Source organism: Roseateles asaccharophilus, assembly GCF_004362405.1.
Lineage (GTDB): Bacteria > Pseudomonadota > Gammaproteobacteria > Burkholderiales > Burkholderiaceae_C > Kinneretia > Kinneretia asaccharophila.
The window spans coordinates 146,375-201,030 of sequence record NZ_SNXE01000004.1; the positions used below are offsets into that span (position 1 = coordinate 146,375).

The window sequence follows — 54,656 nt, forward strand, 5'->3', positions numbered from 1 at the left end:
GGAGCGCTCCGGCCATGCAGCGGCGCGGCTGGGGCCAGCCGTGTCGCAGACGGAGTGCTCCGGGGTGGTGGGCGACTGCCTCAGGCTATGGCGGCGGCGGCATGGCCTGGTGGTTTGCCACCAGGGCCGGGCGATGCATCACCCTGGCCGCGTCGCTGCCCTTTCAGCAGACGAACGGATTATCCGGGCCGCCAAGCATGCCCCCTCCCCCTCAGTCCGGGTGTCACCCCCCACATGCCTGGGCAATTTCGCACGGGCGAACTGGCGACTGCGGCCACACACAGCGCGCTGTAGCGGGCGCTTCAAGACCCGGCCTGAGCCCGGCGCAGCTCGCGCGCGGCCTCCACCATATGCCGCAGCGCGGCCTCGGTCTCGGGCCAGGCGCGGGTCTTGAGACCGCAGTCGGGGTTGACCCAGAGCTGGTCGGCCGGGATCACCTCGGCCGCCTTGCGCAGCAGGCGCAGCATTTCCTCGCGGGCCGGCACGCGCGGGGAATGGATGTCGTAGACGCCGGGGCCGATCTCGTTGGGGTAGCGAAAGTCGCCAAAGCCGCGCAGCAGCTCCATGCCGGAGCGGCTGGTCTCGATGGTGATCACATCCGCATCCAGGGCCGCGATCTCGGGCAGGATGTCGTTGAACTCGGCGTAGCACATATGGGTGTGGATCTGGGTGCGGTCCGCCGCCACGCCGGCGCTGATGCGGAAAGCGCGCGTGGCCCAGGCCAGGTAGTCGGCCCAGTCGCGCTGGCGCAGCGGCAGGCCTTCGCGCAGGGCGGGCTCGTCGATCTGGATCACGGCGATGCCGGCGGTCTCCAGATCGGCCACCTCGTCGCGGATGACCAGGGCCAGCTGCAGGGCGGTCTCGGCGCGCGGCTGGTCGTCGCGCACGAAGGACCACTGCAGCATGGTGATGGGCCCGGTGAGCATGCCCTTCATGGGACGCGGGGTCAGGCTTTGCGCGTAAAGCGTCCAGTCCACCGTCATGGGCCGGGGACGGGCCACATCGCCAAAGAGAATGGGCGGCTTCACGCAGCGAGAGCCGTAGGACTGCACCCAGCCTTGAGCGCTGAAGGCATAGCCCTGCAGCTGCTCGCCGAAGTACTCGACCATGTCATTGCGCTCGGCCTCGCCGTGCACCAGCACGTCCAAGCCCAGTTCCTCCTGCTTGCGCACGGCCAGGGCGATCTCGCGCTGCATGGCGGCGCGGTACGCGGCCTCGGTCAGCTCGCCGCGCTTGTAGGCGGCGCGGGCGGCACGGATCTCGACCGTCTGCGGGAAGGAGCCGATGGTGGTGGTCGGGAAGGCCGGCAAGGCGAGGCGCTGGCGCTGCAGCGGGCGGCGCTGGGCAAAGGGCGAGGCGCGGCGGTCGGCGTCCGCGCCCAGCCCGGCCAGGCGGGCGGCCACCGAGGGCAGGCGCACGCGCGGGCTGTCGCGGCGGCTGGCCAAGGCGGCGCGGTTCTCGGCCAGGGCCTGGGCCAGCGTGGCGTCCGCTGCGGTCTGCGGGCCCGCCTCATCAGCCCACAAGGCGCGCTCCAGCAGACGCAGCTCGGCCAGCTTTTCCTCGGCGCCGCTGAGCCAGCTGCGCAGCTCGGCGTCCAGGCCGGCGTCCTCGCGCAGCCGGTAAGGCACATGCAGCAGGGAGCAGGAGGCGGCCACCCAGAGCCGGCCGCCGCGCAGGGCCCGCAGCGTGCGCAGGCGAGCTAGCGCCGCGTCCAGATCGGCGCGCCAGATATTGCGGCCGTCGATGATGCCCACCGAGAGCTCGCGCTCGGCCGACAGCGCGCGGGCCGCCTGCTCCAGCTCCGCGCCACCGCGCACCGCGTCCAGATGCAGGCCCGCCACCGGCAGGCTGCAGGCCAGTTCCAAGTTCTCGCCCAGGGGACCGAAGTAGCTGGCCAGCAGGATCTGCTGCTCGCCGCGGGCCAGCTGCTCATAGGCCTGACGCAGCGCGGCGCGCCAGGGCTGGTCCAGCTCCAGGCCGAGGATGGGCTCGTCCAGTTGCACCCAGGACACGCCGCGCGCGGCCAGCTTGTCCAGCAGGACGGCATAGGCCTTGAGCAGCTCGGGCAGCAGGCTTAGGCGATCAAAGCCGGTCTGGTGGCTCTTGCCCAGGTGCAGAAAGCTCACCGGCCCCAGCAGGGCCACCTTGGGCGTAGCCGGTAGGGCCAGGGCCTCGTCCAGTTCGGCCAGCAGGCGCTCGGGCTGCAGGCTGAAGCGGGTGGCGGCGTCGAACTCGGGCACCAGATAGTGGTAGTTGGTGTCGAACCACTTGGTCATCTCCAGCGCCGGCTGGCCGCGCGGCTGCTCGGGCCGGGCGGGCGTGCCGCGAGCCATGGCGAAGTAACGCGCCAGGGCCGGCTCCTCGCCGCTGAAGCCAAAGCGCGCAGGCTCGCAGCCGAAGAGCTGGATCAGATTGGCCACCTGGTCGTAGAAGGCGAAATCGCCCACGGTGACAAAGCCCAGGCCGGCGTCCAGCTGCAGGCGCCAGTGGCGCTCCCGCAGGCTGCGGCCCACCTGCTCCAGGGCCGCGGCATCGATCTCGCCGCGCCAGTGGCGCTCCAGGGCGGTTTTCAGCTCGCGCTGCGCGCCGATGCGGGGAAAGCCTAGAACATGAGTCTTGATCATGGAAAGCGTGATGACAATGAAAACGATTCGCCATGATCCCGTCTTCGCCTCTATGATTCAAACGAAACGTTTTTGGGTTCACACTGAATTTCACTCATGCAATCCCCGCTGGAGCTGCGCCATCTGAAAACCCTGCTGGCCCTGCGCGAGGCCGGCAATCTTTCGCGGGCGGCCCAGCTGCTCAACCTCACCCAGTCCGCCCTCTCTCATCAGCTCAAGGCTCTGGAGGCGCATTACGGCGCCAGCCTCTTCGAGCGCAAGTCCAGTCCGGTGGTCTTTGGCGCCGCCGGCCAGCGCCTGCTGCGCCTGGCCGAGCAGGTACTGCCCCAGGTGGAGGACGCCGAGCGCGATGTGGGCCGCCTGGTGGCGGGCTCGGCCGGCCAGTTGCGCATTGCCGTGGAATGCCACACCTGCTTTGACTGGCTGATGCCGGCCATGGACGCCTTTCGCGCCCGCTGGCCCGAGGTGGAGCTGGACATCGTTTCGGGCTTTCATGCCGACCCGGTGGGCCTGCTGCACCAGGATCGGGCCGAGTTGGCCATCGTCTCCGAGGTGGATGCCGAGGAGCGCGAAGTGGCCGTGCACCCGCTCTTCGCCTTCGAGATCGTGGCCCTGCTGCCCAAGGGTCATGTCTTGCTGGGCAAGCCCTGGCTGGAGGCCCAGGACTTTGCCGATCAGACCCTGATCACCTACCCGGTGCCGGACGAGATGCTGGACCTGGTGCGCCGCGTGCTGCAGCCCGCGGGCGTGAGCCCGGCCGCGCGGCGCAGCACCGAGCTGACCGTGGCCATGCTGCAGTTGGTGGCCAGCGGGCGCGGTCTGGCCGCCCTGCCCCTGTGGGCCGTAGAGCACTATCTGGCGCGGGGCTATGTGGCCCAGCAGCGCATCGGCGAGGCCGGGCTTACCGGCCGGCTCTATGCCGTGAGCAGCCAGCGCCTGGCGGGCAAGCCTTTTCTGGCCGATTTCGTGCGCCTGATGCGCGAGACCTCGCTGATCAATCTGCCAGGGGTGAGTCTGCTCTGAGCAGACGCCCGGCAGCCGGCCGCCGCGTCAGTCCTGGGACTCGGCCTCGTCGGGGCTGTCATCGATCAGGCGATCGAAGTCAGCGGCGCCGGCGATGGCCTTGGGAATCAGCGGCTTGTCCAGCGGGCGGTAAACGCGGCTGTGCAGGCGCTTGAGGCGCTCGGAGCGCTCCACGGCGCGGTTGACCTGATCGGGGTCGAGCAGCATGGCAAAGGGATGGGGAACCAGTTCCGACTTGTGCAGCAGCATGATGAGGACTCCTGAAGCGATGGAATCCACTCTAGGCATCGGCGCGCCATGCGCCCATTGGGCCGGTCGCCAAATGGCGTGTCGGCTTTTTTCCTAGGGCTTGTCAGCCGCGGCACGCAGTTGGCGCGCCAGACGGTCGCGGCCGGCGCGCTCGGCAAAGTCGGCCGCGGTCTGGCCCTGCTCATTGCGCAGGCCGGCCTTGGCGCCGGCCTTGAGCAGGCGTTCTGCACTGCTGATGCCGCCATAGCCGGCGGCCAGCATCAGGGGCGTGCTGCCGTTGGGGGAGCGCGCATCGATCTCGGCCCCTTGCAGCAGGAGCCAGTCCACCACGCCCTCGTCCGGGCCGCTGCAGGCGTAGTGCAAGGGGGTCCAGCCCGGGCGGTTGATCTCGGCGCCGCGCTGGCGCAAGGCCTGGACCCAGTCCAGACGCCCGCGCAGGGCGGCCAGCATCAGCGGGGTTTCCCCCGCGGCGTTGGCCAGGTTCGTGTCCAGCCCGGGGTGTTCCAGCAGGCTCTTGAGGGCTTTCTCGGACTCTTCCTTCAGCGCGATGAGCAGGGCCGTCTGGCCGCGCTCGTCCCGCGCATTGGGATTGGCGCCGCGCAGCAGCAGGCTCATGGTGCGCCGGCCGTCGTCCAGACGTGCGGCCTGCAGCAGATCGGCGTTCAGCGTGTCGGCCGCCGCGCCGCCCAGCAGGCCCAGTCCGAGCACCCCGCCCAGCAACACACGTCGCTGGCAGCCGGTGGCAAGTGCCCTCGCCCGCTTCATGCGTCAGTGCAGGCCGAAGAGCCTGCGGCTATTGGCCGTGGTGGCCTCGGCCACGGCTTCCAGGCTCAGGCCGCGCAGCTCGGCGATCTGGGCCGCCACATGGGGCACATAGGCGGGCTGGTTGAGCTTGCCGCGGTAGGGCACGGGCGCCAGATAGGGGCTGTCGGTCTCGATCAGGATGCGGTCCAGCGGCAGGGCCTTGGCCACCTCGCGCAGATCGGCCGCGTTCTTGAAGGTCAGGATGCCCGAGAAGGAGATGTGAAAACCCAGGTCCACCGCGGCGCGGGCCACCTCGGCCGTCTCGGTGAAGCAATGGAACACGCCCACGCGGTCGCCACCGGCGTGCTCCTCGCGCAGCAGGCGCAGGGTGTCCTCGCTGGCGCTGCGGGTGTGCACCACCAGGGGCTTGTCGCAGCGCTGGGCGGCGCGGATATGGGTGCGGAAACGCTCGCGCTGCCACTCCATATCGGCCACGCTGCGGCCGTTCAGTCGGTAGTAGTCCAGACCGGTTTCGCCAATGGCCACCACCTTGGGATCCTGGGCACCGGCCAGCAGTTCCTCGAGGCTGGGCTCATGCACATCCTCGTTGTCGGGATGCACGCCCACGGTGGCCCAGAGCTGCTCATGGGCGCTGGCCAGGGCCCGCACCTGGGGGAACTCCTCCATGGTGGTGCAGATGCAGATGGCCTGCGCCACCTGGGCGGCGCTCATGGCGGCGAGCAGCTCGGGGATCTGGGCGCTGAGCTCGGGAAAGCTCAGATGGCAATGAGAGTCGATGAACATGCGGGGACAAGAATCAGTCGTCGGCCTGCAGAGCCGGCGCTCACAGCGTTTGGGTGGGCTTGGCCGAGGAAATCATGGTGCCCAGCAGTTCCTCGATCTTGAGCTTGATGAGGCGGTGCTTCTCGTCGGGCGGGAAGCGCACGCCCACACCCTGGGTGCGGCCACCCGAGGCATTGGCCGGCGTGATCCAGCCCACCTTGCCGGCCACCGGATAGCGCTGGGGATCGTCGGGCAGGGAAAGCAGCAGGTAGATGTCCTCACCGAGGCGGTAGTCGCGGTTGGTGGGCACGAACAGGCCGCCATCCGAGAACATGGGGATGTAGGCGGCGTACAGCGCACCCTTTTCCCTGAAGACCAGCTGGATCACGCTGGGGCGGGCACCGGCGGCGGCCGTGGGTAGTGCGGCGGCGGGGGGACGGGCGGGCAACTCACTCATAGGGGACTCAGTGTAGCCAATGCCTGCCTGCGCCGCGGTGACTCAAGCTCGCGGCACACCGCGCTCGGGATTGCGCTCGGGATGCAGGGCGGCCTGCCCCTGCAGCAGCAGGGACTCCAGCAGCAGGCCGGCGTTGAGCGGATGCTCGGCATGGCGTGCCGCCTGTTGCAGCACCCGGCTCCAGGCCGTGACGGCGCTGGCGACCGGCTTCTTGGGCAGACTGGACGCGGGAAAGAAGCGCGGCGCCGCGCCATGAGCCAGGCACAGCAGATCGTGGGCCAGGCGCTGCAGGGTATCGATGGCGCGGGGCACGGGCCAGTCGGCGATGGCCGCCACCTCACCACGCGCCAGCCGACCCGGCAGGGCCAGCCAGGTCGCGGCCTTGAGCCCGTCCTGCGCCCAGTCCAGGGCCTGCTGGGGGCGACCGCCCGCGGCCGCCAGCAGCACCTCGGGCTGTTCCACGCCGCGGGCGGCCAGCCAGTCGCGGGCCTGAGCCGCGTCGGGCAGGCCCAGGGGCACGGGCTGGCAGCGGCTGCGTATGGTGGGCAGCAGGGCCTGGGGTGCCATGCTGGCCAGGGCAAAGCGCAGCGCACCGGCCGGCTCCTCCAAGGTCTTGAGCAGGGCATTGGCGGCCACGGTGTTCAGGGCCTCGGCCGGGTAGACCACCACCACCTTGGCGCGGCCGCGGGCCGGCGTGGTCTGGGTGAAGCCCAGCATGGCGCGCACCGCATCGATCTTGATCTCGCGGCTGGGCTTGCTCTTGCTCTCCTTGCCTTCCTTGCCCTCGGCTTCGTCGGCGGTCCAGCCCAGGGGCTCGCGCAGCGCGTCGGGCAGCAGGATCTGGAAGTCGGGGTGGGTGCGCGACTGGAAGAGCTTGCAGCTGCCGCAGTGGCCGCAGGCGCGGCCGTCGGCCGGCCGGGCCTCGGGCGCGGCCTCGCAGAGCCAGGCCTGGGCCAGCAGCAGGGCCAGATCGAACTGGCCCACGCCGGCAGGGCCCTGCACCAGCAGGGCGTGCGAGCGCGCATGCGCCAGGGCCTGGGCCAGGGGCTGGGCCAGCCAGGGCAGATCGAGGGCGTCCATCACCAGCCCCGGGCTTCCAGGGCCGCGGCCACCTGGGCCGCCACGCTGGCGATATCGCCGCTGGCATCAATGCGCACAAAGCGCTGCGGCGCCGCGGCGGCGCGCGCGGCATAGCCGGCGCGCACGCGGTTGAAGAAGTCCAGGTCCTGCTGCTCGAAGCGGTCGGCCTCGCGGGCCGCGGCGCGGCGCTGGGCGGCCTGTTCGGCGGGCAGATCGAACCACAGGGTCAGGTCGGGCTGGCGGCCCTGCAGCACCCACTGCTCCAGCGTGGCCAGCACCTGCAGGTCCATGCCGCGGCCATGGCCCTGGTAGGCAAAGCTCGCATCGGCAAAGCGGTCACAGACCACGGTCTGGCCGGCGGCCAGGGCCGGCTCGATGACCTTGACCAGATGGTCGCGCCGACCGGCGAAGACCAGCAGGGCCTCGGTCAGATGGTCCATGCCCTCGTGCAGAAACAGGCCGCGCAGGGTTTCGGCCAGGGGCGTGCCGCCGGGCTCGCGGGTATTGAGCACCGTGGCGCCGCGCTCGCGCAGGCGCGCGCTCACCGCCTCGATATGGGTGGACTTGCCGGCACCGTCGATGCCTTCGAAGCTGATGAAACGGGCGCTGCTGCTGCTCACGGGAGGATGGGCGACGGCTACTTTTGGCCGCGCTGGTATTTGTTGACGGCGCGATTATGCGCGGCCAGGTCTTCGCTGAACTGGCTGCTGCCGTCCCCGCGTGCCACGAAGTACAGCGCCCGGCTGGTGGCCGGGTGCAGGGTGGCCTGCAGCGAGGCCAGGCCCGGCATGGCGATGGGCGTGGGCGGCAGGCCGCCGCGGGTGTAGGTGTTGAAGGGCGTGTCGGTCTGCAGATCGCGCTTGCGCAGATTGCCGTCGAAGGCCTCGCCCAGGCCGTAGATCACGGTGGGGTCGGTCTGCAGCGGCATGCCAATCTTCAGTCGGTTGATGAAGACCGAGGCCACCATGCCGCGGTCGGCCGGGGCGCCGGTCTCCTTCTCCACGATGGAGGCCAGGATCAGGGCCTCGGCCGGGCTCTTCAGCGGCAGGCCTTCCGCGCGGCCGGCCCAGGCGCTTTCCAGGCGGCGCTGCATGGCGGCATGGGCGCGCTTCATCACCGTGAGGTCGCTCACGCCACGGCTGTAGGCATAGGTGTCGGGAAAGAAGGCGCCTTCGGCCGGCCAATCGGGGCTGCCCAAGGCGGCCATCAGCTCGCGCTCGCTCATGGCGGCGGCCACGGGCTTGAGATGGGGGGCCTTGGCCAGGGCGGCGCGGAACTGACGGAAGTTCCAGCCCTCGATCAGGCGCACGACTTCCAGCACCTCGTCGCCGCGGACCATCTTGTCCAGCAGCTGGCGCGGCGTGATGCCCTCATGCACCTCATAACTGCCGGCGCGGATCTGGCGGGCCTGGCCCGACCAGCGGAACCACTGGTAGAGCAGGCGCGCATCGGTCTGCACGCCCGCAGCCACCCAGCCCTGGGCCACCTGCTGGGGCGAGGTGCCGGGCTCGATGGACAGCTCCACCGAGGCCTGGGCCAGGTCCAGGGGCTTTTGCAACCACCACCAGGCCGCGCCCGCCGCGGCCGCGCCCAAGGCCAGCAGCAAGAGCAGACCGGCGAGCAGTCCGAGCAGCACACGCCCACGCTCGCGGCTGGCGCGGCGCGGGCTCCCGATGCGATTTCTGATGCCTGACAAGACCCGAGGCCCCCAAGGTGATGCGGGCGCTGATGATAATCGCGGCATGAGTGAGATCTCCCCCACCCAAGAATTTCAAACCACCGGCGGCGCGCTGCGCCTCGCCGACTGGGGCGTGATGCGCGCCCAGGGCGAGGAAGCCGCCAAGTTTCTGCATGGCCAGCTGACCCAGGACACGGTGCTGCAGACGCCCGAACAGGGGCGCCTGGCCGGCTACTGCTCGCCCAAGGGTCGGCTGCTGGCCCTGATGCTGGCCATCAAGACCGGCCCGGAGCAACTGCTGCTGCCCCTGCCGGCCGAGCTGCTGCCGGCCACGCTCAAGCGTCTGTCCATGTTCGTGCTGCGCGCCAAGTGCAAGCTCAGCGATGCCAGCGGCGAGCTGGCCGTCTGGGGCCTGGCGGGCACGGCCGCCCAGACCTGGCTGGGCGCCGAGGCCCCGGCCGCCGTCTGGGGCGTGAGCCGCCGCGGCGAAGCCGCCTGGGTGCTGCGCCTGCCCGACGCCGGCACCCCGCGCTATGTGCTGATCCAGGCCGCCGAGGCCGAGGCCCCTGCCCTGCCCGCCCTGGCGGCGCAGGACTGGGCCTGGCTGGAGGTTCAGTCCGGCCTGGCCTGGGTGAGACAGCCCACGGTGGAGCAGTTTGTGCCCCAGATGCTGAACCTGGAGCTGCTGGGCGGCGTGAACTTCCAGAAAGGCTGCTACCCCGGCCAGGAGGTGGTGGCGCGCAGCCAGTACCGCGGCACGGTCAAGCGCCGGACCTTTTTGTTCGAGACCGAGGGTGAGGCCAGCCTGGGCCAGGAACTCTTCCACAGCGGCGATGCCGAGCAGCCGGCGGGCCTGGTGGCGGCCGTGGCCCGTCGCGAGGGCCGCAGCCTGCTGCTGGCCGAGGTCAAGCTGGCGGCCCTGGACGCGGGCAGCCTGCACCTGGGCTCGGCGAGCGGCGCCGCCCTGCATGCGCGGCCCCTGCCCTATGCCGTGGGAGAACCGCAATGAGCGCGGCCAACAGCCCCAAGCCGGCCTACGAGCTCTTTGTCTACTACCGCGTGCGGGCCGACCAGGCACAGGCCGCACAAGCGGCCTTCGAGGCCGAGCGGGCGGGCCGCCCGATGCGCCTGCTGCAGCGCCACGACCCGGACCCCAGCCTGCTGACCTGGATGGAGGTCTATCCCGCCGGGCTGCTGGATGCCGAGGCCGCCATGGCCACCGTCATGGGGCCCTTCGTGCAGGGTCTGCGTCACCGCGAGACCTTTGAGCCCCTGCGGGGCTGAACACGCGCCGACCGCCGCCCGGAGCCGGCGGGTTCAAAGCGCGCGCACCATCTCCACATGGGCGATGCCGGCCTCTTCAAACACCGGACCGCGGCGCTGGAAGCCGGCCCGGGCATAAAAGCCTTCGGCTGAGAGCTGGGCGTGCAGCAAGACCTCCCGGTCGCCGCGCTCGCGTGCCGATCGCATCAGGGCCTCAAGCAATTCCCGGCCCACGCGGCTGCCGCGCAGGCTGGCCGCCACGGCCATGCGGCCGATCTTGGCCACGCCGGGCACATGTTCCAGCAGACGGCCGGTGCCCAGGGGGCGGCCCAGGCGGTTGTAGGCCACCGCGTGCAGGCAGGCCGCATCGGCGCTGTCCCACTCCATCTCGGCGGGAATGCCCTGCTCCTGCACGAAAACGGCCTGGCGGATGGCGCGGGCATCCTCGCCCAGCGCCGCCCAGTCGCCCTGGCGCACCGTCACCATGGACTCACCGCGCTCAAAGCCCAGCAGCAGCTCGCGCAGCGCGGCGGGCACCGGCAGCGGGCGGCGCTCCTGGGCATGGGCGAAGACATAGACCATCTCCGCATGCACCAGGCACTGCTCCGCACGGAACACGGCGCAGCGCAGGGTGAGGGAGCTGTTGCCCACGCGCTCGCAGCGCACCCCCACGTCCAGCTGCTCGTCATAGCGTGCCGCGTCCAGGTATTCCAGCGTGGCCTTGCGCACGAAGAGATCACCGCCCAGCGCCGCCATGGTCTGGGCATAGGGCAGCGCCAGGGCGCGCCAGTAGGCACCGACCGCGGTGTCGATATAGGTGAGGTAATGGCCGTTGAAGACGATGTGCTGGGCATCGATCTCGGCCCAGCGCACGCGCAGGCGTTCGAAACTGCGGAACTCGGCGCGGCGCGGAGTGGGCACAGCAGGGTTTGTGGGCGTGCTCATCGATCAAATGCCTCCTTCAGGGCCAGGCCGCAAGCGTCCAGGGCCTGCAAGGCCTCGGGGATCTGCCGCCCCATCTTGATGAAATCATGGGTCACGCCGCGGTAGAGCTCCAGCTGCACCGCATTGCCCGCGGCGCGCAAGGTGTCGGCGTAGGCAATGCCCTCGTCCACCAGGGGGTCGCACTCGGCCAGCACCAGGCAGGCCGGGGCCAGGCCGCTGTGGTCTTCGGCTTCCAGCGGGGCGAAGCGCCAGTCGCGGCGATGGTGGTACTCGATGTAGTGGCTGAAGAACCACTCGATGCCGGCCGCATCCAGCAGGAAGCCATTGGCAAAGAGCTTGTGGGAAGCGGTGTCGGCATGGGCCGTGGCGCCGGGCGTGATCAGCAGCTGCAGGGCCAGCGGGATCCCCTGCTCGCGCGCATGCAGGGCGCTCACCGCTGCCAGGGTGCCGCCCGCGCTATCGCCGCCCACGGCAATGCGGTGAGGGTCCAGCCCCAGGGTCTGGGCCGAGGCGGCCAGCCAGCGCAGCACGGCCCAGCAGTCCTCCACCGCGGCCGGAAAGCGGTGTTCCGGCGCCAGGCGGTAGTCCAGGGAGATCACGGCCGCCCCGCTCTTGAGCGCCAGCTGCCGGCACAGGCTGTCATGGGTCTCCAGACTGCCGATGGTGAAACCGCCGCCGTGGAAGTACAGCAGCACGGGCAGGCCAGCGGCCTCGCTGGGTGCATACAGGCGCGCGGCCAGCGGACCCTCGGCGCCCGGGAGCTGCAGGTTCTCGATCCTGGGCAGGGGCGCACGCGGCAGATCCAGGATCTCGGCGCCCATCAGATAGGCGATGCGCGCCTGCTTGGGCGTCAGGCTGTGGAAGGCAGGGCGGTTGGCGCGGTGTATGCGCTCCAGGACACCGGCCATGCGCGGTGTCAACAAGCTACTACTCAAGGGGAACTCCAGCGGATCACGCTCGGGAACAACGGCGCGCAGTGTGCCAGAGCGGCGCGGGACGCTGCGCTGCCCGGCCATTGCACTCCAACTTCAAGGGCTGGCTCAGACGCAAAAAGCCCGCGGCTTGTGGCCGCGGGCCGGGTGCCCCGTCGAGACCATGACGGGGCGCTTGGGTAGCTCTTGCGGGCGGCCGTGCCAGGACGGCCGCCTCCGCGATCAGCCGTGCTTGGCGTCGAAGAACTGCTCGTCTTCGGTGGAGCCCTTCAGGGCCGCGGTGGAGGCCTCGGCCTCGATGGTGGTGGTCACGGCATCGAAGTAGCCGGTACCGACCTCGCGCTGGTGCTTGACGGCGGTGAAGCCACGGTCGGCGGCGGCGAACTCCTTCTCCTGCAGCTCGACGAAGGCGCTCATATTGTTGCGAGCGTAGCCATAGGCCAGATCGAACATCGAGTAGTTCAGGCTGTGGAAGCCGGCCAGGGTGATGAACTGGAACTTGTAGCCCATGGCGCCCAGCTCGCGCTGGAACTTGGCGATGGTGGCGTCGTCCAGGTTCTTTTTCCAGTTGAAGGAGGGCGAGCAGTTGTAGGCCAGCAGCTTGCCGGGGAACTTGGCGTGGATGGCGTCGGCAAAGGCCTTGGCGAAAGCCAGGTCCGGCTTGCCGGTCTCGCACCAGATCATGTCGGCATAGGGTGCATAGGCCAGGCCGCGGCTGATGGCCTGATCCAGACCGTTGCGGGTGCGGAAGAAGCCTTCCACGGTGCGCTCGCCGGTGCAGAAGGGCTTGTCGTTGTCGTCCACATCGGTGGTGACCAGGTCACCGGCCTCGGCGTCGGTGCGGGCCAGCAGCACGGTGGGCACGCCCATCACGTCGGCGGCCAGACGGGCGGCGACCAGCTTGGCCACGGCCTCGCGGGTCGGGACCAGCACCTTGCCACCCATATGGCCGCACTTCTTGGCGGCGGCCAGCTGGTCTTCGAAGTGCACGCCAGCGGCACCGGCGTCGATCATGGCCTTCATCAGCTCAAAGGCGTTCAGCACGCCGCCGAAGCCGGCTTCGGCATCGGCCACGATGGGGGCGAAGAAGTCGGTGTCGTTCTTGCCTTCGCTCCACTGGATTTCGTCAGCGCGCTTGAAGGTCGCGTTGATGCGCTTGACGACCTTGGGCACGGAGTCGACGGAGTACAGCGACTGGTCGGGGTACATCTCGCCATTGCTGTTGGCATCACCGGCGACCTGCCAGCCCGACAGATAGATGGCCTTCAGGCCGGCCTTGACCTGCTGCATGGCCTGGTTGCCGGTCAGGGCGCCCAGGGCGTTGATGAAGGGCTCGGTGTTGACCAGGTTCCAGAGCTTCTCGGCGCCGCGCTGGGCCAGGGTGTGCTCAATCTTCAGCGAGCCGCGCAGGCGCACCACGTCGGCGGCGGTGTAGCCGCGCTTGATGCCCTTCCAACGGGGGTTCTCGGCCCAGTCCTTCTCGAGGGCGGCAATCTGCTGTTCGCGGGTCAGGGTGCTCATGGTGATGCTCCTACAGGGGTGGTTCGGAAGAGGAAAAACTTCGCTGTCGATGGCTCTAAGCGTAGTCCTCCCCCACCCGCTGTGGAAGTGTTATGTCTTATATAAGACCAAAAATTTACTCCATGAAAATCAATAACTTACGGAATAAATTTCGAATCGCGAAAAGCAATTCACCATAATGAGAAAAAATGCGGCGGCGCACAAATCCAATTTCCCACAATGCGCAATTTGGTTTTCGCATTGCGGGATTCGCCAGCCTGCAGGCGCCAATATCGGCCCATGCGACGCTGTGAGTCGAGGTGGCGCTGCCGTTCGCCACGGCAAGAGGCGACAGTCTTGAGACATATCAAGATGCCGGTCGGCCTTGTCAAATACAGTAGAAACCCTAGGTACGTAGAGCGAAAGGAGCCAACAATGACCCTGAGACACCGCCGACACACCTGGATTCGCCGCACCGGCCTTGCAGGCCTGGGCCTGCTGTGCGCCCTGCCCCTGATGGCGCAGACCCTGACCGACACCTTTGTGGTGCGCATGGAGATTCAGGGCAGCTGCGTGGTCCTGAACGCCAGCGATATCGACTTCGGTACCGGCGCCGCCATGCCCGGACAGAAGGAAATGAGCGGCACGATACGGCTGCAATGCACCAAGGACCTGCCCTTCACCGTCGGCCTGGACGGCGGCCGCACCACGGGCGACGTGAATGCCCGTGCCATGGAAGGCGCCGACGGGGTGCGTATTCCCTACACGCTCAGCCGGGACAGTGCCACGGGCCCGAACTGGGGCAATGACAGCAGCTCGGCGGCTTCCGGCGTGGGTGCCGGGCTGGGCTCGGCCCATGAGATCGCGCTGACCGTACATGCCAAGGTCGATGTCAACGGCGACGAACCCGCCGGGCAGTACGCCGACACGGTCACCGTCACCCTCAGCTACTGATAAATTCATGCGCTCACAGAGGGAGTCTCATGAGCGCTACACGGGTGCTGGCCCTGGGCCTGTTCTTGTTCACGGCAGGGCCTGCGGCTTGGAGCGCGGGCCTGCAGGTCTCGCCGGTCCGTCTGCAGTTCGCGCCTGAGCAACAGGCGCAGGCGCTGCAGCTCAACAACAACGCCGCTGCACCGATCCACGTCCAGGTGCGCGTGATGCGCTGGGCCCAACGTGAGCAGCAGGACGTGCTGGAGGCGCAGGACGAGATTCTGGCCAGCCCGGCCATTGTGCAAGTGCTGCCCGGTCAAACTCAGACCGTGAGGCTGGTGCGCTCCCGCATCAACACGGCCGAGCTGGAGCAGAGCTACCGGGTCCTGGTCGATGAACTGCCGGCCTCGGCCCAGGATTCGCAGGCGGCTCAGTCCGGTCTTCAGCTCTTGATGCGTTACTCCATACCGGTCTTCATCGCTGCGAAGTCCGGCGCCGAGGGGCGCAGGGCCACCGAGTCCGACACGCAGCCGGCTGCAGCCACTCGCCTGAAGGCCCGCCTTCAGCCGGCAACCGGCACGGGCAGCCGGCTTGAGCTGCGCAATGACGGCCAGCAGGCCGTGCGCATCAGCCAGCTCAGGGCCATGCTGAGCGATGGCCGGTACATCAGCCTGAGTGAAGGCCTGCTCGGCTATGTGCTGCCCGGGCAGCTCATGGCATGGTCTTTTGAGCAGCCCTTGAGTCCCGGTGTCGTGCTGGAAGCGCAGCTCAACGATGAGCCGGGCCAGCAGCGACTGCCGCTGCAGGATGCGGCGCTCTAGCGCGATCGGCTGGCTGGCGCTGCTGGGCCCGGCTTGTGTGCTGGCTCAAGCGCTGCCACAGCGGGCGCCCGCGCCCCTTGTGGCGACTGCCCATGCCGGCCCTGCACCGCAGGAGGCCATGCCGGATCAAGAGCTTTTCCTCGAGGTGGAGCTCAACCGTCAGGCCAGCGGCGGGCTCCACCGCTTCGAGCTGCGCGCCGGGCGCCTGTGGGCCAGCGCCGGGACCTTGCGTGCCCTGGGCCTGCAATGGCCGGGACAGGAGCTGCTGCCGGATGAGCAGCAGCTGGCCTTGAACAGCCTGCCACTGATGCAGCTGGAATTCGACATGGCACAGCAGCGTCTGCGCCTGATGGTGCCGGTTGAGTTCCTCGGCAGCGAACCGACCCTGCTGGGATACCGCCCCCCGGCGCCGGCGCCAGACATGGCCGCGGAGCAGGCGCCCGGCTTGCTGCTCAACTATGAGATGTACGGTCAATCCGAGCGCGGCCGGCATTCGGCAGCGCTGTGGAACGAGCTCAGGCTCTTCGGTCTGGGGCCCGGCATCTGGCGCAGCAGCCAGGTCTTGCAGTGGCGCAAGTCCGGGCTGGGCGACGGCGGCCGCTGGCAGAGCACGCGGCTGGACAGCAGCTGGCAGCTCGATCTGCCCGAGACCATGCTCAGCCTCAGCGTCGGCGACAACTACAGCACGGCCCTGGACTGGACGCGCAGCCTGAGGTTTCAAGGGATACGGCTCGCACGCAACTTCCAGCTCCAGCCCTACCGGGCGACCGTGCCCTTGGCCCGCTATGCGGGCGAGGCGGCACTGCCCTCCGTCGTGGACCTCTATATCAACGGCATCCGTGAAGCCCAGTCGGAAGTCAGGCCGGGGCGTTTCCAGGTGCAGGCGGCACCGGTGCTCAACGGCGCTGGACAGGCGCAGGTCGTGGTGACCGACATCACCGGGCAGAGCCGGGTGCTGGAGTTTCCGCTTTACAGCAGCACGCGCCTGCTGCAGGCCGGACTGAGCGACTGGTCGCTGGAGCTGGGCCGCCTGCGCAAGGTCTCCGGCCTCGAAACCGAGTCCTCGGCTCAGGCCGGCTTTGCCGCAGGCACGCTGCGCTACGGCCTGAGTCGGCGGCAGGTGCTTGAGCTGCATGCCCAGGCAGGCGCGGGGCTCTGGATGGCCGGCCTGGGCGGCGCCTGGCTGCTTGGACAACAGGCCGGGGTGCTCACCGGCTCGGCGGCCCTCAGCCGCGAGGGCGGTCTGCGCGGCGGGCAGCGCGGACTGGGCTATGAATGGCAGAGCGGGGCCTTCAGCCTCAAGGCCGCGACGCTGCGCCGCGACCCGCAGTTTCGGGATATGGCCGCGCTGAATGCCGGCGCCCTGCCACCCCGCACCGATCAGATTTTTCTGGGCTGGGCCCTGGGCGCCGCTCAGTTCGGCGCCAGCTTTGTGCGGCAGGACAGCGGCAACAACCAGCACAGCCGCTTTCTCGGGCTGAGCTGGTCGCAGTCGCTGGGCGCTTATGGCTTCGCCAATCTGAGCCTGAACCGGGAGCTGGGGGCCGGCCACGGCTTCAGCAGCTACCTCTACTGGTCACTACCGCTGGAGCGTCTGCTGCACGGCTGGTTCAGCCACGAGCACCAGGCCCGGGGCGATGGCGTCCGGGCGGGCCTGATGCGGCCCTTGCCCGCCGATGGCCCGGGTTGGGGATGGCGCCTGCAAGCCGGTGCGGGCGAGAACGCTGGCGGCAACGCCGAGCTCAGCCGCAGCACGCCCTATGGCCAGTGGCGGCTCGGGCTGGAGCGCTACCGGTCCACGGCTGGCGAGCAGCAGGCCGCCAGCACCGTCTATGCCGACGCGGTCGGCGCGCTGCTGCTGATGCAGGGGCAGCTCTTCCCCATGCGGCGCGCGCATGATGCGTTTGCACTGGTGTCCACCGAGGGCATTGCGGACGTTCCCGTCCTGCTCGAGAACCGCCCCATGGGCAAGACCGATGCGCGAGGCCTGCTTCTGCTGCCCCAGCTCAACGCCTGGCAGCGCAATCTGGTGGCCATCGACCCCTTGGCACTCGGCGCCGAGATCAGCGTGCAGGATGTGGAGCGCCAGGCCGTGCCGGCGGGAGGTCGAGGCGTGCTACTGCGCTTCGGGATGAAGAAGTCCCTGAACCTGCTCATCGCACTGCAGGGGCCGCAAGGAGATTGGGTGCCGGCCGGCACCGCGCTGCGTCTGCAGCCACGGGGGGGGAAAGCCATCGTGGGCTACGAGGGGCAGGTCTTTCTCCTCGACCCCGAGCCCGGCTCGCTCATCGTGGTCGAGGGCGGCTCGCTGGCCTGTAGCGCCCGTCTGCCGACCCGCTTGCCGGCGAGCGGCCATATCCAGCTGGGGGTGTTGCGATGCGAGTGATCAGGCCTGTCTCCCGCGCCAGGCTCAGCGCCTCGGTATCGTGCCTACTCGCCCTGCTCGGCGTTTGCTCATCAAGCAGGGCGCAGGACTGCCATGTCGACGGCGACTTCCGCATGAGCTTTGGCCTGGTGAATCCGGGGGGACGTGCGGCCAGCACCGGCATCCAGTACGCCTGCGCGCCTGACTATTCGGAAGCCCGACTCACCCGCTACTACCTGCTGTGTCTCTACATCGGCCGGGGCGACCAGAGCGCGGGCCAGACCGGCCGGCGCCTGGGGAACTACAACGGTGCCTATCTGCGCTACGACCTCTTCTCCGATCCGGCCCACAGCCAGCTCATTGGCGCGCCGGGCAGCAACCCGGTCTACCAGCTCAGGCTGCTCGTCCCGCCCGGCGCCTACCAGAGCGCCCGCGCCAACGTTCACGGCTGGGTCTATCCCGGCCAGGTCGTGCCCGCCACGCACCTGTTCATGGAACACGGCCATGAGGGACGGCTGCGCTGGCGCTATGGCATCAAGGGCTTTCCGGAATCCGCCGATTGCAGCCAGGGCGGCATCGCTGGCGGCTCCACGAGCTTTGCCTCCGCCGGGGTGTGGGCGGCCTATGACAACAGCTGCTGGGTCAGCGCTGCCGATCTGGATTTCGGCCGGGGGCCGCCGCCGCTGAGCCCGGTTCTGGCCAGCACGCGCGTGAGCCTGCGCTGCCCCGTCGGCACCCAGTGGCGAATCGGGCTGGACAAGGGCTTGCATCATGACGGCAGCCAGCGCCGCATGGCCGGTGCGGGCGGCTATCTGGCTTATCAGCTCTACCAGGATGAGGCGCGCAGCAAGCCCTGGGGCAACGATGCGGCCAGCATGCTCAGCGGCAGTTCGGACGCCAGCGGCAGCATCCGGCACCTGACGGTCTATGGCCGGGTCCCTGCGCAGCCCTCGGCCCGTGTCGGCAGCTACCAGGACAGCGTGGTGCTGACGCTCTACTACTGAGTAGTGACCGCGCGCCTCAGAGCCCGCCCACGAAATAGCGCTTCAAGCCCGCCAGAATCATTTCCACGGCGATGGCCGTCAGCACCAGGCCCATGAGCTTCTCGATGGCCGAGACCACGGAGTCGCCCAGGAGCTTGCGGATGCGGTCCGCCAGGATCAGCACCACAAAGGACACGATCATGGCCGTGATCAGGGCGCCAATCCATTCCCCGATGCGCTCGGGCTGACGCGAGGCCAGCAGCAGCACCGTGGCCATGGCCGAGGGGCCGGCCAGGAGCGGCACGGCCAGGGGGAAGACAAAGGGCTCACGGCCCGGCTCCAGGCCATAGGCCGACTCGCTGCTGCTGCCGAAGATCATGCGGATGGCGATGATCAGCAGGATCACCCCCCCGGCCACCTCCAGCGAGCGCTCGGAGAGATGCATCAGGCGCAGGAAGGCATCGCCCAGGAACATGAAGGTGAGCAGCACCACGAAGGCGATGCCGATTTCGCGCACCGCCACCAGGGTGCGCCGTTCCTTGGGCACGGCACGCATGATGGAAATGAAGATGGGCAGGCTGCCCAGCGGATCCAGCACCAGCAGCAGCAGGATCAGGGCGGAGAGAAAACTATGGTCCATGGGCGCTATTGTCGCGCCCGGCCTGCTGGACAATGCAAGCCCTATGGACAAGGCCTCCCTCCCCCTGGACGCGATCGACCGGCGCATCGTGGAAATCCTGCAGCGCAACGGACGGCTGTCGAATGTGGACCTGGCGGCCGAGATTCACCTCTCGCCGCCCCAGACCCTGCGGCGCGTCAAGCTGCTGGAGGAGCGCGGCGTGCTGCGCGGCTACCGCGCCCTGGTCGATCCGGCCTCACTGGGCCTGGGCGTGACGGCCTATGTGAGTCTGAGCATCGAAGCCGCCGCCTTTGGCCGTGTGCGCGAGATCGAGGCCCTGATCCGGGACTTTCCGGAGATCCTTGAATGCCACACCGTCTCGGGCGATAGCGACTACCTGCTCAAGGTCGTGGGCAGCGATCTCAAGACCCTGTCCCAGTTTCTGGCGGACAAGCTGATGCAGGTGCCGGGCGTGGCCGACATCCGGACCATGATCTGCCTGGAGGAGATCAAACCGCCCGCGTCCCTGCCCGTTCGCTAGACGCTGCTCAGGCGCGAGGATGGTGTGCGGCGTGGATGGCCTTGAGCCGCTCCCGCGCCACATGGGTGTAGATCTGGGTGGTGGACAGATCGGCATGGCCCAGCAGCAGCTGCACCGCACGCAGGTCGGCGCCATGGTTGAGCAGATGGGTGGCGAAGGCGTGGCGCAGGGTATGGGGTGAGAGCGGCGCCGTGATGCCGGCGGCCAGGGCGTGCTTCTTGACCAGGGTCCAGAACATCTGGCGCGTCATGCCCTCGCCGCGCACGGTCACGAACAGCGCGTCCGAGCGCTGTCCCTTGAGCAGGGCCGGCCGCGCCTCCTGCAGATAGCGCATCAGCCAGGCATGGGCCTCCTCGCCAAAAGGCACCAGGCGCTCCTTGGCGCCCTTGCCCGTAATCCGCAGCACCGCCTCCTTGAACCCGACATGCACGCTCTTGAGCGTGACCAGCTCACTCACCCGCAGGCCGCTGGCATACATCAGCTCCAGCATGGCACGGTCGCGTAGACCCAGAGGGCTCTCGACATCGGGCGCATTCAGCAGGGCCTCCACCTGCCCCTGGCTCAGGGTCTTGGGCACACGCAGCGGCTGTTTGGCGGCTGACAGGCGCAGGGTCGGGTCTTGCGTGATGCGCTGCTCACGCAGCGCCCAGCGGAAGTAGCGCTTGAAGACCGAGAGCCTGCGGTTGGCCGAGGTGGCGCGGCTGCCCGCGTGGCGGGCGCTGGCATAGGCAAGCAGTTGCAGCTCATCCGCCTGGTCCAGGCTCAGACCGGGGCCGGCCGCCAGCCAGTCGGCCAGCAGGGCCAGGTCGCGCCGGTAGGCCGCCAGGGTGTTGGCCGACAGCCCATCCTCCAGCCACAGGGCCTCGGCAAAACGCTCGATGGCCTGTTCGCTGTGCTCACGCGGGAGGGTGCTCATGCGGATCGGCTAGGGGGTGAAACGAAAAAAGGAGCGCCGCAGCGCCCCTCTCTCATGCCGCAACAGGGCTCATCAATCCAGCTTGAGCTTTTGCTGCTGCACCACGCGCTTGTAGACCTCGAACTCGGCACGGGCCTCGGCGGCGAACTGCTCGGGCGTGTTGGCCACGATGATGGAGCCCGTGTCCTCGATGCGCTTGCGCACATCCGGCAGCTCCAGGGTCTTCTTCACCGCGGCGTTGACCTTGTCCACCACCTCCTTGGGCAGGCCCTTGGGGCCGTGGATGCCGTAGTAGGCCATGCGGTTCACCGGCTCCAGGCCCATTTCCTTGAAGGTGGGCACATTCGGCAGCACGCTCAGGCGGTTGGGCGCGGCCACCACGATGGGGATCAGGCGACCATCGCGAATGAAGGGCAGCGCCGAGGGCAGATTGTCAAAGATGATGGGCACCTGGCCCGCCACGGTGTCGTTCAGGGCCGGGCCGGCTCCGCGATAGGGGATGTGCAGCACGAAGACACCGGCCAGGCTCTTGTACAGCTCCATCTGCATATGGCCGATGCCGCCGGTGCCCGAGCTGGCGAAGCTGTGCTTGCCGGGATTCTTCTTGAGTTCGGCGACGAAACTCTTGTAGTCGCGGGCTGGGAAGGAGGGGTGCACCGCGATCACATTGGGCGTGGCCGCCACATTGATGATGGAGGTGAAGTCCGTGAGCGGGTTGTAGGGCGTCTTGGGATTGATGGCCGGGTTGGAGGCCGTGGTCGAGACGGTGGCCATGCCCAGGGTGTAGCCATCGGGCGCTGCCTTGACGATTTCGTTGGCGCCGATGATGCCGCCGCCGCCCGCCTTGTTGTCCACGATCATCTGCTGGCCCAGGGCCGCATTGACCTTGTCGGCCAGCACGCGGGCCACGATGTCCGTGGTGCCACCGGGGGCGAAGGGAACGATCAGGCGCACCGGCTTGGCGGGATAGGCCTGCGCAAGCACCAAGGGACTGAGCAGGGCACCTGCTGCCAGCACTCCACAACGACGCATCCAGTTTCGACGGCTCATGGCCTTTCTCCTCGTTTTGTCATTAAGAAAATCACACGGCATCCCGTGCCCCTGCGATGCTAGGGGCGCGACACGCCCAGCATGCTAGCGGAACTACGTAAGCCCCTGGACTTGGGCCTGACTTCAGTCGGGTGAACCACCCAGCAAGCCGCGCTTGAGCCGGGCGTCCACGGGCCGCTGGCCCAGGAAAACCTTGAGCAGGGCCGTGTAGAACGCCCCCCCGGCGATGGGAGCGCCAATCGCACGTCCGTTCAGGCGGATCTGGGTGGCCTGGCTGGGCAGTTGATCGAGCTCGATCAAGTCCTTGTTGCGCACCTTGCCCACCGCACGCAGCTGGGTGACGAACTGGGACAGAGACGGGGCGATCTCGGCCTGTTCGGCCTCGCTGCAATTGCGCCGCACGCCCTTCTCGACCGCCTTGATGAATTCCTCGGTGCTCACATCCAGCAGCATCAGGATCTGCAGCTTCTTGGGACCGGCGGCCGCATAGATCGCTTCCGGGCTGCTAGCGGGCTGCGGCAGGTACAGGGCCGCCAGATAGCCCTTGATCACCGCCACGGCACGCTTGCCCACCCCATTCAGGCTGAGCCGCCGCCCCTCGAGCTCCAGACTGTCGGGAAACTCATGGCCCTCATAGCGACGCGCCAAGGCCGGACGCGCCGCGATCAGGCTGGCGGCCCCGGCCAGCAACACACGTCGCCGGCTCACGCTGGGTGCGCTGCTCGCCCGCAGGCGCGAAGGCGCAAACAAGGCATTTTTCAAACTGGACTCCTGGAACTGCTCGGCAACAAGCCAGCAGCCTAACGCAGGGCTGTGGGTTCCGGCTGACAAGGGGCGCAAGCTCAGGCTCGCGGCGCTGGCACACTGGCCGGGCCATGCCCGATGTCCTGCTCCTGCTGCCCGACGCCTTGCTGATCCTGGCGGGCTTTCTGATTTGCCGCTACACCGCCCTGGATCGCCCCATCTGGGAGGCGGCCGAGAAGCTGGTCTATTACCTGCTCTTCCCGGTGCTGCTGTTCAACAGCATCGTGCGCACGCCGCTGCAACCCGCCGAGACCCTGAGCCTGGGGGGCGCCGGCATGGCCGTGGTGCTGCTGGGTATGGGCCTGGCCTATGCGCTGCGCGCCTGGCCGGGCGTGGACGCGCGCGCCCATGCCTCGGGCGCCCAGGTGGCCTTCCGGTTCAACTCCTACGTGGCCCTGGCCCTGGCCGAACGCCTGCAGGGCGCCCAGGGCGTGGCCTGGGTGGCCTTGCTGGTGGCCCTGTGCGTGCCCCTGTGCAATGTCGGTGCGGTGCTGCCCCTGGCTCGCCATGGCGGGCACGGCCTGATTCGGGAGCTGGCGCGCAACCCGCTGATCCTGGGCACCCTGGCCGGCCTGGCGGCCAATCTGGCGGGCCTGCGCCTGCCCGAGCCGGCCGCCCTCACCCTGCACCGCATCGGCCTGGCCGCCCTGCCCCTGGGGCTGATGGCCGTGGGTGCCGGACTGCGCCTGGGCGCGCTGCGCGAGGCGCCAGGCCTGGCCACGGCCCTGCTGGCCATACGCCACGCCCTGCTGCCGCTCTTTGCCCTGGGCCTGGGCCGCTGGCTGGATCTGGCCGCGGGGCAGCAGCTGGTGCTGCTGATGTTTGCGGCCCTGCCCACGGCCTCCAGCTGCTATGTGCTGGCGGCGCACATGGGCGGGCATGCCGCCTTCGTGGCCGGTCTCGTGACCCTATCCACCCTGGTGGGCATGCTCAGCCTGCCCGTCTGGCTGGGGCTGTGGCAGAGCCTGCGCTAGCGCCCAGTCGATGTGCTCGGCCAGCAGGGCATCGGCCAGCGGGCGCTGGGATTCCAGCGCGGCACGGATGTCGCCATCAGACCGGGCACGCAGCGCGTTGCCCAGGGCCACGGCGATATTGCGGCGCCAGCGCGCATGCCCGATGCGGCGTATGGCCGTACCCTCGGTGCGGCGCAGGAACTCGGCCTCATCCCAGGCCCAGAGCGTGAGCAGATCGGCCTCGCGCCAGGGCTGACGCACCTCGAAGTCCGGCAGCAGGCTGCGCTGGGCGAATTTGTTCCAGGGACAGGCCAGCTGGCAGTCGTCGCAGCCGTAGATGCGGTTGCCCAGGGCCGGGCGCAGCTCCAGCGGGATGGGGCCGTCGTGCTCGATGGTCAGGTAGGAGATGCAGCGCCGCGCGTCCACCCGGTAGGGCGCAACGATGGCCTGGGTGGGGCAGATGTCCAGGCAGGCGCTGCACTGGCCGCAATGCGCACTCACGGGCTCGGAAAGCGGCAGGGGCAGGTCCAGATAGATCTCGCCCAGAAAGAACATGGAGCCATGCTCGCGGTGCAGGGTCAGGGTGTGCTTGCCGCGCCAGCCTATGCCCGAGCGAGACGCCAGCTCCACCTCCAGCACCGGCGCCGAGTCGGTGAAGACGCGGTGGCCGAAGGGGCCTATGGCCTGGGCCAGCTTGTCCGCCAGCAGCTGCAGCCGCGCGCGCAGCACCTTGTGATAGTCGCGCCCCCGGGCATAGAGCGAAACCTGGGCGCGCCGCGGCGTGCCCAGGCCCTGCCACTCGATGGCCTGCCAGTCCTCGGGGCTATTGGCCGGGCGGTAATCCATGCGCGCGGTCAGCACCCTCAGGGTGCCCGGCACCAGCTCGGCGGGCCGGGCCCGCTTGAGCCCATGAGCCGCCATATAGTGCATCTCGCCGTGAAAGCCGGCCTCCAGCCAGGCCAGCAGGCCCGGCTCGGCACTGGCGAGGTCGATATCGGCCACGCCAATCTGTGAAAATCCCAGCTCACGCGCCCAGGCGCGCAGCTGTTGCATCAGCTGGTCTGTATCGATGGTTTGCCGCGGAGCCCCGTTCATTTGAGCATTCTAGAAACCCGCCACCTGGTCTGGCCCGAGGAGGCCGCCACCCAAGCCTTTGCCGCGCGCCTGGCCGCGCTGCCGGCCCTGCGCGACGCGACGATGGAACTGCATGGCGGCCTGGGCGCCGGCAAGACCAGCCTGGTGCGCCATCTGCTGCGCGCACTCGGTGTGGCAGGCCGCATCAAGAGCCCCAGCTATGCGGTGCTGGAGAGCTATGACCTGGCCGACTGGGGCGGCCAGGGCGAGGTCAGCCACTTCGACTTCTACCGCTTCAGCGACCCGCGCGAGTGGGAAGACGCGGGCTTTCGCGAGATCTTTGCCCGCCCCGGCCTCAAGCTCTGCGAATGGCCCGAAAAGGCCGCCGGCATGCTGCCCGAACCGGATCTGCGACTGCATCTGGACATCCGTGCCGAGGACGAGGCCCGCCTGGTGCGCCTGGAGGCCTGCACGCCCCGGGGTCAGGCCTTGCTGCAGGGGAGTCTTGACGCATGAGCGCCAATTCCCGCCGGCGCGCCCTGCGCCGCATGGGCAGCCTGGCCCTGCTGCTGCAAGCCCCCACCCTGGTCCGGGCGGCCAGCGCTGCCAGCATCGTGGCCGTGCGGGTCTGGCCCGCCGCCGACTACACCCGCGTCACCCTGGAGTCCGACCGCCCCCTGGCGGCCAAGCACTTTCTGGTGGACAGCCCGGATCGCCTGGTGATCGATATCGACGGTCTGGAGCTCAGCCCCGGCCTGCGCGAGCTGCTGGGCAAGATCAAGCCCGATGACCCCTTCATCGCCGCGGTTCGCGTGGGTCAGAACCAGCCCCGCGTGGTGCGCATCGTGCTGGACCTCAAGCAGGTGGTGGCGCCCCAGATCTTCACCCTGGAACCGGTGGCGGCCTACAAGCACCGCCTGGTCTTCGATCTCTACCCGCAGCAGGAGCGCGACCCGCTGCTGGCCCTGATCCGCGAGAAGGAACAGGCCGAGACCCAGGCCGCCCAGGCCGTGCAGGACGCCCTGGGCGAGCTGATCGGCCGCATTGACAGGCCGGCCTCCGTCGCCAGCCCGCAGCCGCAGCCGATTCGCCCCCCCGCGAGCGCCCCGGCGCTGAGCACACCCGCCCCCGCGCCGCCCCCCAGTCCGCCCAGCATCAACCAGAACCGGCTGGACCGGCTCATCGTCATTGCCCTGGATCCGGGCCACGGCGGCGAGGACCCGGGCGCCATCGGGCCGACAGGTCTGCGTGAGAAGGATGTGGTGCTCGCCATCTCCCGCAAGCTGCGTGACCGGCTCAACAGCAACCCCAATATCCGCGTGATGATGACGCGCGACGGCGACTTCTTCGTGCCCCTGCATGAGCGGGTGCGCAAGGCGCGCCGGGTGCAGGCGGATCTGTTCGTGTCCATCCATGCGGACGCCTTCATCACCCCCAAGGCCCGTGGCGCCTCGGTGTTTGCGCTGAGTCAGGGCGGCGCCAGCAGCACGGCCGCGCGCTGGATCGCCGACAAGGAGAACCGTGCGGATCTGGTGGGCGGCGTGAACACCGTGGCCGTCAAGGACGCGGAGGTGATGCGCGCCATGCTGGACATGAGCACCGCCGCCCAGATCAAGGACAGTCTCAAGCTGGGTTCCGAGGTGCTCAACCAGATCGGCAAGGTGGGTCGCCTGCACAAGCGCTCCGTGGAGCAGGCCGGATTCGCGGTGCTGAAGGCACCGGACATGCCCTCCATCCTGGTGGAGACGGCCTTCATCTCCAACCCCGAGGAGGAGGCCAAGCTGCGCGACCCGGACTATCAGGACGAGCTGGTCGAGGCTCTCGCCACGGGCATCGCACGCTACTTCGCCAAGAACCCGCCGCTGGCACGGCATCGCGCGCTCTGAGGCGACAGAAGCGCCTGAAGCGCCGTTGGGCGTATCAGGTGCTGCTGGCCGTGTCGGCGCTCTTGCGCCCTGCCCGCCAGCCGCCATAGATGGCGATCAGGCCGGGGATGATGATCATGGCCCAGATGATCTTGCTCAGATGGGTCTGCACAAAGGGCAGATTGCCGAAGGCATAGCCCGCCAGGCACAGGCCCACCACCCAGATCAGGGCGCCCACCACGTTGTAGAAGGTGAACTTGGTCCGGTTCATTTCCGCCACGCCGGCCACAAAGGGGGCGAAGGTGCGGATGAAGGGCATGAAGCGGGCGATGATGATGGTGATGCCGCCATGCTTCTCATAGAACTCATGGGCCGCATTGAAGGCACGCTTGTTGAAGAAGCGCGACTGCTCCCACTGAAAGACCTTGGGGCCGAAGTAGCGACCTATCGTGTAGTTCGTCTGGTCGCCCAGGATGGCGGCCACCAGCAGGATGGCAATGGCCAGGGGCAGGCTCATCAGACCCAGGCCGCACAGCGCGCCCACCACGAAGAGCAGGGAATCACCCGGCAGAAAGGGCATGACCACCAGGCCCGTCTCCACGAACACGATCAGGAACAGCAGGGCATAGACCCAGGCCCCGTAGGCCTGCACGAACTCGGCCAGATGGCGGTCCACATGCAGGATGAAGTCGATCAGAAAGGCGGCGAATTCCATGGCCGCGCATTATGGGGGCAGCACCGGGGCGGACTTCTTACAATCCGGTGATGATTGATGTGCCTGCCTCGCCGGCGCCGGCCCCGCGCCGGCCCATCCGCGAACTCCCTGACGAACTGATCAGCCAGATCGCCGCTGGCGAGGTGGTGGAGCGCCCGGCCTCCGTGGTGCGCGAGCTGGTGGACAACGCCCTGGACTCGGGCGCCCGCCAGATCAATATCAAGCTCATGGGCGGCGGCGTGCGCGCCATCGTGGTGGAGGACGACGGCTGCGGCATCCCGGCCGAGGAACTGCCCCTGGCGCTCAAGCGCCATGCCACCAGCAAAATCCGCAATCTGGACGAGCTGGAGTCGGTGGCCACCATGGGTTTTCGCGGCGAAGCCCTGGCCGCCATCAGCTCGGTGGCCGAGATGGCCTTGTCTAGCCGCTGCGAGGGCGCCCAGCACGCCTTCCGCCTGGACGCCCGCAGCGGCGAGCTGGTGCCCGCCGCCCGCTCGCAAGGCACCAGCGTGGAGGTGCGCGAGCTCTTCTTCAACACCCCGGCCCGCCGCAAATTCCTCAAGAGCGAGGGCACCGAACTGGCCCACTGCCTGGAGGCCGTGCGCCGCCATGCCCTGGCCCGGCCCGATGTGGGCTTCACCATCTGGCACGAGGGCAAGCTGGTGGAACAGCTGCGCCCCACCCAGGTGGAGTCGCGCCTGGCCGATGTGCTGGGCGCCGAATTCCTGCGCGACAGCCGCCCCGTCTATGCCGAGGCCGGCCCGCTGCGCGTCTACGGCCGTGCCGGCCTGCCCGAGGCGGCGCGCGGCCGCGCGGACATGCAGTACGTCTATGTGAACGGCCGCTATGTGCGCGACAAGCTGATCGCCCATGGCGTGCGCTCGGCCTATGAGGACGTGCTGCACGGCCAGCGCCAGCCCAGCTATGTGCTCTTCATCGACATTGCCCCGGACCGGGTCGATGTGAATGTGCACCCGACCAAGATCGAGGTGCGCTTTCGCGATGGCCGCGAGCTGCACCAGCAGGCCCGCTATGCGGTGCAGGACGCGCTGGCCGTCTCGCGCAGCGCCGAGGCGGCCGCCTCGCCCGAGCCCACGGCGCCATCGGCGCCCTACCCTGCGAGCTACCAGGCCAGCTACCCCGGCGTGCGCGAGTCCAGCAGCCCGCCGCTCTATGCCGGCACACCCAGCTGGCGCAGCAATACCCAGACCTCGCTGGGCCTGGCCGAGGTGGCCACGCTCTACGGCAGCCCCGGGGCTCCGGGCCTGTCCGCCTTCTCGGCGCCCGCGCCGGCACGCCCGGGCTCAGGCGCTTTCGCCGCGGCCCAGCCGGCTGCCAATGCGCCGCGCCTGGATGTGGGCCTGAGCGCCGCGCCGGCAGTGCCCCTGCCCGAGGGCGACTGGCCCCTGGGTCGGGCCCTGGCCCAGATCCAGGGCGTCTACATCCTGGCCGAGAATGCCCAGGGCCTGGTGGTGGTGGACATGCATGCGGCCCATGAGCGCGTGGTCTACGAGCGGCTCAAGGCCAGCCTGGGCGCGGCAGCCATCGAGTCCCAGCCCCTGCTGATCCCGGTCACCTTCGCGGCCACGCCCCAGGAGATCGCCACCGCCGAAGCCCAGGCCGAGGCCCTGTCGCGCCTGGGTCTGGACATCGCGCCGCTATCGGCCAAGGTGCTTGCGGTGCGCGCCCGTCCTGCGGCCCTGGCCGGCGGCGATGTGGTGGAGCTGGCGCGCAGCGTGCTGGCCGAGCTGGCCCAGTACGACGCCAGCCATGCCATCGAGCGCGCCCAGCACGAGATCCTGGCCACCATGGCCTGCCACGGCGCCGTGCGCGCCAACCGCCAGCTCACCCTGGATGAGATGAATGCCCTGCTGCGCGATATGGAGCGCACCGAGCGGGCCGACCAATGCAACCACGGCCGCCCCACCTGGCGCCAGCTCGGAATGCGCGAGCTGGATGCGCTCTTCCTGCGCGGCCGTTGACCAATTTTTTGACGAAAGCCACCATGGCCACCCTGAAACTGAAGAACAAGCCCGCGGCCAGCGGCGAGGCCAAGCCCGGCGGCGAACGCCGCAGCCCGCTGCGCGGCAAGGGCCTCTCGCGCCCGCGCCCCACGCTGGAGCAGGCCCAAGCCGAGCGCGCCGAACGCCAGGCCAGCTTCGAGCAGCGCCGCGCCGCCGAAGAGCAGCGTGATCGCCACGACGGGCCGGGTGGCAGCCGTCCGGCTCGCCCCGAGCGCTCCGGCGGCAAGAGCGGGTACGGCACTCATGGTGCTCAGCGCGGCCAGGGCGGCGGCCCCGCCGCCAAGTCCGCGCCGCGCCACAGCGCCGCCGGCGGCAGCTTCCGCCGCGAGGACATGGCCGGTGGGAGCGGCGCGCCCGCCCGCCCCCGCGCGCCCGCACCCGAGGCCGGCGCGCCGCCGCGGCGCGACCAGCGCCGTGCCACCGGCGTGCGTCCGCCGGAAAGCCAGGCCCGGCCCCGCCCGGCACCGCGCCCCCTTGCCGATGAGGGCGACGGCGCGGAGGGCGAACGCCTGTCCAAGCGCATGACGGCACTGGGCCTGGCCTCGCGTCGCGAGGCCGATGAATGGATCGCCGCCGGCTGGGTGCGCGTGGACGGCGAGCTGGCCGTGCTGGGCCAGCGCGTGGGCCCCGATGCCCGTATCGAGGTGGACCCCGCCGCCCGCCAGGAGCAGGCCAAGCAGGTCACCATCCTGCTGCACAAGCCCATCGGCTATGTCTCCGGCCAGGCCGAGGACGGCTATGAGCCCGCTTCCGTGCTGGTCAAGAGCGCCACACACTGGAAGGACGACCCCTCCGGCCTGAAGTACCACGCCGGTCATGCGCGCGGCCTGGCACCGGCCGGCCGCCTGGACATCGACTCCACCGGCCTCCTGGTGCTGACGCAGGACGGCCGCGTGGCCAAGCTGCTGATCGGCGAAGAGAGCAAGGTCGAGAAGGAGTACCTGGTGCGCGTCGAGTACCACGGCCAGGCCTCCCCCATGAAGGACTTCCCCGAGCAAGACCTGGCCCTGCTGAACCATGGCCTGGAGCTGGACGGTGTGCAGCTCAAGCCCGCCAAGGTCAGCTGGATCAATGAGGACCAGCTGCGCTTTGTGCTGCGCGAGGGCCGCAAGCGCCAGATCCGCCGCATGTGCGAGCTGGTGGGGCTCAAGGTCGTGGGCCTGAAGCGGGTGCGCATCGGCCGCATCAATCTGGGCCATCTGCCCGCTGGTCAATGGCGCTATCTCGCGCCCTGGGAGCGCTTCGACTGATGCCCGCTGCCGCCACGACGGGCCCGACCGGCCTGCCCGCCCGCCCGAGCCTGGGCTGGCAGGTGCTGGCCCTGGCCCTGCTGCTGGGCCTGCAGCCCATCGGTACCGATCTCTACCTGCCCGCCCTGCCGGCCCTGCGCGCCGAGCTGGGGGCCGCCATGTCGGCCACCCAGCTCACGCTCTCGGGCCTGATCCTGGCCTTCGGCCTGGGGCAGCTGCTGATGGGGCCGCTGTCGGATCGCCTGGGCCGCCGCCCCGTGCTGTTGGGCGGGCTCACGCTCTACGCCATGGCGGGCGCGGGCGGAGCCCTGGCCGCCGACATCGAGCTGCTGGTGCTGTGCCGGGTGATGCAAGGTCTGGGTCTGGCCGCCGCGGTGGTGGGGGCCCGCGCCATGCTGCGCGACTGGTTCGCCCCGCAGGAGGGCGCCCGCGTCATGGCCCGGGCCCTGGGGGGCCTGGGTCTGCTGGCCATGCTGAGCCCGCCGCTGGGCGGACTGCTGGCCGCCACCCTGGGCTGGCGCTGGACCTTGCTGGCCATTGCGCTGGCGGGCGTGACGGCGCTGGTGATGGTCACGCGACGCATCCCCGAGAGCCTGAGCCGCCGCGATCCCCAGGCCCTGCAGCCGCGCCGCCTGCTGGCCAACTGGGCCCAGGTGGCGGCGCATCCGGGCTTTCGCGCCTACACCCTGCTCACCACCCTGGCCTACGGCACGCTATACACCTTTCTGGCGGCCTCGGCCTTTGTCTTCATCGAGGTGCTGGGCCTGGGCCGCGGCAGCTACGGCCTGGTGGTGGGTGCGGGGGCCGGCATCTATGTGCTGGGCACCCTGATCTGCCGGCGCTGGCTGTCACGCCTGAGCCTGGCCGCCACCGCGCGGCGCGGCGCGCTCTTCACCGCCATCGGCGCCCTGGGCATGGGGCTGGCGGCCTGGGTGCTGCCGCCCTCGGCCCCGGCCCTGCTGCTGCCGCATGTCTTCATCATGCTGGGCCATGGGGTGCTGCAGCCCTGCAGCCAGGTGGGTGCGGTCGGCCCCTTTCCCCAGCTCGCCGGCACCGCCGCCGCACTCTCGGGCTTTGTCTCCGCCCTGGGCGCTTTTCTCGTGGGCGCCTGGCTCAGCCTGAGCCTGGACGGCACGGTGCGCCCCATGGCTGCCACCATGGCCGTGCTGGGCGCGGGCGCGGCCCTGTGCGCCTGGACCCTGGTGCAGACCCAGGCCCGTTCGGACACTCCCGCATGAACACGAACTTGACGCTGCGCCCCATCTGCCTGGCGGGCCCCACGGGCTGCGGCAAGACCGCCGCCGCCCTGGCCCTGGCCGAGTACCTGCCGCTGGAAATCATCAGCGTGGACTCGGCCCTGGTCTACCGCGGCATGGACATTGGCACGGCCAAGCCCACACCGGCCGAGCAGGCCATCGCCCCCCACCACCTGATCGACATCCTGGACCCGCTGGACAGCTACAGCGCCGCGGAGTTCGCGCGCGACGCGCAGCGCCTGGCCGCCGAGATCCTGGCCCGCGGCCGCCTGCCCCTGCTGGTGGGCGGCACCATGCTGTACTTCAAGGCCTTGTTCGAGGGCCTCTCGCCCCTGCCCCAGGCCGACGAAGCCCTGCGTGCCGAGCTGGACGCCGAGGCGGCCCGCATCGGCTGGCCCGCCATGCATGCGCGCCTGGCCGAGGTGGACCCTATCACCGCGGCCCGACTGGCGCCCGGCGATTCGCAGCGCGTCCAGCGCGCGCTGGAGGTCTGGCGCCTGAGCGGCCGACCGCTCTCGGCCCTGCATGCCGAGCAGGCCAAGAGCCCGGGCGTGGACTGGCCCCTGCTCTCGCTGGAGCCCACGGACCGTGCCTGGCTGCACCGACGCCTGGCCCAGCGCTTTCACCAGATGCTGGAGCAGGGCCTGGTGGCCGAGGTGGAGGGCCTGCGCGCGCGCGGCGACCTCAGGCCCGATCTGCCCTCCATGCGCTGCGTGGGCTACCGCCAGACCTGGGAATGCCTGGACGCCGGCGATCTGGCGCCCCTGGCCGAGCGCGGCATTGCCGCCACCCGCCAGCTGGCCAAGCGCCAGATCACCTGGCTGCGCAGCATGCCCCAGCGCCAAATCATCGACTGCCAGAGCCCCGAAGCCAGCCTGCATGTGCTGGCCGCGGTGCACAAGCTGCTGGCATGAGCGAGGCCGCCCGCGCCCAGCTGGTGCTGCAGGCCCGGGGCCTGGGCAAGCGCTACGGCGAGCTGCCGGTGTTCAGCGGCATCTCGCTGGACTTGCGGGCGGGCGAGCTGGTGGCTCTGCTGGGCGAGTCGGGCTGCGGCAAGTCCACCCTGCTGAACTGCCTGGCCGGCCTGGACAGCGTGGAAGCCGGCGAGGTGCGCCTGCTGGACCAGCCCCTGAGCGCCCTGCCCGAGCCGGCCCAGGCCGCGCTGCGCCGCCGCGCCCTGGGCTTTGTGTTCCAGGCCTTTCATGTGCTGCCCCAGCTCAGCGTGGCGGACAACGTGGCCCTGCCCCTACTGCTGCTGGGCCGGCCCGATGCGGCGCGGGTGCAGCAGCTGCTGGAGGCCGTGGGCCTGGCCGGCCTGGGCGAGCGCGCGCCGCGCCAGCTCTCGGGCGGGCAGCTGCAGCGCGTGGCCATTGCCCGTGCCCTGGTGCACCGGCCGGCCCTGGTGCTGGCCGATGAACCCACCGGCAATCTGGACCCGCGCCACGCGGCCCAGGTGCTGGAGCTGCTGCGCGCCCAGTGCCGGCAGGAGGGCGCCGCCTGCCTGCTCGTGACCCATTCCGAACGCGCCGCCGTCAGCGCCGACCGCTGCCTGCGCATGGACGCCGAGGGCCTGCAGCCATGGTCGCCCTCGCCCCACTGACGCGCTGGCTGCACGCCCTCTCCTGGCCCATGGCCCGGGCCCAGGCCGGGCGCCAGCTGCTGGCCCTGCTGGCCATTGCCCTGGGCGTGGCCCTGGCCTATGGCGTGCAGCTGCTCAATGACTCGGCCCTGGGCGAGTTCGAGGCCGCCCAACGCCAGATCACCGGCACGCCCGATCTGGTACTGGCGGCCGAGGGCGGCGGGCCGCTCTCCGACGAATGGCCCGCCCGCCTGGCCGCCCTGCCCGGGGTGCAGCAGAGCGCGCCGGTGCTGGAGGCCTCGCTGAGTTTGCTGCCCGGCCGCCAGGGCCTGCGCCTGCTGGGGCTGGACGCGCTGCAGAGCGCGCAGTTCCGCCCCGCCCTGCTGCCCCAGCCCTTTGTGGATCAGGCCGCCGACGCCGGCCCGCTGGCGGTGCTGGCGCCCGATGCCGTCTACCTGAACGAGGCCGCGCTGCGCCTGCTGCCCTCGCCGCGACCCAGCCATATCAGCCTGCGCTGGACCGCCCAGGGCCAGACCCGCAGCGCCAGCCTGCGCCTGGCCGGCCGGGTGGCGTCCACCGGTGCGCCCCTGGCCGTGATGGACATTGCCGGTGCCCAGGCCCTGCTGGGCCGTCTGGGCGAGCTGGACCGGGTGGAGCTGCGCCTGGCCGAGGGCGCCACGGCCCCGCCCCTGTCGGCCGGCCTCAAGGCCGTGCCGGCCGAGGCCGGGCGCGGCGAAGACCTGGCCGCGCTCAGCCGCGCCTACCGCGTGAACCTCAGCGTGCTGGCCTTGATGGCGCTGTTCACCGGCGCCTTTCTGGTGTTTGCCGTGCAGTCCCTGGCGGCCGCGCAGCGCCAGCCGCAGCTGGCACTGCTGGGCGTGCTGGGGCTTTCGGCGCGCGAACGCTTCGCCCTGGTGCTGGCCGAGGCCGCCCTGCTGGGCCTGCTGGGCAGTGCGCTGGGCCTGCTGGGCGGCGCGGGCCTGGCGGCCCTGGGCCTGCAGCTGCTGGACGGCGATCTGGGCAGCGGCCTGCTGGGCGGCGGCGGCCAGAGCCGTCTGCACATCGAGCCGCTGCCCCTGCTGATCTATGGCGGCCTGGGCCTGGCCGTGGCCATGCTGGGCGCCATCGGGCCGGCCTGGCAGGCCCGGCATATGGCGCCGGCCCAGGTGCTCAAGGGTCTGGGGGCCGAGCTGCTGCCCGCGCCGCCCGTCTGGCTGGGGCCGCTCCTGCTGCTGGCGGGGGCCGGCTTGGCCTGGCTGCCGGCCTGGGGCGGCCTGCCCCTGGCGGCCTATCTGGCCATGCTCTGCATGCTGCTGGGCGGTCTGCTGTGCGTGCCGCCCCTGGTGCGGGCCCTGGGCGCCCTGCTGCCGGGACAGCGCCATGCCGGCCTGCTGCTGCTGCGCCAGCGCGCCCGCGAGGGGGCGGGCGAGGCGGCCCAGCTGCTGGCCGGGGTGCTGGTGGCGCTGGCGCTTTCGGTGGCCATGCTGGTGATGATCTACAGCTTCCGCGCCTCGCTGACGCACTGGCTGCAGCAGATGTTGCCGGCCGATCTCTATGTGCGATCGACCCTGCGCGACGCCGGCGGGGCGCGCGCGCCGCTGAGCGAGAACTTCGTGACCGCGGTGGCCGAGGGCCGCGGCCTGCCGGCGCTGCGGGACTGGCAGGCCCAGCGCAGCCGCCGCCTGGCGCTGCCGGCCACGGTGCCCGGAGCCGCCGCCGTGAGCATCAGCCTGATGGCCCGCCCCATTCCCGACGAGAACCGCCTGCCCCTGGTGGGCACGCTGGGCCAGGTGCCGGCGCCCGGCCTGCAAGCGCTCTACATCAATGAAGCCCTGCGCGATCAGCTGGGTCTGCAGCCCGGCGCCCGACTCAGCCTGCCCGGTCTGGGCCCGCAGGGCCAGGCCCTGGACGGCTTTGTGCGTGGTGTCTGGCGCGACTACAGCCGCCAGAGCGGCGCGCTGATGATGCCGCTGGCGGATTACCGCCGCTTCAGCGGGGACATGGCGGTCAATGAGCTCTTTCTCTGGCTGCGGGAGGGTGCCAACAGCGAGCAGGTACAGAGCCGCTTGCGGGCCCTGGCCGGCGATGCCCAGGACATCGAGCTGGCGGCCAGCGGCGACTTGCTGGCCCTCTCGCTGCACATCTTCGACCGCAGCTTTGCGGTGAGCTACTGGCTGCAGGCCATTGCGCTGGGCCTGGGCCTGGTGGGCGTGGCGGCCACGCTCTCGGCCCAGGTGCTGGCGCGGCGGCGCGAGTTCGGCCTGCTGCGCCATCTGGGCTTCAGCCGCGCCCAGCTGCGCACCCTGCTGCTGGCCGAAACCGCGGTGCAGACCACGGCCGGCGCCCTGCTGGGCCTGGGCCTGGGCCTGGCCATCAGCGCGGTGCTGGTCTTTGTGGTGAACCCGCAGAGCTTTCACTGGAGCATGGACCTGGCCCTGCCCACGGCCCGCCTGGCCGCCCTGCTCGCCGCCACGCTGGCCGCCACGCTGGCCGCGGCCCTGCTCACCGCCTGGTTGGCCGGGAGGCGCAGCCTGGGCCAGGATCTGCTGCGCGCGGTGCGGGAGGACTGGTGATGCCGCCGTTCACGGGCCCGCGCCCGCGCCGCCAGCTGCTGCAGCAACTGGCGGCCCTGGGCCTGCTGGGCAGTCCCGCCCTGATGCTGATGCCGCGGCCGGCCCAGGCCCTGGAGCGCCGGCCCTTGAGCTTTCCGCGCGACCATGGGGCGCATCCCGAATCAGGCCTGGAGTGGTGGTACCTGACGGGCCTGCTGGCCGAGCAGGACTGGGGCGCGCCGCGCTGGGGCTTCCAGCTCACCTACTTCCGCGTGCGGCATGGGGACGCCGCCGTGCAGCAGCATCCCAGCCGACTGGCCCCGCGCCAGCTGCTGCTGGCCCATGTGGCACTCACCGATCTCGCGCGTGGCCAGCTGCAGCACGACCAGCGGGTGGCCCGCCTGGGCCTAGGCCACGCCCAGTACGCCGAGGCCGATACCGCGCTGCGCCTGCAGGACTGGTGGCTGCGCCGCGAGCCGGCGAGCACAGGCGCCGGCGGCTCGCGCTACCGCGCGGCCTTTGGCAGCCAGCGCTTTGCCCTGCAGCTGGACCTGAGCACGGCCCTGCCGCCCCTGCTGCAGGGCGAGGCCGGCTGGTCCCGTAAGGGCCCCGAGCCCCATCACGCCAGCCAGTACTACAGCCAGACCCAGCTTCAGGGCCAGGTCTTGCTGCGCGAGCCGGACGGCAAGACCCGGCCCTACCAAGCCCGCGCCTGGCTGGACCATGAGTGGAGCGATGCCCTGCTCGCGCCCGAGGCCCAGGGCTGGGACTGGATGGGCCTCAATCTGCAGGACGGCCGCGCGCTCACGGCCTTTCGACTGCGCCGCGCCGACGGCAGCGAACTCTGGAGCGGCGGCAGCCTGCGCGAGGCCGCAGGCGCCAGTCGCAGCTTTGCCCCGGGCGAGCTGCGCCTGACGCCCCTGCGCGAATGGCGCAGCCCCGCCAGCGGCGCCCGCTATCCCGTGGCCTGGAGCCTGCAAGGCCCGGGTTTCGAGGGCTGGCGGCTGCAAGCCCTGGTCGACGCCCAGGAAGTGGATGCCCGTGCGAGCACCGGCATGCTGTACTGGGAAGGGGCCTCGGCGCTGCTCGACAGCCAGGGGCGCACGCTGGGGCGAGGCTATCTGGAGCTGACCGGCTACAGCGAGCGCATGCGCCTAGCCAGCTAGAGCGGGCCCTCGCGGCGGCCACGGTGCCCATTCGCAAGCCCTGGTTGCCGGCCCCGGGCAAGCCCTGACCCTGAGTACACTGAGGCCATGCCACAGCCCCCGACGCATACGCAGCGGCCCGGGCTCCGCAACGGGCCCGCGCGCTCCTTGTCGGGCCTGCTGCCCTTTCTGAAGCCCTATCGCAGCCGCATTGCGCTGGCTCTGCTGTTTCTGCTGCTGGCGGCGCTCAGCACCCTGCTGTTTCCGCTGGCACTCAAGGCCTTGATCGATCAGGGCCTGGTGGCCAGCGATCCGGGCGAGCGGGTGATGGCCCTGAGGGAGCACTTTCTGGCCCTGTTCGGCGTGGGCGTGGCCCTGGCCATGTTCTCGGCGGCACGCTTCTATGTGGTGAGCTGGCTGGGCGAGCGCGTGACTGCCGATCTGCGCCGCGCCGTCTATGCCCATGTGTTGCGGCAAAGCCCCGAGTTCTTCGAGCGCACCCAGACCGGCGAGGTGCTCAGCCGCATCACCACCGACACCACCGTGGTGCAGACCGTGGTGGGCTCCAGCCTCTCCATGGGCCTGCGCAACAGCGTGATGGGGCTGGGCGCGCTCATCATGCTGATTGCCACCAATGCCAGGGTGATGCTGCCGGTGCTGGGCATGCTGGTGCTGGTGGTGCTGCCCGCGCTGGCCTTCGGGCGGCGGGTGCGCAAGCTCAGCCGCGCCAGCCAGGACCGGGTGGCCGACACCAGCGCCATTGCGGCCGAGGTGCTGAATGCCGTGCCGGTGGTGCAGAGCTACACCCAGGAGCAGGCCGAAACCCGGCGCTTTTCCCAGGCCACCGAGAGCGCCTTCGACACGGCGCGCAAGCGCATCCGCGTGCGCTCGGGCCTGGTGGCCTTTGTCATCAGCAGCACCTTCGCCGCCCTGCTCTGGGGCCTGTATCAAGGCACCCAGGCCGTCATGGCCGGCCAGATCAGTGCCGGCCATCTGGGGCAGACGGTGGTCTATGTGATCCTGCTGGTCAGCAGCGTGGCCGTGCTGGCCGAGGTCTGGGGCGATGTGCTGCGTGCGGCCGGTGCCACCGAGCGGCTCATGGAGCTGCTGGCCACGCGCTCTGCGGTGGCCGAGCCCGCCGCGCCCCGGCCCCTGCCGCCCAGCGCGGGCGGGGCAGCCCTGCGCATCCGGGACCTGAGCTTCCACTACCCCTCCCGCCCCGATCAAGCGGCCCTGAGCCAGATCGATCTGGACATTCGCCCCGGCGAGACGGTGGCCCTGGTCGGCCCCAGCGGCGCTGGCAAGAGCACGGTGTTCCAGCTGCTGCTGCGCTTTTACGAGGCGCAGACCGGCAGCATCGAGCTCAACGGTCAGGACATCCGGCATCTTGCCCTGGCCGAGCTGCGCGGCGCCATGGCCCTGGTGCCGCAGGACAGCACCGTGTTCTCGGCCAATGCGATGGAAAACATCCGCTACGGCCGCCCCGAGGCCAGCGATGAGGAGGTCATCGCCGCCGCACGGGCCGCATTCGCGCACGAATTCATCAGCGCCCTGCCCCAGGGCTACCAGACCTTTCTGGGCGAGCGTGGCGTGCGCCTCTCGGGTGGACAGCGCCAACGCATCGCGATTGCGCGGGCCATGCTCAAGAATCCGCCCCTGCTGCTGCTGGATGAGGCCACCAGCGCGCTGGATGCCGAGAGCGAGCGCATGGTTCAGGCCGCGCTGGAACGCGCCATGCAGCACCGCACCACCCTGGTCATCGCCCACCGCCTGGCCACGGTGCAGCGCGCCGACCGCATCCTGGTGCTGGAGCAGGGCCGCATCGTCGAGTCCGGCAGCCATGCCGATCTGCTGGCCCGGGGCGGCCTGTACGCGCGACTGGCCGCGCTGCAGTTCGAGTCCGCTTGAGCGCCGCGCCGCGGCCCAAGCATGATCGTCAGCCCGGAATGAATAGGTTTTCTCGAAGTCAGAAGCCGATACACCCTGCTTGAACCGATGCTCGGCATGAGGGATCATCCGCGCCGTTCTGGTCCCGAACGGATTTTTCAGCCCTATGGAAAACATTGACAGCGCCGCCCTGATGGGTTTTGTCTTCTGCGTCACGCTGGCCTGGGTCGCCTGGCAGGCAAAGCGCCTGGGCAATGACCGCAGCGATGTCCGCCTGCTGGGCGCCACGGCCGCAGTCAGCGGCCTGGGCGCGGGCCTGGCCGCCCTGCTCTGACACCTCGCGCCTCTGGCGCTCCCCACTGTGCTCGCAACCCTGGCCCCGGCCTTGCCAGCCCGGGGCTGGCTTGCGGCGTTTTTGCCATTCACGATTCATGAAAGCCATAGCAAGAGGCCGCCACGCCCTCATGGGCGGGCTGGTGGCCCTGTTCCTCGGCATCAGTACCGGCGTCGCATCGGCCGGCACGCCGGATGTACGGCGGCTGCCCAGTTCCTTCGCGCAGTGTTCGAAGTTCTTCGCCGGTCAGCGTCCTCCGGCGGTGGCACCGCGCCCCCGTTTGCGCGAACTCTGCTACGACGGCTTTGCGGTCCTGCACAGCGGTGACACGCGCACGCCGGTCTTCGTCGCGCAAAGCCTGAACCGCAACAATGTGGGCGGCATCCGGCGGCAGAAGTCGGACCGCTTCTACACCGACGCCCGCTTGCCGCGCAGCGAGCGCGCCGAACTGGAGGACTACAAGCGTTCGGGCTTTTCGCGTGGCCATATGGCGCCCTCGGGCGATATGAGCACCGAGGAGGCCATGGCCCAGTCCTACTCCCTGGCCAATATGGTGCCGCAGGCCATACGCCACAACTCGGGCGCCTGGGCCCGCATCGAGGAAGACACCCGCCGCTATGTGCAGCGCGCCCAGGGTGAGGTCTTCGTGATCACGGGGGCGGTGTTTGCGCCGGACACGCCGCGCATCGGCGACAACGGCGTGGGCGTCCCCAGCCACCTGTTCAAGCTGGTCTATGACAGCCACACCCGTCGGGCCTGGGCCCACTGGCAGGCCAATGACGACGACGAGCGGGCCTCGGCGCCCATCAGCTATCGCGAGCTGGTACGTCGCACCGGCACCGAATGGCTGCCCGCTCAAGATGTCAAGACCTGACCCGCAAGGCCACGATCCCAGCTGCGGTACGCGGCGGGCTTGCGGGCGGAATTGGTGACAATGCCCGGCATGAACGTCGCCATCGCCACGCCCGTCCATATCGCTATCGTTGATGATGAAGCCGATATCCGTCAGCTGCTGGGCGCCTACCTGGTCCCGCAGGGCTTTCGGGTCACGCCCCTGGCCACCGGGCGCGAGCTGCTGGCCCTGATGCACCGCGACGCGCCGCAGCTGGTGCTGCTGGATCTGGGCCTGCCCGGTGAGGATGGCTTTGCGATTGCGCGACAGCTGCGCGAGCACTGGCACTGCGGTCTGCTCATCGTCACCGGCCGCGGCGACCCGATTGACAAGGTCGTGGGCCTGGAAGTCGGGGCGGACGACTATGTCACCAAGCCCTTCGATCTGCGCGAGCTGCTCGCCCGCATCAAGGCCGTGTTGCGCCGCCTCCAGCCGGCGCAGGCCGGCGCCAGCAGCAAGGCCCAGCCCGAGACGACGCTCCCCCAGGAGCGCTACCGCTTCATGGACTGGCAGCTCGATGCCGGCGCCCGGCGGCTGGAGCATGAGCGTGCCGGTCCGGTGGAGCTGACGGGCGGCGAATTCGACCTGCTGACCGTGTTTCTGCGGCATGCCGGGCGGGTGCTCTCACGCGAATTCCTGCTGGAGCAGACGCGCGGCCGCGAAGCCGGCCCCTATGACCGCACCATTGATGTCCAGGTCGGGCGCCTGCGCCGCAAGCTGCAGGCTTGCATGCCCGAGCAGGCGGCCGAACTCATACGCGCGGTGCGAGGTGCCGGCTACCAGCTGGTGGCCCTGGTGGAACGTCAATGAGCGGCAGCGTCCCTGCGCCGTCGCAAGCAGAGATGGCGGCGCCCAACCTTTTCAGCTCGCTCTTCAGTGCCTACCCGGACGCCCTGCTCCTGGTGGACTTCGCCGGGCTGATCGTGCAGGCCAACCCGGCGGCCGAACGCTTGCTGGGCTACGAGCCCGGCGCCTTGCTCGGTGAAGCGGTGGATGCACTGGTGCCCGACAGCATACGGCCACGCCACGCCGCCTACCGCGACGACTATGCGCGCAATCCGCGTCCGCGGCCCATGGGCACGCAGATGGAGCTGGTGGCCCGGCGGCGCGACGGCTCCGAGGTCATGGTGGAGATCGCCCTGAGCCCCTTGCAGGACCGGGGACTGCCCTTTGTGGTCGCGGCCATCCGCGACATCAGCGCCTATCCGCGCATGCGTCAAGCCTTGCAGCGCGCACGCTACGCGGAACAGGTGGCGCAGCTGGGCCGCCTGGCCGTGGACAGCCGCGACCCGGCAGCCCTTTTCCGCCAGGCGTCGCGCGCCGCCGCGCAGGCCCTGGAGGTTGAGCAGGCACGGCTCTATCTGCTCGAAGCCGATGGTCGCAGCCTGCGCGTGGCGGGCGCAGCCGGCATGCTGGACCATGAGCATGCCGAGACCGAGGGGCAGGTCTTGCCCTGCCTGCCCGGTTCACCGCTTGCCTATCTGATGGCCCAGCAAAGGCCGACCGTGGTGCCAGACTACGCCAGCGAGCAGCGCTTCGAGGTGCCGCAGGCCTATCTGCGCGCCGGTCTGGTCAGCGCGCTGGGCACGCCCTTGCTGGATCAGGGGCGCTGCATTGGTGCGCTGGTCGTGCGCTCGCGCCAGCCCCAGCGCTTTGGCGACGATGAGCTGCGCTTTCTGGAGTCCATCGGCAATCTGCTCTCCACCATCCTGCAGCGCGCCCAGGGCGAGGAGGCGCTGCGACACGCCCAGCGCCTGGAGACTGTGGGCCAGCTGACCGGCGGCATTGCCCACGATTTCAACAATCTGCTCACCGTGATCCAGGGCAATCTTCAGGTCCTGGAAGAACTGCCCGCCGTGGCGGGTGATGCCGCAGCCCCGCCCATGGTGGCAGCCGCCATGCGCGCCACGCGCCGGGGCGCCGAACTCACGGGCAAGCTGCTGGCCTTCTCACGGCGCCAGCTGCTCCAGCCCAGCCGGGTCGAGATTGCGGGGCTGCTGGCGTCCCTGGCCGGCATGCTCAGGCGCACCCTGGACCAGCGCATACACATCGAGGACGACGTTGCCCCCGACTGCCCGGCCCTGCTGGCCGATGCGGGCCAGCTGGAGTCGGCCCTGCTCAATATCGCGATCAATGCCCGCGACGCCATGCCGGAGGGCGGACGCCTGCGCTTTCGCGCCTGGCGCTATGACCGCCTGCCCCCGGACCTGCTGACGGAGCTCCCCCCCAGCGCCCTGCCCCTGCTGGCGATTGCGGTGAGCGACAGCGGCGCCGGCATGCCCGAGGCGGTGCGCAGACGCGCTTTCGAGCCCTTTTTCACCACCAAGGAGGCCGGCCGCGGCACGGGACTGGGGCTGTCTACCGTCTACGGCTTCGTCAAGCAGTCGCAGGGGGCCATCCGCCTGGACAGCAGTCCCGGTCAGGGCACCACGGTCACCCTCTACTTTCCGGCCGCGCCCCAAGGCGCCCACAGGGGTCAGGAGCAGGGGGAAGCGGGCGTACACGCGCCACCACCGGGCCTGCGCGTTCTGCTGGTGGAGGACGAGGCCGAGGTGCGTGCGGTGCTGCTCAACTTCCTGCAGGCCTGGGGCTGCGAGATCAGGGTCTGCAGCCACGCCGAGGCCGCCCTGGCTGCCCTGGCGGAGCCTGGGGCGGACTTCGATCTCTTGCTGACCGATGTGATGCTGAGCAGTGGCCTGCGGGGCACCGAACTGGCCGCGAAGGTGCGGCACCAGCATCCCGCGGTGGCCGTGCTGCTGATGTCGGGCTATGCCGCCGATCTGCTGACGGCCGAGCTGCCGGTGCTGCGTGAGCTGCCGCTGCTGCGCAAGCCCTTCAGCCGCGAGCAGCTGGCCAGCGCCATGGCCCAGGCCCTAGAGGCCTGAGGCGGAATCACCCTCACTGCAGGGTGCGGCCGGCGGCCGAGCCGCCCTGCACAAAGGCCGCCAGGGCGCCGAGCTCCGGAATCTCGATATCGCGCCGCCCCTTCTCGGCAAAGCGGATCAGATGCCGGGCCGACAGCCGCGACAGCGCCCGGCTCACGGACTCGATGGTCATGCCCAGATAGTTGCCAATCTCGGCCCGGCTCATGCGCAGGCTGATCTGGTCCGCCCGCAGTCCGCGCCGGGCCAGCGAGTCGGCCCAGTAGTGTAGAAAGTCCGCCACGCGGGCATCGGCCGACAGTGTGCACAGGGACAGCAGGGCATCGCGGTCGCGGACGATCTCCCGGCTCATGGCTTCGTGCACCAGGGCCAGCAGGCGAGGCTGCGTCAGACTGGCCTGCAACAAGGCCTCGTAGCTGAAGCTCCAGATCTCACCCGTATCCATGGCCACCGCGTCGCAGCCGTGACGCCCCTGGGCAATGCCATCGAAGCCCAGCCAGTCACCCCGAAACTGCAGGGCCACCACCTGTTCCCGACCATCGCTGGCACTGTTGATCAGCTTGAAGAATCCGGCGTTGACCAGATGCAGGCGTTGGAATCCCTCGCCCGCCTGGTAGATCAGATCTCCGGCATGGACCACCCGCCGCTGCAGCGGAACATGGGAAGCAACCAGTTCCAGCATGCTGCCAATGCGCTGAGCCTCGTTGGCGGGCGACCCGACGGCGCGGTCGTGAGCGGCGACCTTGGCTGAGCTGGGAATAGACGCGCTGCGGGTTTGCATGAGGGCTCCTACCTGAGTCTGGCTGTTGTGCAAGCCAGTGTCCCGGGCTTGCGCAATCGGCTGAGGAACCGGTCATGACCAAGTGAAATCGACCATGTCATTTTGTAAATGGATGGTGAACGGCGCGCACTGCGCATCGGGCGCTTGACCTGCCGCAAAGGCCGGATCGCAAAGCGCTCTAGGCTCGCCCTCCGAGCATGTATTCCGCCGCCCTTCCCCTCCCCGAAAGCAGCACCGAGCTTCTGTCGCCAAGCCGGTGTCAGGCCTTGCTGCAGCTTGCCCAGAGCCTGGACCGGGGCGCGGTGTTCTCGCGCCTTCAGGGGCGCAATATCGCCCTGCTCTGCCTGCAGCCGGATGAGGCTGCGCTCGCGAGCCTGGAGGAGGCGGCATCCAGCCTGGGCGCACGTCTGGCCCGCCTGGATGCACAGAGCTGGCTGGAAGACAGCGCGGACAGTCCGGCGCTGCTGCGCATGCTGGAGCGCCTGTATGACGCTGTGGACTGCGAAGGGCTGCCGGCCGAGCGCGCCCAGGCCTTGCAGCGCCAATGTGCCCTGCCCGTCCTGGTCAATCTGTCCCAGACCCAGCTGGCCGTGAAGGCGCTGGCGCCCCAGCTGCGCGCGCTGCGTTCGCCCGAGGCCCACCCCGCCAGCCTGGCCGAGGAGGAAGTGCTGCTGGTGCAGGCCCTCCTGGTCAGCAGCCTGGGCGCCTGAGTGTGACGGCGCAGCGCTGTCGTCGGCCGGTCTGGCAGATGACAAATTCGTCAACTCACACCGCGAGCGCCACCCCCACAATGCGGGCATGAAGCTCTTGTTGATCGAGGATGAACCCAAGCTGGCCGAGTATCTGCGCAAGGGCTTGAGCGAGGAAGGCTTCAGCGTGGAGCTAGCGCTCAACGGCATCGATGGCCTGCACCTGGCCACCCAGGGTCAGCATGATCTGATCGTGCTGGACGGCATGCTGCCGGGCATTGACGGCCTGGCCGTGCTGGCCGCGCTGCGCCAGAGCCGCAACACCCCGGTGCTGATGCTCACCGCCCGCACCCAGGTGGAAGACCGGGTGCGTGGCCTGCAGGCCGGGGCCGACGACTATGTGCTCAAGCCCTTCGCCTTCTCTGAGCTGCTGGCCCGCATCCAGGGCTTGCTGCGGCGGGCCCAGGGCGCGCGCAGCAGCGGCGAAGTCACACAGCTGCGCCTGGGTGAGCTGGAGATGGACCTGATCCGACGACGCGCCCAGCGTGCCGGGCAGCGCCTGGACCTCACCGCCAAGGAATTCAATCTGCTGAGCCTGCTGCTGCGGCGTCAGGGCGAGGTGCTGTCCCGCACCGAACTGGCCGAGCAGGTCTGGGACATGAATTTCGACAGCGAGACCAATGTGGTGGAGGTGGCCATACGGCGCCTGCGCAGCAAGCTGGACCAGCCCTTTGAGCGGCCCCTGCTGCACACGGTTCGCGGCATGGGCTATGTGCTGGAGGACCGCGGGGCATGAGCCAGCCGCAGGCCGTCCGCTCACGCGGCGCGGATCTGGGCTTGCGCCTGTCGCGCTGGCTGGCGCTGCTGAGCATCCTCGGCCTGGGCCTGCTGTGCAGCGGCATCTACCTGGCCCTGGCCCTGACCCTGAACCAGCGCCAGACCCAGACCCTGGACCAGAAGCAGCAGGCGGTTCAGCAGCTGCTCGCCGAGCGCCGACCGGCCCCCCAACGCGACGAGCAGCTGCGCGACCTGCTGGCCGGTCATAACGAGTTGAGCCTCAGCCTGCACGACAAGCAGGGCCTGCCGCAGTTTTCATCCAAACCGGCCACGCAGGCGCAGCCGGGCAAGACCCGGCACTTCCAGGCCGCATCACCCGCAGGTGAATCCGGCCCGCTGCAAGCCCGGCTGAGCCTGGACACCCGGGCCGATGCGGCCCTGCTCAGGCGCATGGCCCAGATCCTGGCACTGAGCGCCCTGGCGGGCGTGCTGCTGATCTCCGCCGGTGCCTTTGTCCTGGTGCGGCGTGGCCTGGCGCCGCTGCGCCTGCTGGGGGCCCAGATGCAGCAGCTGGGGGGCCATGCACTGGAGCGTCGCCTGGACGGGAGCGGACAGCCCCGCGAGCTGCAGCCCCTGGTGGCCCAGTTCAATGCCCTGCTGGACCGCCTGGCTGCCAGCTACCGGCAGATGGAGGCCTTCAACGCCGATGTGGCCCATGAGCTCAACACCCCGCTGGCCACCCTGATCAGCAGCTGCGAGCTGGCCCTGCGCAGGCGGCGCCAGGACCCGGAGCTGCAGGACTTGCTGGGCTCCAATCTGGAAGAGCTGCACCGCTTGGCCGGCATCGTGGCCGACATGCTCTTTCTCTCCCACGCCGACCGAGGGCGCGCCGCCAGGCGCGAACCGCTGGCCAGCGTGGCGGCCCTGGCTCGGGAGGTGCTGGACTTCCACGAGGCGGCCTTGCTGGAGGCGGGCCTGCAGGCCCAGGTCTGTGGCGACGCCAGCGCCGCCCTCGATCCCGGCTTGCTGCGTCGGGCCCTGTCCAATCTGCTGGGCAATGCCACGCGCTATGCCTATCGCGGCAGCATGCTGCAGCTGCTGATCCAGACCGAGCCAGGGGATCAGCTGCGGCTTGCGGTGCTCAACGAGGGCCCGGAGATCGCGGCCGTGCACCTGCCACGCCTCTTTGACCGCTTCTACCGCGCCGACCCCGCGCGCAGCCAGGCCGACCGCAATCATGGGCTGGGCCTGGCCATCGTGGCCGCCATCGCGCGCATGCATGGTGGTCAGCCCTATGCGCAATCGGCCCCGGGGCACAGCTGCATCGGACTGCTGCTGCCTCGCATGACACAAACGTCATCCGCGCGCCCGGCTTTCGACCCCTCGCCCTCCCTACAGTGAAGCCATGGTGCTCAGCACGAGCCCCATGTTCCGAGACAAGCAAGCACTGGAGGTCATATGTTCCGTACCCTGACTCTGAGCCTGGCCCTGCTGGGCGCAAGCGCACTGCCCGCCCTGGCCCATCCCCTGAGCCAGACCAACGAGGGGGCTCGCAGCCGCGCCGAAGTCCTGGCCGAGCTGGACGCCGCCCGCCGTGACGGCAGCCTGGCTCGCATGAACCGCGAAGGCGGCCACGCACCCGAGTACGAGCAGCGCGGCAGCCGCACGCGCGATGAGGTGCTGGCCGAGCTGGACGTGGCGCGCCGCAGCGGCGATATGGCCCGCCTCAATCGCGAGAGCGGCCTGCCCCTCGAGCCCTTGCCGCTCGGCCAGTCGCTCAGCCGCGCCGAGGTGCTGGCCGAGCTGGAACACGCCCGCACGGACGGCAGCATGCGCTGCAGCCTGGGCAATCGCGGCAGCTGCTGAGAACGCGCCGGTCGGCAGGCCTGACTTACACTCTGCAGTCATGAAGAGCACGATGTGGCGCCTGCTGCTGACCCTGCTGCTGGCAGTGACCCTGCCGCTGCAGGGCTATGCCGCGCATGCGCTGCAGCTCTGCGGCCTGGGCGGCGCCGATGTGCCGGCCCTTCAGTCCGCGCCTCACCACGGCGGCGCTCACGCACAGACCCACGCGGACCACCACGCCCTTGGCGCAGATCCGCAGGCCATGAGCGCTCATGCCACGGCCTCGGCCGACGTGGAGCATGGCGGCTGCCAGCCCGGTCCGGCCGCCCACTGCCATGCACAGGATGCCGGCGCGACCGGCGATCACGGCGCCTGCAGCGCCTGCGCGGCCTGCTGCCACGCCATGGCCCTGATCACCGAGCTTCCCCAGCTCCATCTGCCCACCCAGCATCCGCCGGGCGTGGCCACCGTGCCCACGGGCCATGAGGGTCCGCACCGCGGCGGGCTGGAGCGCCCGCCCCGCTCGCTGCAGCACTGAACGCCGGCATCAGCGCGTCTCTTTGCGTGCGCATTTGCGCGCCCATTTGCGCGCCCCGCCGGCGCCGGAACCGGAACCGGAACACCCCGCCCCGGCAAGCTTGAAGCCCTTGTGCGGCTCAGGCCTGCCCCGCGCGATCCGGCGCCCCAGTGTCTGTCAGCGAGATCAAACATGAACCCACTGCCCATGGTGCGGCGCCTGATGGCGCTTTGCCCCCTGTGCTGGCTGGCCCTGTCGCCTTCGGCGATCTGGGCCCAAGCCCCTCATCGCCCGGAAGTCGGCCGCGTCCAGGACGCCAACGCCACCGTTCCGCCCCTGCGCTACAGCTCCGTGCTGCAGCACTACCGCCCCTTGCCCGAGATCCAGGAGCCAGCATCCTGGGTGCAAAGCAATGAGCGCGTGGGCCGCATCGGCGGCTGGCGTGCCTATGCCCGCGAGATGCAGCCAGCCGATGCGCCTGCGGCGTCGCCGCCCCCCGCAAGCTCGACGCATGACGCGCACAAGGCCCGTCCGGCAGAGCCTGCCGGGGCTAAGCCTTCACACGGCCATCACCACCATGGCGTCGCCGCTCAGCATGGGGGGCACAAGCCATGAAGACGTCTTCCATGATGGTTTTCGGGCGTCGCGCAGCGACTCATCTGCGTGGCATGAGCGTGCTGGCCGCGGCCCTGCTGCTGGCGGGCTGTGCCAGCCTGGGGCCGGATGCCGGTCTGGACCCCGTGCGCCAGGTGGTGGGCGAGCGCCTGGGCACACAGCAAGCCCAGAGCCTGCAGGCCCGGCCCGCGGCCCAGCGAGCGCCCGAGCTGGAGGCCTTGCTGGCCGCGCCGATAACGGTCGACTCAGCGGTGCAGATCGCCCTGCTGAACCACCCGGGGCTTCAGGCCGATCTGCATGGCCTGGGTGTCAGCGAGGCCGAACTGGTGCAGGCCAGCCGCCTGCCCAACCCCGGTTTTTCCTGGGGCCGCAGCAGACAAGGGCATGAGCGCGAGATCGAGCGTGGCCTGGGGCTGGAGCTGGGCCATCTGCTGGCCCTGCCCCTGATCCGGCAGGCCCAGAGCCAGCGCCTGGCCGCCGCTCAGCTGGAGACCGCGCAGCGCGTGCTGAGCCATGTGGCCGAGACCCGCAAGGCTTTCTACACCGCGGTGGCCGCCCAACAGACCCTGGCCTATCAGCGCGATGTACAGACCGCCGCGGAGGCCGGCGCCGAGCTGGCCCGCCGCATGGCCCAGACCGGCAACTGGAGCGCGCTGCAGCAGGCACGTGAGCACGCCTTCTATGCCGAGGCCGCGCTCGGCACCGCCCGGGCCGAGCGGGCCTTGATGAGCGCCCGCGAACGCCTGAGCCGCCTGCTGGGCCTTTGGGGCGCGCAGACGGAGTACCGCCTGAGCGAGCGCCTGCCCGACCTGCCCGCAAACGCCCAGCCGCGCCCCGCGCTGGAGCAGGAGGCGCTGGGCCAGCGTCTGGACCTGCGCGCCAGCCTGGCCCAGACCGAGGCCCTGGCCCGCCAGCTGGGATTGCAGCGCGCCACGCGCTGGGTCAATGTGCTGGAGCTGGATTTGCTGCACGCCAACAGCAATGAGGCGCCGCGCAAGACCGGCTTCGAGTTCAGCCTGCAGCTGCCGCTCTTCGACTGGGGCGATGCCCGGGTGGCGCGTGCCGAGCGGCAATACATGCAGAACCTGCACCGCAGTGCACAGATCGCCGTGGAGGCACGCTCCGAGCTGCGCGAGGCCTACCAAAACTACCGCGCCGCCCACGATGTGGCACGCCACTACCGGGACGAGCTGGTGCCGCTGGCACGCCGGGTCAGCGAGCAGAACCTACTGCGCTACAACGGCATGTTCATCGGGGTCTTCGAGCTGCTGGCGGACACCCGGGCCCAGATCGGCACGGTCAACGCCTCCATCGAGGCCCTGCGCGACTTCTGGCTGGCGCAGGCGGACTATGAGCTGGCCCAGGTCGCCAAGCCCGCTTTAGGTGGCCCCTCCTCGCCCAAGGCCGCCGCGGCCGCTGCCGGCGCCGATCACTGACACCGAACGAGGATCGCAATGGTTTCCCGACGTCAATTCTTCCGTGGTGCCGGCGCCGTGACGGCCGCCGTGTCCGCCGCGAGTGTCAGCAAGGTGGCCCTGGCCGCCTTGCCCGAGCCCGTGCTGCAGGCCCGGCCCGACACCATGCCCCCGCTGCTGCCCGGCACCGGGCGCCCCTATCAACCCGTGGTCACGCTCAACGGCTGGACCCTGCCCTGGCGCATGAATCAGGGCGTCAAGGAGTTTCATCTGGTGGCCGAGCCGGTGCTGCGCGAGCTGGCGCCCGGCATGAAGGCCCATCTCTGGGGCTACAACGGTCAGTCCCCCGGCCCCACCATCGAGGTGGTGGAGGGTGACCGGGTGCGCATCTTCGTCACCAACAAGCTGCCCGAGCACACCAGCATTCATTGGCATGGCCAACGCCTGCCCAATGGCATGGATGGGGTCTCGGGCCTGACGCAGAAGGCCATCGCTCCGGGCAAGACCTATGTCTACGAGTTCGTGGCACGCCGCCCCGGCACCTTTATGTACCACCCGCATGCGGATGAGATGACGCAGATGGCCATGGGCATGATGGGCTTCTGGATCACGCATCCCAAGAGCCGTCATCCCCAGATCAGCGAGGTCGACCGGGACTTCTGCTTCCTGCTCAATGCCTTCGACATCGAGCCCGGCAGCGCCACGCCCAAGATCATGACCATGCTGGACTTCAATCTCTGGTGCTGGAACAGCCGCGTCTTTCCCGGCATCGACACCCTCAACGTACGCCTGGGCGACCGGGTGCGCATACGGGTGGGCAATCTGACCATGACCAACCATCCCATCCATCTGCATGGACACGAGTTCGAGGTCACCGGCACCGATGGCGGCCCCGTGCCCCGCAGCGCGCGCTGGCCCGAGGTCACGACCGATATCGCCGTGGGGCAGATGCGCCAGATCGAGTTTCTGGCCGACGAGCCGGGCGACTGGGCCTTCCACTGCCACAAGAGCCACCACACCATGAATGCCATGGGCCATGGCGTGCCCACCATGATTGGCGTGGACCATAGCGAGGTGGTCAAGAAGATCGGCAAGCTCATTCCCGACTACATGGTCATGGGTGAGCGCGGCATGGCCGATATGGCCGAGATGGAGATGGCCCTGCCGGCCAACACCCTGCCCATGATGACCGGCCAGGGCCCCTTTGGCGGCGTGGAGATGGGCGGCATGTTCAGCGTGCTCAAGGTCCGCAAGGAACAAAAGCCCGGGGACTACAGCGACCCGGGCTGGTACCGACACCCGCGCGGCGAGGTGGCCTTCGAGTGGGCGGGCGCCCTGCGCGAACCACGCCGCTTCGCGGCCGAGGGCGGCGGCTCCATGCCCAGCCAGGCGCCCGAGGGCGCCAGCACCGAACTGCGCGCCCGCAAGCCGGGGGGCAGCGGCAACAAACACTCGCACTGAAGCCAAGGAGCAGCACATGAAACGACACACGCTGGGCGCCGCCCTGGCCATGGCCCTGCTGAGCGGGGCCAGCACGGCCGTTCTGGCTCATGGACCCGGTGGCGGCCACCATGGCGCCAGCAAGCAGGAGCAGACGGACTGGGGCATCGCGGCCGAGCGCAAGCAGGCCCAACGCAGCATCGACATCCGCATGGATGACAAGATGCGCTTCACGCCGGATCGCCTGCAGTTCAAGCTGGGCGAGACGGTGCGCCTGCGCATCCGCAACGAGGGCAAGCTAATGCATGAGTTCGTCATCGGAACCAAGAAGGAACTGGATGCGCATGCCGAGATGATGATCAAGCATCCGGGCATGGAGCATGACGAGCCCTATATGGCCCATGTGGCGCCCGGGCAGACGGGCGAGATCGTCTGGACCTTCAACCGCGCGGGCGAGTTCGACTTTGCCTGCCTGATCGCCGGCCACTACCAGGCGGGCATGGTGGGCAAGATCCTGGTGGAGGCGACTCATGGCAAGAAGTGAAACACGCCGCCGGCTGCTGCTGGGCCTGGTGGCGGCGGCCACGCCGATCTGGGCCCGGGCGCAGACCGTGCCCCTGATCGAAGTCTGGAAAGACCCCAGCTGCGGCTGCTGCAAGGACTGGGTCAGCCATGTGGAGGCCGCCGGCTTTCGCACCAAGGTTCACGATGTGGGCAATGCCGCCATGCGTCGGCGTCTGGGCATAGACAGCAAGTACGGCTCCTGCCACACCGCCGTGGTGGGCGGCTATGCGCTGGAGGGCCATGTGCCCGCCCGCGAGATCTGGCGCCTGCTGCGCGAACGTCCCAAAGCCCTGGGCCTGGCCGTTCCCGGCATGCCCATAGGCTCGCCCGGCATGGATGGGCCGGCCTATGGCGATCGCTCGGACCGCTACGAGGTGCTGCTGCTGGCCCGTGATGGCAGCGCCAGCGTGTTCCACACCTATCCCGGCACGCAGAGCAAGAAAGCATGAAGATAACGATGAACTCACAACGCTCCCTGGGCCGCGCTCTCGGCACCGTCGCGCTGCTGGCCACACTGGGCCTGTCCAGCCTGAGCGCCCTGGCCACCGAGCTGACGCCCGGCGAGGTGCGCAAGATCGATCGTGAGGCCCGCAAGATCACCCTCAGGCATGGCGAGATCCGCAATCTGGACATGCCGCCCATGACCATGGTGTTCCAGGTCCGCGACGAGAAGCAGCTTGAGCGCCTGAAGGTGGGCGACAAGGTGCTGTTCGCCGCCGAGAAAAGCGCGGGCGGCGCCTATGTGGTGACGGAGCTGCAAAGCGCCGCGCCCTGACGTGAAAAAGCCCCTCGCGAGGGGCTTTTCCTAGGAGAGCACCTAGGGGCTCGGCCGGGGGCCTGTGCCGGTTCAGCCGATGCGCACCGGCACAAAGATCTGCTGGCCGCCGCGCAGCACCAGCAGGGCCACGGACTTCTCGGCCGCGGCCACGGCCTCACGCACCTGCTCCACACTGGCCACCTTGTTGCCGTTCACGGCCAGCAGCACATCGCCGGGCTGCACGCCGGCGCGCTGGGCCGCACCGCTCACTTCCTCGACCAGCAGGCCTTCGCGCTGCTTGCCGCGCTCGCCCGGCTGCAGGGGGCGCAGGGCCAGGCCCAGCTTGCCGGTGGGGGCCTGCGCTTCGACCTCGGCCTGGGCCTGGCGCTGCTCGCTGGCGTCACCCAGGGTGGCGTTCAGCGACTCGCGCCGGCCCTGGCGCCAGACTTCCAGGCTGGCGCGCTCGCCCGGCGTGGCCTGACCCAGACGGGCGGGCAGATCGCTGGACGCGATGATGGGCTGATCGTTGAACTTCAGGATCACGTCCCCAGGCTTGAGGCCGGCCTTGTCCGCCGGGCCACCGGGCTCCACGCTGGAGACCAGGGCCCCGGCCGGGCGCTCCAGCTTGAAGGAGTCTGCGAAGGCCTGATTCACGTCCTGGATCACCACACCCAGGCGCGCATGCTGGGCACGTCCCCCCTTCTGGATCTGCTGCTGCACTCTTGTGGCCACCTCGATGGGAATGGCGAAGGAGATGCCCTGATAGCCGCCGGACTGGCTGTAGATCTGCGAGTTGATGCCCACCACCTCGCCACGCGCATTGAAGAGCGGGCCGCCCGAGTTGCCGGGATTGACGGCCACATCGGTCTGGATGAAGGGCACGAAACTGTCGTCCGGCAGGGCCCGGCCCTTGGCACTGACCACGCCGGCGCTCACGCTGTTCTCGAAGCCGAAGGGCGAGCCGATGGCCAGCACCCATTCACCCACCCGCAGCTCCTGGCTGCTGCCGAGCTTGAGCGTGGGCAGGTTCTTGGCCTCGATCTTGAGCACGGCCACATCGGTGCGCGGATCGCTGCCCAGCACCTTGGCCGGGAATTCGCGCCGGTCGGTGAGCTTGACCGTGACCTCCTGCGCGTCCTTGATCACATGGGCATTGGTCAGGATCACGCCGTCCTCGCTGACGATGAAGCCGGAGCCCTGACCGCGCACCGGCATGGAGCGCTCGCCACCCGGCTGGCCGGGAATCTGGAAGCGGCGGAAGAACTGATAGAAGGGATCGTTGGGATCCATCTCCGGCAGCGCCTGCGGCCCCCGCTGCCCGGTCTTGACGCTGCCGCTCACGCTGATATTGACCACGGCCGGGCCGTTGCGCGCCGTGATCTGGGCAAAGTCGGGCGCCAGCGCTGTGGGCAGCGGCTGGGCCGCCTGTGGAGGCGTTGTAACCACGGGCGCGGTCTGCGTGCTCAGGGCCGCGACCACGGGCGGCGCACTCTCGCCCTTGGTCAGGGCCAGGGCGCCAACGACGCCGCCCCCCAGGCCCAGCACGCCCGCGGCGGCGAGGGCCCAGACCAGTCGCTTGACGGGAACCATTTTCTCCACAACAGCCATGACAGCTCCTTTGCACTGTGTGATTGGGATGGCTCCACTGTGAGGCCCCAGACTTAGAGGGCACTTAAGCCCCCGCCGCAACATGGGGTCAGGACTTGCTGAAGACCAGGTCCACGCGCAGGCCGCCCAGGGCCTCTGAGCGCTCCAGCTGCAGCTGGGCGGCGTGGCGCTCGGCAATGGTCTTGACAATGGCCAGGCCCAGACCGCTGCCACCCGCCTGGGTCTGGGCGGCCGCGCTGCGGTAGAAGCGGTCAAACACCCGCTCTCGCTCCTCGGGCGCAATGCCCGGTCCGCTGTCCTCGATGCGCAGGCGGGCGCGCTCGCCCTCATCCAGCAGCAGCACATCGACCTTGCCGCCATCGGGGCTGTACTTGATGGCGTTGTCCAGCAGATTGCGCAGCAGCACGGCCAGGGCATCGGGCCAGCCCTTGATCTGCACCGCGTCGGCGCGCAGCAGGCCCAGGTCGATGCCGCGGGACTGGGCCGCGCCCACCTGCTCGGCCAGGACGCGACGCAGCAGCGGCTCCAGGGCCAGCGCCTGGGCCGTGCCCGTACCCGTACCCGACTCCTGGCGCGCCAGCAGGAGCAGCTGCTCCACCAGATGGCTGGCGCGCTCCACGCCAGCCGCCAGGCGCGCGCGTGCCTGGGCGCGTGCAGCTTCGTCACCGGCACGCTGCAGGCCCTCGATCTGCAGCTTGAGGGCGGTGAGGGGTGAGCGCAGCTCATGCGCCGCATCGGCCACAAAATGCTGCTGCGCCTCGAAGGCCTGGCGCATGCGCTCCAACAGGGAGTTGAGCTCGCGCACCAGGGGGCGGATTTCCACCGGCAGGCCTTGCTCGCTCACCGCCGTGAGATCCTCCGCCGCGCGTTGCGAGAGCTGGCGTCGCACCCGCTCCACGGGCGCCAGCGATTGCCGAATCACCCAGCCCA

General features: G+C 69.7%; 54 protein-coding genes (1 of these 54 cut by a window edge). 34 read left to right on the forward strand and 20 right to left on the reverse strand.

Translation table 11 applies throughout. The annotated features are described in order from the left end of the window. Positions 1-302: 302 nt before the first annotated feature. A complete protein-coding gene (gene metE / locus DFR39_RS10825) occupies positions 303-2,624 on the reverse strand; it encodes a 5-methyltetrahydropteroyltriglutamate--homocysteine S-methyltransferase (RefSeq protein ID WP_133603573.1) in 2,322 nt (773 codons plus the stop codon). Positions 2,625-2,720: 96 nt separating this feature from the next. Between metE and DFR39_RS10830 the strand changes: the two genes are divergently transcribed. After that, a complete protein-coding gene (locus DFR39_RS10830; protein WP_133603574.1) occupies positions 2,721-3,647 on the forward strand; it encodes a LysR family transcriptional regulator in 927 nt (308 codons plus the stop codon). Between the two features lie 27 nt (positions 3,648-3,674). On the opposite strand, the gene DFR39_RS10835 is transcribed toward DFR39_RS10830, so the two are convergent. The 7 genes from DFR39_RS10835 to mltG form a co-directional block, all read right to left on the reverse strand. Then, the gene (locus tag DFR39_RS10835) at positions 3,675-3,896 is read right to left on the reverse strand and encodes a hypothetical protein (protein WP_133603575.1); all 222 of its coding nucleotides are present in this window, start codon (positions 3,894-3,896) and stop codon (positions 3,675-3,677) included. 93 nt (positions 3,897-3,989) lie between these two features. Then, entirely contained in the window at positions 3,990-4,661 is a 672-nt protein-coding gene (locus DFR39_RS10840; RefSeq protein ID WP_133603576.1) for an ankyrin repeat domain-containing protein, read from the reverse strand. A gap of 3 nt (positions 4,662-4,664) precedes the next feature. Continuing rightward, entirely contained in the window at positions 4,665-5,444 is a 780-nt protein-coding gene (locus tag DFR39_RS10845; RefSeq protein WP_133603577.1) for a TatD family hydrolase, read from the reverse strand. A gap of 40 nt (positions 5,445-5,484) precedes the next feature. Next, positions 5,485-5,880, reverse strand: a complete 396-nt coding sequence (locus DFR39_RS10850; protein WP_211343850.1) for a PilZ domain-containing protein — start codon at positions 5,878-5,880, stop codon at positions 5,485-5,487. A gap of 42 nt (positions 5,881-5,922) precedes the next feature. Beyond that, positions 5,923-6,960 (reverse strand): DNA polymerase III subunit delta', encoded by a 1,038-nt coding sequence (locus DFR39_RS10855; RefSeq protein ID WP_211343851.1) that lies wholly within the window; start codon positions 6,958-6,960, stop codon positions 5,923-5,925. Next, entirely contained in the window at positions 6,960-7,580 is a 621-nt protein-coding gene (tmk, locus tag DFR39_RS10860) for a dTMP kinase (protein ID WP_133603579.1), read from the reverse strand. Before tmk ends, DFR39_RS10855 begins: the two co-directional genes overlap by 1 nt. A 17-nt stretch (positions 7,581-7,597) precedes the next feature. Then, positions 7,598-8,593 (reverse strand): endolytic transglycosylase MltG, encoded by a 996-nt coding sequence (gene mltG, locus DFR39_RS10865; protein ID WP_290295739.1) that lies wholly within the window; start codon positions 8,591-8,593, stop codon positions 7,598-7,600. 109 nt (positions 8,594-8,702) lie between these two features. Here mltG and ygfZ point away from each other — a divergent pair, with 109 nt between their 5' ends. Continuing rightward, a complete protein-coding gene (gene ygfZ / locus DFR39_RS10870; RefSeq protein WP_133603581.1) occupies positions 8,703-9,647 on the forward strand; it encodes a CAF17-like 4Fe-4S cluster assembly/insertion protein YgfZ in 945 nt (314 codons plus the stop codon). Continuing rightward, complete coding sequence (locus DFR39_RS10875; RefSeq protein WP_133603582.1) at positions 9,644-9,922, forward strand: DUF4936 family protein; 279 nt, start codon at positions 9,644-9,646, stop codon at positions 9,920-9,922. The genes ygfZ and DFR39_RS10875 overlap by 4 nt, the downstream gene beginning before the upstream one ends. Positions 9,923-9,955: 33 nt before the next feature. Here the strand turns inward: DFR39_RS10875 and DFR39_RS10880 are convergent, their stop codons facing one another. From DFR39_RS10880 to aceA, 3 genes are all read right to left on the reverse strand, one after another. Next, complete coding sequence (locus DFR39_RS10880; RefSeq protein ID WP_133603583.1) at positions 9,956-10,846, reverse strand: YbgC/FadM family acyl-CoA thioesterase; 891 nt, start codon at positions 10,844-10,846, stop codon at positions 9,956-9,958. Next, positions 10,843-11,754: an alpha/beta hydrolase gene (locus DFR39_RS10885; protein ID WP_133603778.1), complete on the reverse strand. Its 912-nt coding sequence runs from the start codon at positions 11,752-11,754 to the stop codon at positions 10,843-10,845. The genes DFR39_RS10880 and DFR39_RS10885 overlap by 4 nt, the downstream gene beginning before the upstream one ends. 246 nt (positions 11,755-12,000) lie before the next feature. Continuing rightward, the gene (aceA, locus tag DFR39_RS10890; protein WP_409847463.1) at positions 12,001-13,299 is read right to left on the reverse strand and encodes an isocitrate lyase; all 1,299 of its coding nucleotides are present in this window, start codon (positions 13,297-13,299) and stop codon (positions 12,001-12,003) included. A gap of 414 nt (positions 13,300-13,713) precedes the next feature. Between aceA and DFR39_RS10895 the strand changes: the two genes are divergently transcribed. From DFR39_RS10895 to DFR39_RS10910, 4 genes are all read left to right on the forward strand, one after another. Beyond that, a complete protein-coding gene (locus DFR39_RS10895; protein WP_162849493.1) occupies positions 13,714-14,232 on the forward strand; it encodes a Csu type fimbrial protein in 519 nt (172 codons plus the stop codon). 29 nt (positions 14,233-14,261) lie between these two features. After that, complete coding sequence (locus DFR39_RS10900) at positions 14,262-15,032, forward strand: fimbrial biogenesis chaperone (RefSeq protein ID WP_133603585.1); 771 nt, start codon at positions 14,262-14,264, stop codon at positions 15,030-15,032. Positions 15,033-15,150: 118 nt separating this feature from the next. Continuing rightward, positions 15,151-17,418: a fimbria/pilus outer membrane usher protein gene (locus tag DFR39_RS10905; protein ID WP_162849494.1), complete on the forward strand. Its 2,268-nt coding sequence runs from the start codon at positions 15,151-15,153 to the stop codon at positions 17,416-17,418. Further along, on the forward strand, positions 17,409-18,401 hold the full coding sequence (locus DFR39_RS10910; RefSeq protein WP_133603587.1) for a Csu type fimbrial protein: 993 nt from the start codon (positions 17,409-17,411) through the stop codon (positions 18,399-18,401). Before DFR39_RS10905 ends, DFR39_RS10910 begins: the two co-directional genes overlap by 10 nt. Before the next feature lie 16 nt (positions 18,402-18,417). On the opposite strand, the gene DFR39_RS10915 is transcribed toward DFR39_RS10910, so the two are convergent. Further along, entirely contained in the window at positions 18,418-19,020 is a 603-nt protein-coding gene (locus DFR39_RS10915; protein ID WP_133603588.1) for a MarC family protein, read from the reverse strand. Between the two features lie 43 nt (positions 19,021-19,063). Here DFR39_RS10915 and DFR39_RS10920 point away from each other — a divergent pair, with 43 nt between their 5' ends. After that, positions 19,064-19,540: an Lrp/AsnC family transcriptional regulator gene (locus tag DFR39_RS10920; RefSeq protein ID WP_133603589.1), complete on the forward strand. Its 477-nt coding sequence runs from the start codon at positions 19,064-19,066 to the stop codon at positions 19,538-19,540. Between the two features lie 7 nt (positions 19,541-19,547). On the opposite strand, the gene xerD is transcribed toward DFR39_RS10920, so the two are convergent. The 3 genes from xerD to DFR39_RS10935 form a co-directional block, all read right to left on the reverse strand. Further along, a complete protein-coding gene (gene xerD / locus DFR39_RS10925) occupies positions 19,548-20,456 on the reverse strand; it encodes a site-specific tyrosine recombinase XerD (protein WP_133603590.1) in 909 nt (302 codons plus the stop codon). A 72-nt stretch (positions 20,457-20,528) separates the two neighbouring features. Beyond that, positions 20,529-21,506, reverse strand: coding sequence for a tripartite tricarboxylate transporter substrate binding protein BugE (locus tag DFR39_RS10930; RefSeq protein WP_133603591.1), 978 nt, complete (start codon positions 21,504-21,506; stop codon positions 20,529-20,531). A 123-nt stretch (positions 21,507-21,629) separates the two neighbouring features. Further along, positions 21,630-22,214: a chalcone isomerase family protein gene (locus DFR39_RS10935; protein ID WP_162849496.1), complete on the reverse strand. Its 585-nt coding sequence runs from the start codon at positions 22,212-22,214 to the stop codon at positions 21,630-21,632. A 167-nt stretch (positions 22,215-22,381) separates the two neighbouring features. Between DFR39_RS10935 and DFR39_RS10940 the strand changes: the two genes are divergently transcribed. Next, a complete protein-coding gene (locus tag DFR39_RS10940) occupies positions 22,382-23,284 on the forward strand; it encodes an AEC family transporter (protein ID WP_133603593.1) in 903 nt (300 codons plus the stop codon). Here the strand turns inward: DFR39_RS10940 and queG are convergent. Continuing rightward, positions 23,219-24,316, reverse strand: a complete 1,098-nt coding sequence (queG, locus tag DFR39_RS10945) for a tRNA epoxyqueuosine(34) reductase QueG (RefSeq protein ID WP_133603594.1) — start codon at positions 24,314-24,316, stop codon at positions 23,219-23,221. The two genes, DFR39_RS10940 and queG, sit on opposite strands and share 66 nt — an antisense overlap. Positions 24,317-24,358: 42 nt before the next feature. Between queG and tsaE the strand changes: the two genes are divergently transcribed. Both tsaE and DFR39_RS10955 read left to right on the forward strand, forming a co-directional pair. Further along, positions 24,359-24,853, forward strand: coding sequence for a tRNA (adenosine(37)-N6)-threonylcarbamoyltransferase complex ATPase subunit type 1 TsaE (gene tsaE, locus DFR39_RS10950; RefSeq protein WP_246030790.1), 495 nt, complete (start codon positions 24,359-24,361; stop codon positions 24,851-24,853). Then, entirely contained in the window at positions 24,850-26,223 is a 1,374-nt protein-coding gene (locus DFR39_RS10955) for an N-acetylmuramoyl-L-alanine amidase (RefSeq protein ID WP_133603595.1), read from the forward strand. The genes tsaE and DFR39_RS10955 overlap by 4 nt, the downstream gene beginning before the upstream one ends. A gap of 34 nt (positions 26,224-26,257) precedes the next feature. On the opposite strand, the gene DFR39_RS10960 is transcribed toward DFR39_RS10955, so the two are convergent. Beyond that, positions 26,258-26,917, reverse strand: coding sequence for a DedA family protein (locus DFR39_RS10960; protein WP_133603596.1), 660 nt, complete (start codon positions 26,915-26,917; stop codon positions 26,258-26,260). A gap of 50 nt (positions 26,918-26,967) precedes the next feature. Between DFR39_RS10960 and mutL the strand changes: the two genes are divergently transcribed. From mutL to DFR39_RS11015, 12 genes are all read left to right on the forward strand, one after another. After that, positions 26,968-28,899 carry a DNA mismatch repair endonuclease MutL gene (gene mutL / locus DFR39_RS10965; protein WP_133603597.1) on the forward strand — a complete coding sequence of 644 codons (1,932 nt, stop codon included), beginning with the start codon at positions 26,968-26,970 and terminating at the stop codon, positions 28,897-28,899. 23 nt (positions 28,900-28,922) lie between these two features. Further along, the gene (locus DFR39_RS10970; protein ID WP_133603598.1) at positions 28,923-30,191 is read left to right on the forward strand and encodes a pseudouridine synthase; all 1,269 of its coding nucleotides are present in this window, start codon (positions 28,923-28,925) and stop codon (positions 30,189-30,191) included. Further along, entirely contained in the window at positions 30,191-31,429 is a 1,239-nt protein-coding gene (locus tag DFR39_RS10975; protein ID WP_133603599.1) for a multidrug effflux MFS transporter, read from the forward strand. Before DFR39_RS10970 ends, DFR39_RS10975 begins: the two co-directional genes overlap by 1 nt. Beyond that, complete coding sequence (miaA, locus tag DFR39_RS10980; protein WP_133603600.1) at positions 31,426-32,361, forward strand: tRNA (adenosine(37)-N6)-dimethylallyltransferase MiaA; 936 nt, start codon at positions 31,426-31,428, stop codon at positions 32,359-32,361. The genes DFR39_RS10975 and miaA overlap by 4 nt, the downstream gene beginning before the upstream one ends. After that, positions 32,358-33,047, forward strand: a complete 690-nt coding sequence (locus DFR39_RS10985; protein ID WP_246030791.1) for an ABC transporter ATP-binding protein — start codon at positions 32,358-32,360, stop codon at positions 33,045-33,047. The genes miaA and DFR39_RS10985 overlap by 4 nt, the downstream gene beginning before the upstream one ends. Continuing rightward, positions 33,026-35,599 (forward strand): ABC transporter permease, encoded by a 2,574-nt coding sequence (locus DFR39_RS10990; RefSeq protein WP_133603601.1) that lies wholly within the window; start codon positions 33,026-33,028, stop codon positions 35,597-35,599. Before DFR39_RS10985 ends, DFR39_RS10990 begins: the two co-directional genes overlap by 22 nt. After that, positions 35,599-36,744: a lipocalin-like domain-containing protein gene (locus DFR39_RS10995; RefSeq protein WP_133603602.1), complete on the forward strand. Its 1,146-nt coding sequence runs from the start codon at positions 35,599-35,601 to the stop codon at positions 36,742-36,744. Before DFR39_RS10990 ends, DFR39_RS10995 begins: the two co-directional genes overlap by 1 nt. An 87-nt stretch (positions 36,745-36,831) precedes the next feature. Continuing rightward, positions 36,832-38,631 (forward strand): ABC transporter transmembrane domain-containing protein, encoded by a 1,800-nt coding sequence (locus DFR39_RS11000; RefSeq protein ID WP_133603603.1) that lies wholly within the window; start codon positions 36,832-36,834, stop codon positions 38,629-38,631. Between the two features lie 145 nt (positions 38,632-38,776). Further along, positions 38,777-38,944, forward strand: coding sequence for a hypothetical protein (locus tag DFR39_RS19850; protein ID WP_162849497.1), 168 nt, complete (start codon positions 38,777-38,779; stop codon positions 38,942-38,944). A gap of 97 nt (positions 38,945-39,041) precedes the next feature. Next, positions 39,042-39,818, forward strand: coding sequence for a DNA/RNA non-specific endonuclease (locus DFR39_RS11005; protein ID WP_246030792.1), 777 nt, complete (start codon positions 39,042-39,044; stop codon positions 39,816-39,818). A 69-nt stretch (positions 39,819-39,887) separates the two neighbouring features. After that, positions 39,888-40,646, forward strand: coding sequence for a response regulator transcription factor (locus tag DFR39_RS11010; protein ID WP_246030793.1), 759 nt, complete (start codon positions 39,888-39,890; stop codon positions 40,644-40,646). Then, positions 40,643-42,721, forward strand: coding sequence for a PAS domain S-box protein (locus DFR39_RS11015; protein ID WP_133603605.1), 2,079 nt, complete (start codon positions 40,643-40,645; stop codon positions 42,719-42,721). The genes DFR39_RS11010 and DFR39_RS11015 overlap by 4 nt, the downstream gene beginning before the upstream one ends. Positions 42,722-42,734: 13 nt before the next feature. On the opposite strand, the gene DFR39_RS11020 is transcribed toward DFR39_RS11015, so the two are convergent. Beyond that, complete coding sequence (locus tag DFR39_RS11020) at positions 42,735-43,499, reverse strand: Crp/Fnr family transcriptional regulator (RefSeq protein WP_133603606.1); 765 nt, start codon at positions 43,497-43,499, stop codon at positions 42,735-42,737. 266 nt (positions 43,500-43,765) lie between these two features. Here DFR39_RS11020 and DFR39_RS11025 point away from each other — a divergent pair, with 266 nt between their 5' ends. The 11 genes from DFR39_RS11025 to DFR39_RS11075 all read left to right on the forward strand — a co-directional run bounded on the left by DFR39_RS11025 (position 43,766) and on the right by DFR39_RS11075 (position 52,136). After that, a complete protein-coding gene (locus DFR39_RS11025; protein ID WP_133603607.1) occupies positions 43,766-44,209 on the forward strand; it encodes a Rossmann-fold NAD(P)-binding domain-containing protein in 444 nt (147 codons plus the stop codon). An 88-nt stretch (positions 44,210-44,297) separates the two neighbouring features. After that, complete coding sequence (locus DFR39_RS11030; RefSeq protein ID WP_133603608.1) at positions 44,298-44,984, forward strand: heavy metal response regulator transcription factor; 687 nt, start codon at positions 44,298-44,300, stop codon at positions 44,982-44,984. After that, positions 44,981-46,366: a heavy metal sensor histidine kinase gene (locus DFR39_RS11035; protein WP_133603609.1), complete on the forward strand. Its 1,386-nt coding sequence runs from the start codon at positions 44,981-44,983 to the stop codon at positions 46,364-46,366. Before DFR39_RS11030 ends, DFR39_RS11035 begins: the two co-directional genes overlap by 4 nt. Positions 46,367-46,423: 57 nt before the next feature. Next, positions 46,424-46,831, forward strand: coding sequence for a DUF4148 domain-containing protein (locus DFR39_RS11040; protein ID WP_133603610.1), 408 nt, complete (start codon positions 46,424-46,426; stop codon positions 46,829-46,831). Between the two features lie 40 nt (positions 46,832-46,871). Continuing rightward, a complete protein-coding gene (locus tag DFR39_RS11045; RefSeq protein WP_133603611.1) occupies positions 46,872-47,348 on the forward strand; it encodes a hypothetical protein in 477 nt (158 codons plus the stop codon). Positions 47,349-47,519: 171 nt separating this feature from the next. Beyond that, on the forward strand, positions 47,520-47,942 hold the full coding sequence (locus DFR39_RS11050; RefSeq protein ID WP_133603612.1) for a hypothetical protein: 423 nt from the start codon (positions 47,520-47,522) through the stop codon (positions 47,940-47,942). Continuing rightward, entirely contained in the window at positions 47,939-49,378 is a 1,440-nt protein-coding gene (locus tag DFR39_RS11055) for a TolC family protein (RefSeq protein ID WP_246030794.1), read from the forward strand. Before DFR39_RS11050 ends, DFR39_RS11055 begins: the two co-directional genes overlap by 4 nt. Positions 49,379-49,396: 18 nt before the next feature. Beyond that, positions 49,397-50,818 (forward strand): multicopper oxidase family protein, encoded by a 1,422-nt coding sequence (locus DFR39_RS11060; protein WP_133603613.1) that lies wholly within the window; start codon positions 49,397-49,399, stop codon positions 50,816-50,818. A gap of 16 nt (positions 50,819-50,834) precedes the next feature. Next, entirely contained in the window at positions 50,835-51,341 is a 507-nt protein-coding gene (locus DFR39_RS11065; RefSeq protein ID WP_133603614.1) for a cupredoxin domain-containing protein, read from the forward strand. Further along, positions 51,328-51,810, forward strand: a complete 483-nt coding sequence (locus DFR39_RS11070; protein WP_133603615.1) for a DUF411 domain-containing protein — start codon at positions 51,328-51,330, stop codon at positions 51,808-51,810. The genes DFR39_RS11065 and DFR39_RS11070 overlap by 14 nt, the downstream gene beginning before the upstream one ends. Positions 51,811-51,818: 8 nt before the next feature. Beyond that, entirely contained in the window at positions 51,819-52,136 is a 318-nt protein-coding gene (locus tag DFR39_RS11075; RefSeq protein ID WP_246030795.1) for a copper-binding protein, read from the forward strand. A 72-nt stretch (positions 52,137-52,208) separates the two neighbouring features. Here the strand turns inward: DFR39_RS11075 and DFR39_RS11080 are convergent, their stop codons facing one another. Both DFR39_RS11080 and DFR39_RS11085 read right to left on the reverse strand, forming a co-directional pair. Further along, positions 52,209-53,708: a DegQ family serine endoprotease gene (locus DFR39_RS11080; RefSeq protein WP_246030796.1), complete on the reverse strand. Its 1,500-nt coding sequence runs from the start codon at positions 53,706-53,708 to the stop codon at positions 52,209-52,211. A 106-nt stretch (positions 53,709-53,814) separates the two neighbouring features. Continuing rightward, on the reverse strand, positions 53,815-54,656 hold the 3' portion of the coding sequence (locus DFR39_RS11085; RefSeq protein ID WP_133603618.1) for an ATP-binding protein. 484 nt of this gene lie beyond the right edge of the window; 842 of the gene's 1,326 nt are visible here — the last part of the coding sequence; its start codon lies beyond the right edge, outside the window; it ends in the stop codon at positions 53,815-53,817.

What these genes read in the sequence shown, in the direction of transcription:
- metE (WP_133603573.1), bottom strand. Translation starts at nt 2,624, where the DNA reads ATGATCAAGACTCATGTTCTAGGCTTTCCCCGCATCGGCGCGCAGCGC.
- DFR39_RS10830 (WP_133603574.1), top strand. Translation starts at nt 2,721, where the DNA reads ATGCAATCCCCGCTGGAGCTGCGCCATCTGAAAACCCTGCTGGCCCTG.
- DFR39_RS10835 (WP_133603575.1), bottom strand. Translation starts at nt 3,896, where the DNA reads ATGCTGCTGCACAAGTCGGAACTGGTTCCCCATCCCTTTGCCATGCTG.
- DFR39_RS10840 (WP_133603576.1), bottom strand. Translation starts at nt 4,661, where the DNA reads ATGAAGCGGGCGAGGGCACTTGCCACCGGCTGCCAGCGACGTGTGTTG.
- DFR39_RS10845 (WP_133603577.1), bottom strand. Translation starts at nt 5,444, where the DNA reads ATGTTCATCGACTCTCATTGCCATCTGAGCTTTCCCGAGCTCAGCGCC.
- DFR39_RS10850 (WP_211343850.1), bottom strand. Translation starts at nt 5,880, where the DNA reads ATGAGTGAGTTGCCCGCCCGTCCCCCCGCCGCCGCACTACCCACGGCC.
- DFR39_RS10855 (WP_211343851.1), bottom strand. Translation starts at nt 6,960, where the DNA reads ATGGACGCCCTCGATCTGCCCTGGCTGGCCCAGCCCCTGGCCCAGGCC.
- ygfZ (WP_133603581.1), top strand. Translation starts at nt 8,703, where the DNA reads ATGAGTGAGATCTCCCCCACCCAAGAATTTCAAACCACCGGCGGCGCG.
- DFR39_RS10875 (WP_133603582.1), top strand. Translation starts at nt 9,644, where the DNA reads ATGAGCGCGGCCAACAGCCCCAAGCCGGCCTACGAGCTCTTTGTCTAC.
- DFR39_RS10880 (WP_133603583.1), bottom strand. Translation starts at nt 10,846, where the DNA reads ATGAGCACGCCCACAAACCCTGCTGTGCCCACTCCGCGCCGCGCCGAG.
- DFR39_RS10885 (WP_133603778.1), bottom strand. Translation starts at nt 11,754, where the DNA reads ATGGCCGGTGTCCTGGAGCGCATACACCGCGCCAACCGCCCTGCCTTC.
- aceA (WP_409847463.1), bottom strand. Translation starts at nt 13,299, where the DNA reads ATGAGCACCCTGACCCGCGAACAGCAGATTGCCGCCCTCGAGAAGGAC.
- DFR39_RS10895 (WP_162849493.1), top strand. Translation starts at nt 13,714, where the DNA reads ATGACCCTGAGACACCGCCGACACACCTGGATTCGCCGCACCGGCCTT.
- DFR39_RS10900 (WP_133603585.1), top strand. Translation starts at nt 14,262, where the DNA reads ATGAGCGCTACACGGGTGCTGGCCCTGGGCCTGTTCTTGTTCACGGCA.
- DFR39_RS10905 (WP_162849494.1), top strand. Translation starts at nt 15,151, where the DNA reads ATGCCGGATCAAGAGCTTTTCCTCGAGGTGGAGCTCAACCGTCAGGCC.
- DFR39_RS10910 (WP_133603587.1), top strand. Translation starts at nt 17,409, where the DNA reads ATGCGAGTGATCAGGCCTGTCTCCCGCGCCAGGCTCAGCGCCTCGGTA.
- DFR39_RS10915 (WP_133603588.1), bottom strand. Translation starts at nt 19,020, where the DNA reads ATGGACCATAGTTTTCTCTCCGCCCTGATCCTGCTGCTGCTGGTGCTG.
- DFR39_RS10920 (WP_133603589.1), top strand. Translation starts at nt 19,064, where the DNA reads ATGGACAAGGCCTCCCTCCCCCTGGACGCGATCGACCGGCGCATCGTG.
- xerD (WP_133603590.1), bottom strand. Translation starts at nt 20,456, where the DNA reads ATGAGCACCCTCCCGCGTGAGCACAGCGAACAGGCCATCGAGCGTTTT.
- DFR39_RS10930 (WP_133603591.1), bottom strand. Translation starts at nt 21,506, where the DNA reads ATGAGCCGTCGAAACTGGATGCGTCGTTGTGGAGTGCTGGCAGCAGGT.
- DFR39_RS10940 (WP_133603593.1), top strand. Translation starts at nt 22,382, where the DNA reads ATGCCCGATGTCCTGCTCCTGCTGCCCGACGCCTTGCTGATCCTGGCG.
- queG (WP_133603594.1), bottom strand. Translation starts at nt 24,316, where the DNA reads ATGCAACAGCTGCGCGCCTGGGCGCGTGAGCTGGGATTTTCACAGATT.
- DFR39_RS10955 (WP_133603595.1), top strand. Translation starts at nt 24,850, where the DNA reads ATGAGCGCCAATTCCCGCCGGCGCGCCCTGCGCCGCATGGGCAGCCTG.
- DFR39_RS10960 (WP_133603596.1), bottom strand. Translation starts at nt 26,917, where the DNA reads ATGGAATTCGCCGCCTTTCTGATCGACTTCATCCTGCATGTGGACCGC.
- mutL (WP_133603597.1), top strand. Translation starts at nt 26,968, where the DNA reads ATGATTGATGTGCCTGCCTCGCCGGCGCCGGCCCCGCGCCGGCCCATC.
- DFR39_RS10970 (WP_133603598.1), top strand. Translation starts at nt 28,923, where the DNA reads ATGGCCACCCTGAAACTGAAGAACAAGCCCGCGGCCAGCGGCGAGGCC.
- DFR39_RS10975 (WP_133603599.1), top strand. Translation starts at nt 30,191, where the DNA reads ATGCCCGCTGCCGCCACGACGGGCCCGACCGGCCTGCCCGCCCGCCCG.
- miaA (WP_133603600.1), top strand. Translation starts at nt 31,426, where the DNA reads ATGAACACGAACTTGACGCTGCGCCCCATCTGCCTGGCGGGCCCCACG.
- DFR39_RS10985 (WP_246030791.1), top strand. Translation starts at nt 32,358, where the DNA reads ATGAGCGAGGCCGCCCGCGCCCAGCTGGTGCTGCAGGCCCGGGGCCTG.
- DFR39_RS10990 (WP_133603601.1), top strand. Translation starts at nt 33,026, where the DNA reads ATGGTCGCCCTCGCCCCACTGACGCGCTGGCTGCACGCCCTCTCCTGG.
- DFR39_RS10995 (WP_133603602.1), top strand. Translation starts at nt 35,599, where the DNA reads ATGCCGCCGTTCACGGGCCCGCGCCCGCGCCGCCAGCTGCTGCAGCAA.
- DFR39_RS11000 (WP_133603603.1), top strand. Translation starts at nt 36,832, where the DNA reads ATGCCACAGCCCCCGACGCATACGCAGCGGCCCGGGCTCCGCAACGGG.
- DFR39_RS19850 (WP_162849497.1), top strand. Translation starts at nt 38,777, where the DNA reads ATGGAAAACATTGACAGCGCCGCCCTGATGGGTTTTGTCTTCTGCGTC.
- DFR39_RS11005 (WP_246030792.1), top strand. Translation starts at nt 39,042, where the DNA reads ATGAAAGCCATAGCAAGAGGCCGCCACGCCCTCATGGGCGGGCTGGTG.
- DFR39_RS11010 (WP_246030793.1), top strand. Translation starts at nt 39,888, where the DNA reads ATGAACGTCGCCATCGCCACGCCCGTCCATATCGCTATCGTTGATGAT.
- DFR39_RS11015 (WP_133603605.1), top strand. Translation starts at nt 40,643, where the DNA reads ATGAGCGGCAGCGTCCCTGCGCCGTCGCAAGCAGAGATGGCGGCGCCC.
- DFR39_RS11020 (WP_133603606.1), bottom strand. Translation starts at nt 43,499, where the DNA reads ATGCAAACCCGCAGCGCGTCTATTCCCAGCTCAGCCAAGGTCGCCGCT.
- DFR39_RS11030 (WP_133603608.1), top strand. Translation starts at nt 44,298, where the DNA reads ATGAAGCTCTTGTTGATCGAGGATGAACCCAAGCTGGCCGAGTATCTG.
- DFR39_RS11035 (WP_133603609.1), top strand. Translation starts at nt 44,981, where the DNA reads ATGAGCCAGCCGCAGGCCGTCCGCTCACGCGGCGCGGATCTGGGCTTG.
- DFR39_RS11040 (WP_133603610.1), top strand. Translation starts at nt 46,424, where the DNA reads ATGTTCCGTACCCTGACTCTGAGCCTGGCCCTGCTGGGCGCAAGCGCA.
- DFR39_RS11045 (WP_133603611.1), top strand. Translation starts at nt 46,872, where the DNA reads ATGAAGAGCACGATGTGGCGCCTGCTGCTGACCCTGCTGCTGGCAGTG.
- DFR39_RS11050 (WP_133603612.1), top strand. Translation starts at nt 47,520, where the DNA reads ATGAACCCACTGCCCATGGTGCGGCGCCTGATGGCGCTTTGCCCCCTG.
- DFR39_RS11055 (WP_246030794.1), top strand. Translation starts at nt 47,939, where the DNA reads ATGAAGACGTCTTCCATGATGGTTTTCGGGCGTCGCGCAGCGACTCAT.
- DFR39_RS11060 (WP_133603613.1), top strand. Translation starts at nt 49,397, where the DNA reads ATGGTTTCCCGACGTCAATTCTTCCGTGGTGCCGGCGCCGTGACGGCC.
- DFR39_RS11065 (WP_133603614.1), top strand. Translation starts at nt 50,835, where the DNA reads ATGAAACGACACACGCTGGGCGCCGCCCTGGCCATGGCCCTGCTGAGC.
- DFR39_RS11070 (WP_133603615.1), top strand. Translation starts at nt 51,328, where the DNA reads ATGGCAAGAAGTGAAACACGCCGCCGGCTGCTGCTGGGCCTGGTGGCG.
- DFR39_RS11075 (WP_246030795.1), top strand. Translation starts at nt 51,819, where the DNA reads ATGAACTCACAACGCTCCCTGGGCCGCGCTCTCGGCACCGTCGCGCTG.
- DFR39_RS11080 (WP_246030796.1), bottom strand. Translation starts at nt 53,708, where the DNA reads ATGGTTCCCGTCAAGCGACTGGTCTGGGCCCTCGCCGCCGCGGGCGTG.